The organism is Cytobacillus sp. SAFR-174 (genome assembly GCF_051964675.1).
GTDB lineage: Bacteria > Bacillota > Bacilli > Bacillales > Cytobacillaceae > Cytobacillus.
This window is the reverse complement of sequence record NZ_JBQCMZ010000002.1, coordinates 1-57671: the sequence shown is the minus strand read 5'-3', so window position 1 is coordinate 57671 and position 57671 is coordinate 1. Positions and strand designations below refer to the sequence as shown.

The following is a 57671-nucleotide window of genomic DNA, read 5'->3' as shown; positions in this document are numbered from 1 at the left end:
AAAGTATAGCTGCCAAGGTGAGTGATCATGTCCCTGGCGGACGTTCCGAGCGTCAAAATGGTGTTTTTCATTTCCTCAGATAAAATCCCTGCAATGGTGGCATCATTAAGTAATGCTTTAAGTAAGTGCCCTTCATTAACAAAAACCTGATTATATCTGTTCATATAATGAATCGCTGTATCAAGTATTTCTATAACCCCATCGGTTACTGGGATGCTGAAAATTTCACTTTGCATTATACTTTGCGTATATGGAACTGATCCTCTCAACAAATCTGGGTTTAAATCGCATTTCAGAAATATTTCCCCCAAAGCGCCTGACCTTTCAGCCAGACACCCAATTAGCAGGTGAACAGGATGGATCACTTTACAATCAGATAGCCAGGCTTCCTTTTCGGCACTCTTAATAATTCTTTGCATTCTATCCGTGAATTTTACTGAATGGCTCAAGTTGAACACACCTTCACAATTTATTGTCCCCAAGTACGTTGCATAAAAAAATGAATTCTCTTAAAACGCAAGAATTCCTGCCAAATGTTAACAATCATAGGAATTCCAAAGGAAAATAGTAAACTAAACAGCATTTGTTTTCACATTGCACAACAGGCTTTTTAACATAAAAATAGGGGTCACACTTTAAAAAAATGCGAGTATTACAGCCGTATCAAAGGCTGGATTAACCGATTTAATGGCATGGCTGCAAATCATTATTTGTGATGGCTTTAATTCTTGAATATTATGAAGCATCGTAATGACGATACTGCTATTAGAAAGATGATTATTAATAAGTGAGGAAAAAGAAGCGAATAGAATAGGTACACCGTATAGTACCACCGATAGAGCAGTCATTTAGACGAAGAAAAAGACTTATATTATTTACCCAGAATTCCTACTTGTATTAAATAAAAATACTGTTATAAAAGGAACCTTATAATAGTTCCTTTTTATTTAGGCTCTTTCCGTAACTATTGTTGCTAATAAAGAATAATATTGTAAAATATTGTATAGTATGATTAAAAGAGGAGAGCCTAAAATGCTAAGTAAAATAATAGATGAAACGCTGGATTACTTTGAAAGTCACCCTACTATTCTTAATTACTTTAAAATAGCAGGGATTATACTTTTATTGTTACTGTTATTTAACGCTTCTACACAGTTCGGTGAAGTGGCAGGCAAGATTCTTTATCACTTCACAAACTAAGTTTTTAAATGCAAAGAGGCTTCCCTCTTTGCATTGTTTTAACAAACGAGTGGTAAAAGATGTTTTCTAAGCTTTCAGCACGTTTCCTTTAACATTAAGGCTTCTGAGACAAACTTTTTAATTTCCTCTTTGTCTTGCGGTTCCGGATTGAACTCTATTCTAAGGGGATTCCCGACAACTGTTCCTCCTTGTTTTTCTATAAGTCTCTGAAGCTGACCAAGGGCGCCGCAAAAATCAGGATAAGAGGTATCTCCAGATCCAAAGATGGCAAAGGGCTGATTTTCGAGATCCAGCTGTTCGATTTCATCAATGATATCGACACATTCATCCGGATAATCCCCGTCTCCCCAGGTATACATTCCAATAAAAGTTAGGTCATAGTTTATTAGTTCGGAAGCACTTTGAACACTCATAAAATCTTCTAAATCCACCTCATGATTGTGCTCCTTCAGCTCCCCCGCGATAATATCTGCAATTGCTTCTGTGTTTCCGGACATACTTGCATAAAATACGCCAATTTTCATTTCTCTTCACTCCTATTAATGTAATAGTGCTGATGTGTTATACCTGTGGGTGATCCATTTAATTTCTCTATGTGAACAAATAAAGAGCTGGTCTTCAAAGCCAGTACCTCTGAATCCAGGTCCGGCTGCGGTTTCAATGGGTGTCAGGGACTGGATTTCATAGATTCTTGAAAAACCGTTTTATCCTGACTTGTTGTCGCATACACTTTTTCATTTGCCTCCAAAATATCCAGGAACGCTCTTTCTGATATAGGCTGCTGGCATACACCCAAACTATTTGTAAAAATGGCCAAATAAAGCTAACGCTCTCACGCTAGCTTTATCTTTTTATTGTGATTAAATGGCCTTTGCTAAGTAATATTCCAATTCCTCTTTCAGGGTGCTCGTTTCGCTAAGCTTTCTGCTATTCTCAGCAAAAGAGTCTCTGTTCCCCGCTTCTAAATCCTGATCGATTTTATATTGCAGATAATTGATTTTCAAATCTATATCCAACTGCGATGATATGTTTTCATTTTTAAAATATCTCTCTATATCCTCAATTGCCATGTAAAGCGCCTGCTGTTCATTAATCACCACAAGCGCATACCAGCCCAAAAATGTGTATTTTCGGTCAGGAGTAACCTCAAGTAAATCTCCCTTTTGAAAGTGCAGTATATTCACATGATCAGCATCAGGACAAAAGCAATCGACTTGGTGCTCAAATTGCTCAATTGCGATATAAAGTTCACTCATTATTCAACTCTCCCTTATGTCAAATTCAGCTGCTCCGATAGGGCCCAAACCACAGCAAGGGCAACTGTCAGCGTTACATTGTTCAGCTTCCATATCCGCTAGATAACCACACCAGCCGCAAATATTTTGTTCAATCGATTTAGCTCCCTCCTTCATCATGGGTGTAGTATGTAATTTTACTCGAGTGATAATGATTATCATTGATAAAAACTATTTTAAATGAAAATGATTATCAATGTCAAGTGTATGGGGTGCGTTTGTAATTACATACATGCACATTTTATGGCGACTCTTTTTTCCTTGTGCCTCCTCTTTTTCGGTGTCATAACCCTCTTATGGTGACCGTTTCCTCTCCCGCCTCCTCTCTTTCGTCCTCATGAACCTTCTCTGGCGACCGTTTCCTCGTGAGCCTTCCCTTTCTCGGCGTCATGAACCTCCACCACACTCAAAAAAAATCCCGTTCACAAATCTGTCACACCCATCCCAAAACCACCCTGTCCAAATCCACCCTTGATTTATATATAGAAGGTGAAAGGGTGGTGCAATTTTATGAATTTGAAATCAGGCAGAGTCGAGCAGTTTGAACAGTTTTCTCAGTTTAAAGATCTTCAGGAGTTTAATGCCCATTTGGAGATGTGGCTATCGGTACATAAGGACAAGTTTTCTAAGGGGGAACTGGCTGGGTTAAAGAGGCTGGTTCGTTTTGCTGCGAAAATTCCGGGAGTATCTAATGCCAAGATTGGCACTGTATTAAAAGCGATTCACGAAGAATATAACGGCCATGGTATTTCCCGCTCTACTTTTAAAAGAATGATTGCCAAGGCCGCAGAGATTGGTATTTTTACTGTTCATGAAACAGAGAGAAAAAACGGTTCCCAGTCCAGTAATTTATATGTTTTTAATCGTTTTCCCAAGAGTGAACCACCTAAGCAGGAGAAAATGGACCACCCTAATAAAACTATCAATCTTTCTAAAACTAATAAAAATCAAAAGATTACTAAACGTAACGAAACCGTCCTCGATCACACTTTTACTAGTGACCGTGTACCACAATCATTTATCAGTACCGTAAAGTACTTTTTTACAGAAGCCAAGCAGATTGAGGAGTTTTGGAAAATGGCATCACTAGCAGCATATAAAAACAATTGTGAACAAGATAGGAACACTATTTTAGAAACAGCCATCCATTCTTTTAAGCAGCTGATTCGAAAAATGAAAACCCGCGTCATTGCTAAGCCGGTCGCTTATTTCTACGGTATCCTGAATAAGAAATTTGAAGAGAATTACTTTGAAGAATTGCATGAAATGAGGTTTCCAGCTGAAGACAATGCCTTTTCGCTAAATTTTTTTTACAAAAAGTAGCTAACTGCCCCCTTTGCTGGGAGTTAGACCCCCTAACTTCAGACTTAGACCCCTTAACTACGGACTTAGGGGTAGCAAAAGGCCGATATAAGACTTTTACGGGATTCGTAAAAAACTGGCTGTCAGGCTATGTTTGATCTACCCGGGAATACACAGAGAGCGCGCTTTCCTTGAAGGAACATTTTCATGGAGAGTTTTGAACAGATATCAGCACAATATGAACCTATGATTCATGATATCATGCATAAATTGAACATCTATAAAAATACGGAGGAATTCCACCAGCTGGGTTTAATCACACTTTGGCAGGCGTGGAAAAATCATGACAATGAAAAAGGGACCTTCCTTTCCTACGCTTACAGTATGGTAAAAGGACATATGATGATGGAATTAACGAGACAAACAAAGCAGATTGATCGATATATCTATCCGGAAGCAGACTTCTGGGAATTCATCGAAGACACCTCACCAGCCCCAAGCCCAGAGCTCATACAAGAACTTTACAAAAAATGCGGAATGTTATCTGAAAACCAAATGAAATGGCTCCAATATACTCTATGTGATGGGCTGTCTGTCAGGGAAATTGCTGAAAAAGAACGGGTCTCCCTGTCTGCAGTCAAAAACTGGCGGCACGGTGCCCGCGAGAAGCTGAAGAAAATAATGCAGCAAAATTAAAAATCACCCTGTCCTTTTCCCCCTTCAAAGTATATATAGAAGGTGAAAGGAGGTGACCCAAGATGGCACAAGCAATTATCACTGATTCCAAACTTCGCCTGGTATTTGAAACAGGCCTTAATGGGCAGGGCAAGCCGATTCACAAATCAAAAACCTACAGCGGTGTAAAGCAATCTGCCACAGCAGACCAGCTTTTCACGGTTGGACAGGCGATCGCCGGACTTAGCAGCTATCCATTAGCTGAAATCAACAGGAATGACAGCTTCGATATTTTAGGCTAAACAAACTATTAAAAACCATAAAAATAAGGAGGGAATAGTAAATGGCTAAATCATTAGAAATGACTTTTATCTCTGAACTGGGCAAACCAACAAAACTTTCTGTTGATAACCCGATTGAACCCATTGATCCTGCTGCGGTAAAAGCAGCCATGGAGCAAATCATTGCTGCGAATGCATTTGATGGCAATGGCGGGGATTTGGTTTTAGCGGAAAGTGCCAGGTTAGTTGAGCGGAATGTAACTGAATATGAATTAGTATAATCATCAGTGGCCGGATTCCTAGGAAGCCGGCCATTTTTACAATTTTCGCCAGAAAGGAGCAGCTGCCATGGAACAGATGGTCACATTGATCAGCGAGCTCGGCTTCCCGATCGTCGTCACTCTTTTTCTGCTGAACCGAATTGAAGCCAAACTCGATGTTGTTGTGTCGTCCATTCAAGGATTGCCTGACAGGCTTAAGGAATAGACTATTTAATCCCCTTCCTCTTTTATGGAGACGGGGGTTTTGTCTTTTCTGGCCGTTTCGTTAGGTTAATTTCCATTTCTCTCTTCCCCCGCTATTTTTCGGCGCTATTCCTCTTCTCTATTAATCAACAATGCCTTCTCACTCTCACCCAATGGACTTCTAATCCAAGAAAAACCCCATAACACCAGCAATTCGTTCCTTAAACGCCGTATAATTATGCCCCGCCCCCTCAACGATCCGAAGCTCAACCTCACTTCCGCTGCCTTTTAACCTTTCATAAACAGCTTTGTTAGACTTTAAAAATAATTCACTGATCTTGCTATTTTCCCCCGCCTCTGCAGTGCCGCAATCCAGATATATTTTCCCAGATGGAGGCGTGCTGCCTGCCAGTTTTTCTATTTCCTCCTGATTCCGGTAAAAAGCAGATGAAATTCCTGCGGTTTTTTTAAAAACATCAGGATATTTGCACCCGGCATAAACAGAGAGGAGTCCGCCAAGAGAGATGCCAGCCATATAATTTTCCGCAGCCAGCGTTTTATATTTTCCATCTATTATTGGCATCAGCTCCTTCACGATAAAGTCAGCATAATCACTCCCCTTGCCGCCTGAGCCGCTTTTGTACCCCAATAGCTGCTCGCTGAAATCTCCATGTTTCCATGGACAATATTCATGAATCCGTTCTTCGCCTTCTGTATTTTGGTCAATCGCCGCCACAATCAAATCTGATTTGAATTGATCCAAATGGTTATGCATATCCAGGGACACTCCGCCAATTGCTTCCTCAGCACCAAAAACATTTTGCCCGTCATGCATGTATAGTACTGGATAGCGTTTAAGGCTGCTGTAATAATCCTCCGGCAGGTAAATCCGAACTTTTCTTTTCTGATTGAAAATCGACACAGTTAACACTTCAAGCATGGCTGCCACCTCATTCTCATTGTTCTAATAGTGCGTTCAAAACAAAATTCTCTCTCCTTATCCATCCATTTGCCCCATCCAGTTTAGCTGCTGCCTCATTCCTTGCGATCGCTTCTTCAATAGTCACCCACTGCGGTGAAAATTCCTGTGTGATCTCATATCCTTCAAGCTGCTGGTCCAGTTGCTGATGATCGATTAATTCACACAGATAATAATGAGAATTCATTTGAAACAGCACAGTATCATCAAACTCATCGATTTTCCGTTCAACAACCGTACCCAGTTTGTTTTTCACGGCTGCATGTATGTATCCTGTTTCTTCTGCCACTTCGCGTACTAGCGCATCATGCCAATCTTCATTCCCTTTAACTCCGCCTCCCGGGAATTTATAATCACCCCGGTTCGAGCGCACCAGCAAAATCCCAGTTTCACCCAAAATAACAGCTCTGACAGCTTCCCTCGTTTTCACAGAACCATACTTCAAACCCTTTTCTTCAAACACTTTAGTAAATTTCATATCTGCACCTCACATGTAAAATATTTTACAATGACCCCAGGAAAAAAGCTCCAAAAAAATAAGACTGCCGATCATTCTCAGCAGTCTTCATTCCATTCATTTTTTTAATGCTTCATATTGCTTCAGTATTTCACGTGCAAGCTCGCTTGATTCTTCAAGTCCGCATACTTCTTTCAGTACATATGCCACTCCGTTTTCCTGAATCATCTCCTGCAGCTTCACCGCTTCTTCATCTTCCCTGTTATCAAACAATAGGGCTGCAGCAATGGCTTTTGCCAGGTTTGTGCAGGATAAGCCTGCTTTTTGGGCCTGCAGTGCCGGGCGGACCAGTCTGTCTTCAGGTCCAAGCTTCCTTATTGGTGAACGGCCGACTCGTGTGACACCGTCATTCAGGCGTGCATTCTCAAAACGCCCGATAATTTTATCGATATATTTCTGATGTTCGTCCGGATTCAGATCATAGCGATCTATTAAATAAGCACCTGTTTCGCCAAGTGTTGCCTGCACCTGCTTATAAATGTTTCCGTCAGCAAGTGTCTCATCAATGGTTTCTTTCCCTGCCAGGTAACCGAAGTACGCAATCACCGCATGTCCTGTGTTAACCGTGAATAGCTTCCTTTCAATAAACGGCGCAAGCTCCGGAACAATCTTCATTCCCTCAATATGCGGAATGTCTTCAGCCGTTTCGACAACCCATTCATGATACGGTTCAACCAATACATCAAGTGATCCCTGGTTGTTCTGAATTGGAACAATCCGGTCTACAGCGGAGTTTAAGAAAGAAACATTTTCAAGATTCATACCGCTCTCCAGATTTTCCAGAATATACCCCTTTAATAAGTCAGTTGCTGAGATCTGATTTTCACATGCAATGACATAAAGCTTTTCCGTGATCCCTGCTTCTGCTCTGGCAGCCAGGCCTTTCGCCATTAACGGCGCAATCCGCGGAAGGATGTTTGGCCCAATGGCTGTGGTTAAGAAATCAGCCTGTTTAATGGCCTCAATTACTTCAGCCTCCTGCGTCAAATTATTTAATCCTGACACATTTTCAATGGTCAAGCTTTCCTGTTCATCTGCAGCCAGTATCACTTTATATTGTTTTTCTTCGTTTAATTGATTGATAATCCCTTCAGCAATATCCACAAACGTCACATGGTAGCCTGACTGTGAAAATAGAGCTCCGATAAATCCTCTTCCTATGTTTCCTGCACCAAAATGCACTGCCTGTTTCATCGAATCATTCCTTTACCGGTTAATTTTAAAATGAGATTGGAGGTATTCTGTAAAAATCGATTCCAGCTTCTTGAAGATCATCTCTTCGTTTGCGGAAGAAAAGAGTAATATCGATTCCTCTGTCTCAATGATATTCGTGCTGATTAAGCTTACTATTTCCTGCTCTCTTCTGCTTAGCTCGTCTGGTGCAAGCATAAGCAGAAGATTTTTCATTGCCACTTCTTTTCCGTCCATTCCCTTTACCAGGCAAGGGTTTGGCAGATGGGCAATTTGAAAAATAAGCTTACGGACGTTCTGACTGCGCGCGTGAAAGAGAGCCATATTCGTTTCAGGAATGCCCAGGCCGCCTTTTTGTTCCCGCTCCCTTAATGATTGAAGCACATCTTCAGGATTCGTCAGCAGCTGATCTCCTTCTGCATTCGCCAGCATTTTTTCGAGAATCTGCTCCTGGCTTGCTTCCCCCTCCATCCGGTAAAACCGGAAGTTTTGGATCAGAGACTGGATGCTCTCCTGAATATCGCTAATTTCCTCAAGCATGGAGCCTAAAGAGACTGGGTGCTGGTGACCGCCCTCAGTCAATTCCTGATAGGGCTTCCCTTTTGTAAAGCTTTCAATGTTGTTTTTCAGGTAGTTTTTTATCGTGAGAATGTTCTCTTCACTTAAGAGCGGGTTCACCAATATATACTCTGCATGTATAAAAGGAAGTCTGACAGTAGAAAGGATTAAATCATATTCCATCAGATCGGCACCCTCAGACATTTCCTTAATCGATTTGATTTCGATGACATCAATTTCAGCCACCTCTTTTTTCAGCCTGCTTTTCAGCATTTTGGAGGTGCCGATGCCTGTCGGACAAATGAGCAGCGCCTTTATGGAAAGATTCTCTTCCTGCATCACAAGGGCCGAACCGAAATGAAGGACGATAAACGCAATCTCGTCATCTGAAAATTGATCAATATCTGTAAACGCTTCTTCAAGACTATTTTTCACAGCCAAGAACAGAACCGGATACTTACGCTTGATTTCCTCTCGGAGCGGGTTATAGGACTCCATATTCTGCTTGATCCGGTATAAAGATGGCTCCATATGAGCGAGCAGCCCCTGAAATAAGGAAAAATCCTTGTTCAAATCCACATGCAGCTGTTCAGAAACTGATTTAATCACGTTCCTGATCATTTGGGCGAGTACAATGCTGTCGTACGGAAAAGCCTCCGTCCCGCTCCACTTGGTGCCTTTAAGTATACGAGCCAGGTATAGGATGTCCCCCTCAGAAAACGCACAGTCAAAAGCCTGTCCGAGCCTGCTTATGACCTCCTGGATCAATCCATATTCAACCGTAACTTCTGTTTCCGGAAGGTCCTTCCGTTCCACCGGGAACCCGCTGAGCGTTCTTTTTAGTGTTATGCACGTATGCAGCACAATCTCCAGATATCCGCTATCCGCAAATCGGGCAGGAGCGCCCATAAACACAGTCTGGATGATGCTGTTCACATGGCGGAGATCATCCGCTTCAAAGTAGTGCAGAATTCTGTCTTCCCCGAGCTTCCCATTTTCCAGCAAAAATAATTTCTCAATTAATTCTTCATGAAAGTATTGAAGGAGAAAATGGGCAAGGGCCCTTCGTTTACTTGCTTCCGTTCCGTGAAGTTCTACGCCGACTCCACGCTTTCTCGTCAAGTCCAACTGGAAACGGGATAGCCATTCAGCAAGTTCATCAAGGTGTGCCGTCAAAGTCGCCGTGCTAATGCCGAGGTAGCCGGCAAGCACCTGAGTCTTATAAACGTCTTCCTCAAGAATGGCCAAAAGAAGGCGCAGCTTCTTTTCCTGAGGGAGCTCATCGATCGGTTCGCTGCTGGTTAAATGCTGGATCAGCCTGAAAATCTGCTCATTTTTCCCTTCAATAATAAGTCCCTGATTTACATTTCGGGTTAAGGTCAGCCCGAACTCACTGACAATTTTCTCAACTGCCTTTAAGTCCCTCTGGATTGTTCTCGCACTGACGTTTAATGAAGAAGCAATCGACAATGCCGTGTGTTTACCCGATGTTTTTATAATCAATTCAATAATGGCTTTTTCCCTCGATGTAATATACATGAGATCAGCTCATTTCTACAATTAGTGGCATAAAAGGTTACAAAAACACTGAATAGAAAAGCGCATGAGAACGCTTTTCTACTCGTAAGGTTTATTTCTTGCCGATAATATCCATGATGGTCTCGACAGATTCAGCAGAAGCCAGTTTCTCGATATTATCCATGTCAGAACATGTTACCGCGATGCCTGATAAGATTTCAAGATGTGTGCCGTCTTTTCCTGCAATTCCGAAGATCAGACGGACCTTTTGGCCATCGAAATCCACGCCATTTGGCACCTGGATAACAGTAAAGCCTGATTTGATGACAGCCTTTTTGGCCTCTTCCGTTCCATGAGGGATTGCTACATCATTCCCCATATAAGTGGATGTGATGTTATCACGTTCAATCATCGCTTCAATATAGCTCTCTTCCACATAGCCTGCATCTACAAGCACTCTTCCGGCAAAGCGGATTGCTTCATCCTTATCAGCAAACTCTTTGTTCAGGAAAATATTTTCCGGACGCAATAAGTCGTCTTCATGTGACATTTCCTCATCCGCCATGTCAGGAACATTTTCTTCTGCTTCTTCAACGATTTCGTGCAGCTCCGAGTTAGCCGGGAACTGCAATGCGTCAATCAGCTTGTCATATTCCGGACTTGAAAGGAAATTATCAACCGATACATGGAAGGCATTCGGCACTTTCTGGCGTGCCCTTGGTGTCAGTTCTTCCTGTGTAATGACGATCTGGGCATCTGCAGGAAGATTGGAGATCGCTGTATTCGTAACTGCAACGTCCATCCCTGCTTCCTTCACCTTTTTGCGCAGCAGTGATGCACCCATGGCACTTGAGCCCATTCCCGCATCACACGCAAAATAAATTTTAGACACGTTATCAGGCATTTCAGCCTTTCCACCTTCTAATACGCTAGAAACAGAGCTTTTCTTACCTTTCATTTCCTGCATCTTTTTCGCAGCTTCTTCAATATCTTCTTCACCCTGCTTGCCTGTTTTCATGATGAATGCAGAGACAAGGAATGAAACTATTGCAGCCACAAGCACACCTGCAAAGTTTGCAATATACGCACTTGCATGATGAGGTGTTACTGCAGTGATGGCGATGATGCTTCCCGGTGATGAAGGAGCGAACAATCCGCCGCCTAAAAGAACCAGTGTGAACACACCGCTCATTCCGCCAAGGATAACCGCAATAATAAGCATAGGACGCATTAAAATATACGGGAAGTAAATTTCATGAATCCCGCCGAAGAAGTGAATGATTCCGGCACCTGGAGCAGATTTCTTTGCATTCCCTTTTCCAAAGAACATGTAAGCAAGCAAAACACCAAGACCAGGTCCAGGGTTCGCTTCAAGCAGGAACAGGATAGATTGTCCTGTTTCTTTTACCTGCTCAACTCCGATTGGCGACAGAACACCGTGGTTGATGGCATTGTTCAGGAATAATACCTTCGCCGGTTCAATCAGGATGCTTGTCAGCGGAAGCAGCCCGGTGCCAATCAGCCAGTCAACACCTGCTACAAGCCAGCCTGTGAATTCATCAACTGCAGGCCCTATTCCGAGGAACGCAAGGATTGCCAGAATGGCACCAAGAATTCCTGCTGAGAAGTTGTTCACGAGCATTTCAAAGCCTGAACGCACCCGTCCTTCAACCAATTGATCAAATTTCTTAATTACATATCCGCCAAGAGGACCAATTACCATGGCGCCAAGGAACATTGGAATTTCTGCCCCGGCAATAACCCCCATTGTCGCTATGGCACCAACAACGGCACCGCGCTGATCATGAACAAGCTTACCACCGGTGTATCCGATTAACAGCGGAAGCAAGTATGTCACCATTGGCCCTACCATTTTGGCAAGGCTTTCATTTGGAATGAAACCAGTAGGTATAAATAAAGCTGTAATAAGACCCCATGCGATAAAAGCTGAGATATTCGGCATTACCATGGAGCTCAGGAAGTTACCGAACTTCTGTACAGCAACTTTTAGATTAGATTGAGCCATTTACACTCATCCTTTCAAAATAAGTACTTTATTACTAATGGTAAAGTACATTACTGCCGGACTCAACAAAGGAGAAACCTAACTTTGTCGCCTGACTGATGACAAAACTATGGTTTCTCCTGTATTAGGTCTAGTTCCCGCTCTTTTCTCACTTGTTCACTTCAATGAGCCTGGTTGCCTGCACGGGTTTTCCGCCGGCCATTAAGGCCCCGTGATTGTTGGAATTAAGAGTTACCGTAATTTCATGTCTGCCTTCCTTCAGTTTGCCTAAATGATAGTACTCTCCGTATAAGCGGCTGATTTTTTTGCCATTTATGTATAAGTGGGCATGTCCCTCGTTATAGCTTGGCTGCTTCTCGCCCGCCTTTTCAGGGGCAAAGGCAAAATGGACGAGATCCAGCTTCAAAAGCCATGTATCCGGACCGTCCGGGGATACGGTTACATCTACAGACGGAATCTCATTTTCTTTCGGAATTTCCACATATCCATGTGCCATGTGATTCGCTGCACCGGTCTGATTATGAGGATGTTGACTGGTGTAAAAATAAAAAAAGCCTAAAAAAATAAGGATAAAACTGATCAAGCTTCTTGCTCTTTTCATCATGCTTCCTTCTCCATCCTCTTAATCATAAACCCAATGATAACAAGCAATAATCCTATTGCTAAAAAGGCCAGATCATAGAAAAAAGGGTTTTCTGCCAGTGGCCTGACACGGTGCACCTGGAGGATATGATGGTCCACAATTCCTTCGACAAGATTAAAGGCTCCTCCCCCTATGAATATACCGCCAGCGAAGATCTTCCAGCTGGTACCCAATTCATTCTTGCGGGCATCCTGAAAAATCTTCATCCCGCCCCAAAGCAGCTTCGCCGAAAATAAGGCTGTGAATAAGCCATCTGTAAAAATTTCGAGTTTGATATTCGGGCTCAGAATCATATGATGCCATTGCAGCAGCTGATGAAATACGATGCCATCAATCGCCCCTACAAGCCCTAAGCCGAGTATTAAGCCGGCTATAAAGAGATTTTTATTTTCTTTTCTCACGTTAAGCACCATCCTGGAAAATCGTCATACTTCGATTAGTGCCCATAACATGGTCAATTTATTCTATTTTTCATAAAAAATAAGGAAAAGCCGCGTCCTGACTTTTCCTTTTTCGTTATTATTGCTGATGTTCTTCCTCAGCAGCCATGGCATCTGCCTTTGTTTTATGCACGGTTCCGAACGGATGCTGCGGCGGCGCATAAATGGAATAAAGCTTAAGTGGCTTATTGCCTGTATTAATGAGATTATGATATTTGCCTGCAGGAATGATAATCGCAAAATCATCCGCTACTTTCCGCTGAAAATCCAGCCGGTCAGGACTGTCCCCCATATAAACCATTCCTTCACCATCTTCAAGTCTCAGGAATTGATCGAGCTCCGGATGAACCTCAAGGCCAATATCCTCGCCAGCATTGATGCTCATTAATGTCAGCTGCAAATGCTTTCCAGTCCATAGGGCTGTCCGGAAGTTGTTATTTTTCTTCGTTGCTTCCTCAATATCTACGACAAATGGCTGCGGACCGAAATCGGTCACCCGATTATTAAGAGAGACTAATCGCGCGGCATTTTCCTGTTCGCCGCTCATTGCCCATAAGAATATATTTTGAACCTGTGGAAGCTGAGTAAGCACGGAACCCCTTTGATTCTCCTCGAAACCTTCCATTTCGATTTGATATGCTCTTTGCAATCCATCGCGGTAATGATCAATGGCAACATGGCCGACCTGATACTCGGGCTGTTTCCCTGTTAAATTGTAATAAAGGTTGCAAAAATGGTTTAAATAAATTTTCTTTCCTTCAATTGCCTGAATAATGTTCTGCTTGTGCTCTTCATTTGGGGCATGCTCTGCCAGTTGCGTGTAAAGCTCAAGTGCAGATGCCTCCCTTTTGACTCCTTCAAGAACCGTTTCACAAAGCTGCTGAAAATGATCCTGATTGCTTCGTAACATTTCGTCAGTATGATATACAGGTGAATGAGGCTGAGGGTAGTAAGGATAGGAATACGCATTAGGATGATACAATACTAGTCATTCCCTTCACAGAATTATCATCACATCATATGCCTATGAAAAAAGAAGGTACGTTGTTTTATTAAGTTGGGCTTGGGTATACAAAAAACCAGTCATGTCCCTGACTGGTTCCTGGAGCGCTCTTTTTCCCTTTTTGTGTCCGAAGTTGCACCCGGTTCTGACTCTGGAGCGCCCATTTTCCCTTTTTGTGTCCGAAGTTGATCGGGGTTCTGACTCTAAACCGCTCTTTTTCCCTTTTTGTGTCCGAAGTTGCACCGGGTTCTGACTCTAAACCGCTCTTCATGATTTAATTATTCCTTCGGGATTTCACAGCCGTCATCATCACAGATTATACCGTCATTGTCATTAAGAACAGTTATCTCGTCCTCTGCTATAATCTTCTGCAGTGCTTGAATGATCATCTCTGTTGGCTGTGCTCCGCTCAGTGCATATTTCTTATTAATAAGAAAGAACGGTACTCCTGTAATGCGGTACGCTTGAGCCAATTGCTCATCTGCACGGACTTCCTCTGCAAACGCATCGCCGGCAAGCATTTGTTCCGCTTCTTCCCGGTTCAGGCCCACTTCTTCTGCTAGCTCGGCTAACGTCGCAGGATCTCCGATATGCCTGGAATCCGTAAAGTAAGCCCGCAGCAGCCGTTCTGTCATTTCTTTCATTAACCCATTTGTTTTTGCAAACATCGTCAGACGATGAGCGTCAAACGTATTAGTGAGAACGATGGTATCAATGTTGAATTCCAGCCCGGCGTTTCTCGCCATCTGCACCATGTTTTGTGTGTTGGCTTTGGCCTGTTCAATCGTCATCCCATATTTCTTCGCCAATTTTTCATACATGTTATCCTGAATATCCCGCTCTGCCGTCGGGTCCAGTTCGAAGCACCTGTAAGTCACTTCGATTGGATGGTTAATCTGTTTAATGGCATCCTCCAGATGCCTTTTGCCAATATAGCAAAACGGTCAAGCGAAGTCAGTCCACATTTCAATATGCATACCTGATTCCTCCCATACAGTATTTTCTTCTTTAGTATAGTTGGGTGGATTTTATTTTACACGGAAAAAGCTCAGGGCCAGGGTTTGCTAATTTGGGATTAGGGCACTTACTGCGCTTATTCCTCCCGATTAACGAGCATGTACCTTCTATTTCAGCGTTATTTATCATCTGTTTGCCAGTTCATCATGATCTGCCGGATGCGGCGGCTCCTCGAACCAGCCATTTTTAATCAGAATGTTTGCACCATCTTCAGCAAAATTAGCGATTTCAGCAGACAAGCGGATGAAATTAAGCGAAATATCTTTTCGTGCACTCGAAGCAGCACTTGTTGCATAAATCCCTGCACTCAGGGCAATAAGCGAAGTGGTCATAAACATCATCAATTTATCTGAAAAGGGAGGTGTTCTGGAATCTGTTACTTCCATATCCCAGGACATGCTAACAGGCAAGTAACTTTCTTCAAGCAGCTCCTGAAAGACCTTTGTATGTTTCGCTGCAATATCCCTTCCCCTTACCATGAATTGACCGACTTCCTTGGATTGGGCAACCTGGCTAAACCCGATCATGACCGAGTTTCCCATGGCATTTCTCTTCAAATTGGAATGGATATTGGTTATTTCAATCACATTCAGGGGCCTCTTATCACCGAACAAACCGCCCATAAATTTTTTGCTCTCGACAAAGCTGGTTTCTTTTACCGGGATGACATGGGGAGATCTCATATACAAGCCTTTATCCACCAGCATTTGTTTTACTTTTGTTTCATACTCATTCACTTCCATCAAACAAGTGTTAAAGTACTCCACAATATCAGACCGGACAGAAAGTGTTTTCGAGAGCGCATAAAAGTTTACTGCAAACATGGCGATATTATAAAGGAAATGAAGAGAGAAATTTTCTGAGAACAATCTTGGGGCTGCAGTGTTCATATCCTCTTCAGACTTAAATCCATAAGGCACGGATAACCCTTCATTTTCAAAAAATCCAGTCAGCTTCTGTAAATGTGTATCCGTTAATTGAAGACCTTCCTGAAGCATGGACAGTAGTTTCTGGTCTTCAACTGTATTTGAAAAATATAAGAAAATACACTGACTCATGCTGCTGTTCAAATAAGACGACCATAACTGCGCTATTTCTGCTGCAGTCAATGCAGTGTTCTGACTATCATTCATGACTACACGTCCCTCCTTTTTCTCTTAGCATTTCCAAAAGATGAAAGAATTACAAAGGGATTAATAAATAATTAAATATTGCACATCCTAACTATTGGGAGGTGTTTCTTTTGATCGTTTATTACGGTTCCATCAAGAAATTGGATCACTTTCAAAAAGAGCAGGCAAGGCAAAGGAAAATGGAGGAATTAGATACACTTGGAATCTGGTGTACATCGAATTTTGAGTCTGCTAAGTCATTTGCCATTGGGACAGAAACAGTCTGCGAAAAATCGGAAACGGACTTCTGGGAAGATGGAACAGCGAAAGTGGTTCAATATGATAAGTTAATACGTGGATTTGTCTATAAAGTCTATATAGATGAACCAAACTTAAGAGCATTTGATTCTTATGATCATTTCATGAATGAGAGAGACCCCTTTTGCGACTATGCAAGCACAAAAAAAAGACACCTTACCTGGCAAGATAAGGCGATCCTATTGAATAAAGATGAAGCCAACACCCTATTTTGCAGAAGCCTGTTGAAACAAGGCTACGATGGGATGGTCATTGCGAAAATGCCAATTGAAACCGGCCCTGAAGATATGTATTGCATTTTTTCAGGCGATATTATGCAGATTGCTGATGTCTTTCCAATGGAATAGCGCTCCTAAATCACCTCTTTAAGCCAGGAAACCACCTGATCAAGCTCCTCTTTTGTCGTATATTTCCCCAGACTGAATCTGACAGCGCCCATTCCAATGTGTTCCGGAACCCCCATTTCCTTCAAAACTGGAGATAATTCCACTTTTCCTGCATGACAGGCAGATCCTGTAGAGGCTGCAAGCTGAGGAATGGCTGATAAAATGTCCTGGCCAATCCGATTCATAAAACTGACATTCAGGGTATTCGGCAGCCGTTTTTCTTCATGTCCATTAAGGAAAACTTCAGCTCCAAAGGCCTCCTTCAATTCACCCCAGAAATAAGTCGTTAAGTCAGCAAGCCCGCCGCCCGAGACATGCTCCCCAGCTAATTCACAGGCTTTGCCGAGCCCGGCTGCAAGCAAAGTGTTTTCAGTTCCTGCTCGCTTTCCAAACTCATGTCCTGCCCCATGAATAAGCGGTTCAAGCTCGATGCCTTTTCTGATATATAAGGCGCCAATCCCTTTAGGCGCATACAATTTATGACCGGCAATGGTTAGCATATCCACATTCAGCTCATTAACATTAACAGGCACCTTCCCGGCGGATTGGGAAGCATCAGTATGAAATGCGATCTTGTGCCTCCTTGCGATTTCCCCTATTTCTTCTATTGGCTGAAGATTCCCCACTTCATTGTTTGAATGCATAATGGTGATCAGAATTGTGTCTTCCCGAATGGCCTTTTCAATATCGCCAGCAGAAACCATTCCATATTTATCCACATTCAGCATCGTGAGTTCAGCACCTAAACTCTCGAGAAATTTTAAGGGCTCGATTATGGCAGGATGCTCTATTTTTGATGTAATGATGTGCTTGCCTTTTGAAAGATGCTTGAAATAATAGCCCTTTAATGCGAGGTTGTTTGATTCACTTCCGCCGCTGGTAAAAATAATCTCTTCAGGTGAGCATGACAGCAAGTCAGATACCTGCTGCCTCGCACGATTCATTTTTTCTTTTACCGGCAGCCCTGCCCAGTGAGGTGCGGAAGGATTTCCGTAAAAGTCTGTCAGAAAAGGATACATGTGATCTGCAACCTCTGGGGCCAAAGGTGTGCTTGCGTTGTAATCGAGATATACTTTGTTCATTTCCCTTCCCCCTTTCTTTAAGAATATCAAAATAATAAAGGAAATAGAGCTTTAGTTTAATTTAAAAAGGGATGCCCCCGCACCCCTCCCACAAAAAACATTTAACAATAAATTTACAGACCATTTATCCTGCTTTAATAAAGCAGGCTTAAAATAAAAATATACCAACTAATCGAAAGGAGCTGGCGCTATGCTTGAGAAACTTTTTAGATTAGCGGTCCTGACTATTTTTTGTACGCTTTTCCCGTAAGCTTTTATCCTAAAAACTCAGTTTTTAGTTTTTTTTTATTTCCCAATGGAAGCCCGGCATCAAAATGTGAGCTGACAAGTCTATGTAATGCTCGATCAACTGCCGCGATATCGGCTTTCACTCAAACTTTTACTTTCTCTCCATTACAGCAAAGTAATTCTCTTCACCATCCGCAAAGTTAAAAACCCGGCCTGAAGGCATTTCTGCAATTTCTCCAACCGTAATGCCCTTGTTTGAAAAATCGCTATGAAGTCTTTCAAGATTTTCTGTAAAAAACATCAACGAAGGGGTGCCCAGGTTTATTCCCGGCGACATCTTCGCTACCCATTCCTTATTATGCAGAATCATACTCGTCTCCGACTCCTTTGATGGAGATACTTCGATCCATCTCATTCCCTGGCCATTATCTTCCTCGGCCAATACATGAAATCCGGCTTTTTCAGTCCAAAAATTTACTGCTTCATCCTGATTGTTAACGTATAGCATAATTTGTCCGACTTGTTTAATCATGTTCTTACACTCCTTTCGTTATTTTTATATTAAATAAAACTGAAAATTTAATCAATTAAAAAAGAGCCCTGCCCCGGGGACAAAGCTCAGCCTTCTTAGTAATAGTAAGGATATGGAGCGTACGGGTAAGGCGGGTATGGATAATAAGGATATCCAAAGCCAGGTCCCGGCGTCAGCAATGCTCCTGTCGCAAGCCCTCCTAAAAATCCAAGCCCCAGACCAAAGCCTGGTCCGCCAAACCCGAATCCCGGCCGGCCAAACCCGAATCCGGGTCTTCTTCCAATTCCAAATCCGGGACGTACTCGATGGTCAGTGAAATACATGCCATTGTGCGGAACAAACTCCTGTGACACCGGCATTTGCTGGTATTGATAATCCAAACGGAACTCCTCCTCTGTATTTGTCTACAGTAAAGGATATGCGTCAGTTGCCTATGGGGTATGGGCCCCTGCCCTTAATTCGAAAACAATCTTCTTTTAATAGATAAGTAACCACACCCCTGTTATGGTTCTGCCATATCTATAAATTAAATTGATATAAAAAAGAGGGATACTAGTGACCAGAAGAAAACAGATTCCTTGCCTTTTTCCCGGATACCGATGGTGCGGTCCGGGATGCAGCGGACCAGGCGCCCCTATTAATGGAGTGGATGCATGCTGCAGAGCTCATGATAAATGCTGGGCAAGCGGGAGATCCAAATGCAGCTGTGACCGGGAATTTATCAGATGCCTAAAGCCAAAAACAAACCTGCATGGCGAAGAAGGAACCATTGCGACGATCATTTATATTTATATGAAGATTCAAACTGATTTTACCTGCAGCCGGATTCGGAAGAGAAGACTTTATTAGAAAGCGGCACTAGTCGCTTTTTTTTATTCACAGTAATATTGCTTTATTTGATTACTTCAATTAAACTCAAAATTAGTTATCTGAATAATAAGAAAACCGAAGGAGGAACCATGAAACTAGGTGCGTTTTCAGTAAGCTTAAGCGTAAAAGACATTCAGAAGTCAAAAGAATTTTACGAAAAACTTGGTTTTGAGGCATTAGGCGGAAATATTGAGCAAAATTGGCTGATCTTGAAGAATGAAAACTGTGTGATAGGTCTATTCCAAGGCATGTTCGAGAAAAACATCCTTACATTTAATCCTGGCTGGAACCAGAACGCAGAAAACGTAGAGGAATTCACTGACATTAGGGACCTTCAAAAGCAGCTGATGGAACAAGGGATCTCTATTATAAAAGAGGCAAATGAATCAGGCTCCGGCCCTGCAAGCTTCACCCTTGAAGATCCGGATGGCAACGCTATTCTTTTCGACCAGCATAGATAGATATTCTTCTTACATAAAAATAGAAGCAGCAGTGCCCATTGTCACTGCTGCTTTAGCCCAAAACAATCACCGTTCATTTCCCCTTTTAAAGTTCCCCGTTATCTTCGCCATGATTAATTGCCTGCTCTTTTCATCTTCAGCATCACTCATTCTTTTTAGAAACTTCTCTGCCTCTTTACCTTTTAGAATCTTCACTTGTTTTCCATTAAAATCAAGAAACACCGTGCTATTTTTATTTACCCGATAACTAAATGGTTCTTCATCCAGGCGATTCCTTTTATCAATATGATCCATTTTCTTCCTCCCTTCTTAACCAAACTATAATATAAGAAAACAGAATTTTTTAACTAAATAAATCAAATAATATTCTATACATCTATACTTATCCAATTGCAGAAGTGGAGTTCATGTGTATGAGCATAATTTTAGCCCTGCTGGCCGCATTATTTGCATCTTTCACCGCCATCCTTGCGAAAATTGGGATTGAAAAAGTTGATTCCAATCTGGCTACCGCAGTCAGGACAATCGTGGTGGTCATCATGGCTTTTTTAATGGTCCTTATTACTGGTGAAACAGAAAGCATCTTTACTATTTCGGTAAAATCGTACATATTTCTTATTCTCTCAGGCCTGACAACCGGCCTATCATGGATCTTCTTTTTTAAAGCCATTCAGATTGGAGATGTATCAAAAGTAGTTCCCATTGATAAGTCGAGTGTCGTCTTAACGATCCTCTTATCCTTTATTATTCTCAGGGAACCCGCCACAGCTCTGGTTGTTTCAGGCGGAATCATTATTTCCATTGGAACCTTTGTCTTAATTGGCCGGGACAGGAAAAAGACACGCGAAAAGAAAGTATTTAATACGAAGTCCTATATTTTTCTGGCCGTCCTGTCCGCTGTATTTGCTGCAGCCACCAATATTTTAGCGAAGATCGGAATTGAAGACGTCGACTCCAATGTGGCTACCTTTATCCGGACTGTGGTCATCATTCTTTTCGCCTGGGGCATCGTATTTTTCCAGGGGACTGTTAAGGAGCTTAAAAGCATTTCGAAAAAGTCCTATTTATTTCTTTTCCTCTCTGGAGCCGCAACCGGATTATCCTGGCTGTGCTATTTCGGCGCTCTCGCCATCGGCAAAGTTAGTGTCGTGAACCCCATTGATAAATTCAGTGTGGTGCTGACAATGATTTTAAGTTTTATTATTTTAAAAGAGAAGCCGTCAATGAATACCATTGCAGGCGCCATTTTGATTACGATTGGGACGGCTTTGCTGATAATCTAGGTGTTAATTAAAGATAATTTCATAAGAAAAACGGCTTAAATCCTCAAATTGAGCCGTTTTAATGGAACTTGGGTTTCCAGCACTTTTCAGAAACTATTTAAGCATTATTAATGTATTAGTTACTTGCAGATAGACCAAATTTATTTTCGGATAATATATTTTATTTGCGCTTAGCCAATAGCATTATTCCCCTATCCAAAAGCCTGCGAAGCAATAGCATATAATGAATTGTTCCTCTGCGGCATAGCTGCTGAATTTTTCATCATGACGGGAGGAGTGTTTATTTTAACAAAACCGCTTCGCTCCAGATAGAACATAAAATCCGTTCTTCCTCCTGGAACATCAATTCGCAGCTTCCCTTTATGATGTAAAGCCAATTTTTCTACGATTAAGGCAGCTGTATCTGAATCTGGAGCTGCAATGGGTCCAAGTATTAAATTGACTGGCCCCTGTATGGATAATCCATATCCAATGATCTCTCCATTATTATTTTTAACAACAAGGCATTGTTTGGACTGGCTGATTCGATTGCGGAGAAAAACGCTTCGCTTATCCCCAAAGGCAGCCCAATCCAAATTAACAAGCTCAGCAAAATCAGACTGATTAAAGTCTTCTATAAAAACTCCATCATGATCCTGTGAATGCACAGGAACGAATTGATCACAAAGAAATTTGCTTATAGAATCCACTGTTTTGAAACCCACTTTTTCATAAAGGGGCTTTCCTTCCTTCGTTGCAATGAGCATTAGCGGCATATCCCCATTAATACTTTCAGCACACTTCCGGACTGCTTCCATTGCCAGCCCTAATCCCCTGAATTCTTCATGGACAATAACCATGCCAATCGACGCCAGTTTAGTGTCATAGGGGATAATGGCTGAACTGGATATAATTCTTCCTTCAGCATTCTTATGACCGAAAACTCTCCCGGATTCCAAAAGTGTTCTTACTTCATATTCATCATAATCCCATCCAACCGATGCCGATAAATCTATTAGGCCAGGAATATCATATTGATTGAATTCTGCTAGTTCAACTTTCATTCGCTTCTCCCTTTAATTCTTTTGTTTTTTCACTCCAATAAGTATTAAATATCCTTAATACAAAATCCTTCCTGCTTAAAGTTCTAAAAAAGAGATAAAAGAAAGAAATGGACCCGACTGCTATTGCAGGAGGGTCCATTTCTTTCGTTATGCGGATTATTTGGCATTTTGGGGTAAGGCAGCAACCGCTTCTATCTCAACTAATTGGCCGCTATAACCTAAAACAGTGACACCAGACAATGTACTTGGAACATCATGAGAACCGAATTCTTCTCTGACTGCCTGCCATACGGCCACCAAATCAGACTGAGCAGAGGATGCAACGAGAACTCTTGTATAAGCAACATCCTCCAATTCAGCGCCACATTCCTGTAAGGCTGCTTTCAGGTTTTCCACACAAAGTTTGGCCTGTTCTTCATAACTGGTTCCCTCTGGCACACTGCCCTCTTGATCGAGCGGACATGCCCCAGCCATAAAATAAAGATCCATTCCTGCAGGGACATGGGAGGCGTAAGCATAGTCAACGGCAGGTAAAACCTGAGAATGTATGAATGAGATTTTCTTCATTTCTTAAATTCCTTTCCTGGCATTTCCTATTTTAATTCCACCTATATATAAAATTTCCTTTTCCAGTTAAACCGTTTTTATCTTAGGCCTTGTTTTTAAATATCTATGTTGTCCATTGATTTCTATCAAGGCTGCTCACTCTCCACTGCTACTTTGTTTTTTTATGCATCTGCTGATTTGTTGTAATAACACTTTAGAAGAAAAGTCTTATTCCAGCTCAATCTCCTTAAACCAAAACTCCAGGGCATCCATTGGTTCATCCCTTGTATGTGCATAATAAATTTTTACTTCGTTTGGGTTTGCATTTTCTGGGAGAACAAATGAAAAACTAAATTCTTTGGAAGTCTCTATATCAAATATTTGAGGATCTGATACAGGAGGATGCTGATGTTTTATCCATTCTTGAACCGATTCTTCAAAGTAAAACATGTCCATTTTTTCATAATCCTCAAATCTGTTTCGCTTAACATTTGTTACTTCCTCATTATCAGGGACATAAAAAACAATAAAATCAGTGGGAAATCTATAAGCATCTAATGGTTTGTTCCAAACTCCTGTTACTGTATATGATTGATTTTCCTTTTGGACAGTAAAATTCAATGAATCAGGAGTTGTATGATACCAAGAGTTAAAAAACACAAATCCAGCAAAAAGGAATATTGCTAATACCGGCAGTAAAAATAGCAGTGCCACTATTCTGCTCGTCTTCCAAAACTTAATTCCTAAAATAAATAAACCAATAAGCACTATAACTGCAAGTATAATAGACATTTATTTACCCTTTCTCTATTTTCAATTATTCATTCTAATCCGGCTTACCCCAATAAAGTAACCGATTATAGGTGAAATTCCATACCCCATGATTGGCATTGGAAAATGACCATTTCCTTGAAGACTTTAACATATTTATTAACCATCCCGTTAAATAAACTTCACCCTGCGCTTTATTAAACCTCTAATAGGGCGATTATTCTTTAGCATAGTCAACAGCAGGCAAAACCGGCGAATGTATTTTCCTCTTTGACATTTACTAAAGTAATTCAATCTATATATAAGATTTCCTTTTTCTGTTAAACTATTTTTATTAACCATTTTAAAAGGCGGGTGACATGTTGCGGAGTTTAAAATTAGTAAGTATGATCGTTATTGCCTCTGTCACCTTATTGTTTGGCTGTTCGGATAAACCGGTGGATCAAGCGGAATTCCCGCCTGAGAAGACTGCATTTGCTGCAGTGAATGGCTCCGAATATCCAATGGAAAAAGGAAACTTTCGGTGGACCCGAAAAAAAGGCATTGAAACAGAATCAGTAACCACTGATCACGCATCACCGAATCAGATGGCGGAATATCTTAAACCTATTCCTGTCAAACCGGACCAGAGAGTCAAAGTGAAAATTGAAGATAACCCCGTTATGAAGGTGTATTTATGGAATGAAACAGGAAAAGAAAGAGAAATCAAAATGGAGGATAATCAAATAACTGTCCCTTCAGAAAAAGGCAAATATATTTATGAAGTCTTAGCTCAATGGAAAAACGGTGAAATTTCTTTTACATTTGTAGCGGAAGTTCAGTAATAACAGGGAAACCTGGACATGGTTTCCCTTTTCCCAGCTTAGTTATTAATGATTTTTTTCTCCTTCAATACTTCCAAAGCAATATTCCTGGCCTCAGTCCCTGTTCCATCGATATTCACCGCAAACACCCATGTACCCTTCTCCGTTTCAATAAACCCAACATACCAGCCCAGTCCCATGTCAGAGAGCCTTGTCCCTGTTTTGCCATGTAAAGTGAAATGATCCTGTTCATCCTGAATCATCATTCGTTTGACTGTTTTTTGATTTTTTTCAGTAAAAGGCAGTTTCTCCACCACGAGCTTTTCGATTAAATCAGCTTGTTCCGCTGCAGATATTCTTAGGCTGCTGTCCAGCCAGAACGTATCAATGCCACCAGATATGTCCTGGTTTCCGTACGGAATTTTTGTAACGTATTCCTGCATGTTTTTTTCACCAATCGTTCTAGCCAGGTCCTGGTAAAACCAGATAGCCGATTCCCTCATCGCAGAAGCAAGCGAATGATCCCGGTTCCAGCTTTCGAATTCCCGTTCGACTCCATCCCACCGTTTCACCTCATACTCATCCCGGACAGCTGCAGTCTCCAGCCCGATTAGGGCATTGGCGACTTTGAAGGTTGACTCCGGCGTCAGTCTCTCTATACTCCTATCCTTGTTATAGACATAAACCTTGTGATTCTTAAGATTTTTGAGAACCATAGTTCCCTCTTTACCTGCAAAAGCTTCTTCAATGTGCAGCTCCTTCGTGTTTTCTTTTCCGCCTAATGCCTCAGCACTTGTACCTGCCAGCAGCAATAACAAGGCAAGAACGGCTATACCCGCTCTCCTCATACACTTCATCTTTTCTTCCTCCTTCATAAAATAGGATTTCCGTCATGATGTCTGCTCTATATTTGTCCCTTATACTATAAACAGCATGTTTCATAGAGAAAAGAACAGTTTTAACCATCTGTACCCATACAAATCACCAGGGAGATGTGAATTCGTGAGTACTAAATATGATGAAATCATAGGAGAAATCCAATCAAGATTGGATGATGAACAGTTGAAATCCGGAGAAAAGCTCCCTTCTATCCGCAAGTTTGCCAAAGAATTCAACTGCAGCATCAACACTGTACTGAAAGCTTACAGTGAATTGGAGAAGGCTCACCTGATTTACTCAGTGCCCAAAAGCGGCTATTTTGCAGTAGGCTCGGATATGCCAAAACAACAAACTCAAATGAAAATTGACTTTGTCTCCGCAGGACCGGATAAAAGCAGGATGCCCTACCGAGATTATCAGCATTGCATGAACCAGGCAATTGAGATTTATAAAGAGGAAATGTTTCAGTATTCCCATCCCCTCGGCTTGGCGAGTCTTCGGCAGCAGCTTTCAGCTCAAGCTAAGGATCTGCAGGTTTTCGCTCCGCCTGATAGAATTGCGGTTGTATCAGGATCCCAGCAGGCTCTGGATCTCTTGATCTCACTGCCTTTTCCCAATAATAAAAAAGAGATTTGCGTTGAACAGCCAACACACTTTAGTTACATCGATTCGATTACTTCTCGCGGCCTGAAGCCGATCGGCATAGAGGTGAATCAGAATGGCATTGATCTTAATAATCTGGAAAAGGTCTTCAGAGAACGAAGCGTTAAGTTTTTCTACACAGTCTCCCGATTCCAGAATCCGACAGGCTGCAGCTACACCAATCAGGAAAAAAAGCACATTGTCGAGCTCGCTCAAAAATATGATGTCTACATAATCGAAGATGACTATATGGGAGACCTTGATACCAGGAAAAAGGCAGACCCCATGTTTGCCTATGACCCTAGCGGAAGAGTCATTTACACAAAAAGCTTCTCGAAGGTTCTGCTTCCAGGACTTCGATTAGGATTAGCCGTTCTTCCGGAAGCCTTACTAAAAAGTTTTACACAAGCTAAATTTGCAGCGGACGTCCAAACACCAGTCCTCACACAAGGGGCACTTGAGATTTATTTAAGCAGCGGGATGTTTAAGGCCCATATTGAAAAACTCCGCCGGCAATACAAAAAGAAAGGCACCATTCTCAAAAAAGCGTACCTGGAACATTTGCCGCCTGGTGCTGCTTTTACTGGCGGGGATTCGGGGTTCTATTCGACAGTTGAGCTACCGGGCAGAATGAAAGCAAAGCATCTTGTGGAATATCTCCAAAAGAAAAATGTATTGGTTCAGGATGCAACAGGTATGTACCTCCCTGAGTACAGACAGGAAAACCGGATCCGGTTAAGCGTGTCTCAGGTGGATGACCGGAAAATTGCAGTTGGAGTGAAGAAGATTGGGGATGGGATTCGCACGTTAGCCAAATAGGGATGTTGAGAAAACAAAGAAAGCTCAGGAGACCTGAGCTTTCTAAAAAATAGTTTCTATTGTTTTAAAACAACTCCGCTTCCAATCCTCCCAACTGCCTTCCTCTTCCCCCTAAACCATGCAAACACAATCGCCGCAATCAATGTAAATCCTAAGTACCCCATTAAAGGATATACCGTTCCAACCAAAGTGATGAACCCGATGAAACTGGCGCCAAAAGCGGCAGCTCCAAATAATACAACGAAGATATTGAATTTAGGATTCTCTCTTTTCACGATCCTTGCAGTGAAGGCATACAGCATGCCAACAGCTGTGTTATAGATCATACCCAGCAGGACAACAAACATTAACAGTCCAAATGCCGGTGAGATTTCATTTGCAAGAGCAAGAATCGGCATCGGGGATCCTTCCACCACATCCATTTTGACCAGCAAAGCTACATTGATCAGTAAAATCAGGACACCGAGGCCTACACCGCCAAGGATGCCGCCCATGCCAGCCTGCTTTTCATCCTTTGTTGTGCCGCCCATGACAGCAAGCATGGCAGCACCAGCCGCGACATTATAAGAAACATATAGTAATCCGCCCATAAACCAGTTGGACGCAGCAGGTGTTTGGCTTTCCGCCAATTTCTGAACTTCCGAGAAATCCAATCCCATCGTGCTTAGAGCATAGCCGCTAATGATAACCACCATGAGCAGCAGAAATGGAGTCACCAGGCTGATAATTGAAATGACTTTTTGGATGTTCAGACATACTGTCAGGATCGTTAACACAGCCATAATGATATTTCCGGCCATGCTCGGGATGCCGAACTGCTCTTCAAAGATCGATCCCGATCCGGCAAGCATGACGACGGCCACCCCAAAAAGGAAGAATGTAATGATGAAATCAACAGCCATCCCAAGATACTTTCCGCAAATATGGTAAATCACATCTTTATGGGAATCTGTCTGCAGACGGCTTCCAAGCTGGGTTAAATTCATGCCTAGAAAAGCAAAGAAAAAAGTCGCCAGCACAGCTCCGGCAATCCCCATCCAGCCAAAGCCCGTAAAAAACTGCAAAATTTCCTGCCCGGAAGCAAAGCCTGCTCCGACAATGACCCCGATAAAGGCCCCGGCGATCTGAATACTCTTTTTCAAAACTATTCCCCCTTTAAATATTTGAATTTTTTGACAACTTTGTTTAAAAGAGAAAGAGAGTATCCTCTCTCCCTCTGAGTGCTATTTGCTCTTTTTATTTGACTGGAGTGACACTATTCCCGCCAACAAGGGCTGCTTGTTCATTCTGCTTCCCCAGAGCAAATCTCTTTTCAAAAACAGTAAACTCTCTAATAGTTTCATAATTCGGTTCATAGCCAATACCGAATCTTTCTGGAACCTTGATCATCCCATCTTCAACCGTTACTTCAGGGTCAATCAGATCCTTCTCCCAATAGCGGGATGATGCAGCTGTGTCCCCTGGCATAATAAAGTTTGATAGTGTGGTTAAGGCAATATTGTGTGCCCTTCCGATGCCAGATTCCAGCATGCCGCCACACCATACCGGGATGCCGCGTTCCTGGCAGAGGTCATGAATTTTTTTGGATTCTGTCAAGCCCCCGACACGGCCGATTTTGATATTAATAATTTTGCAGCTTCCAAGCTCAATCGCCTTGCGTGCATCTTCATAGGAATGAATGCTTTCATCGAGGCAGACCGGTGTTTTAAGTTCTTTCTGAAGGACAGCATGATCAATAATGTCATCAGAGGCCAGCGGCTGCTCAATCATCATTAAATCAAATTCATCCAGCTGTTTTAACAGGTCAATATCTTTAAGAGTGTAGGCTGAGTTTGCATCCGCCATAAGCGCTATATCCGGAAAATGCTTTCTTACTTCCCTCATAACTTCAACATCCCAGCCCGGCTTGATTTTCACTTTAATTCGTTTGTAGCCATCCTTTACATATTCACCTATCAGGTTCAGCAAGTCCTCAACTCGATCCTGAATCCCGATGCTGATTCCAACTTCAATCTCATTCGCTGTCCCGCCAAGCGCCTTCGCAAGCGGAATTCCCTTCTGCTTGGCATATAAGTCCCAAACAGCCCCTTCGAAAGCCGATTTCGCCATATTGTTTTTCCGTATGTACGAGAGCGTTTCCGACACTTCATCAGGATGTTCCATTTCTTTGTTTAATAGATTCGGAATGATGAAATCTTCAAGCATATGCCAGTTCGTCTTCAGTGTTTCTTCGTTATACCATGGTGAATGAAAAGCTACTGATTCTCCCCAGCCGCTCCTACCGTTCTCATCCTTTGCTTCCAATAAAAGAAATTCTTTATCCTGAAACGTTCCAAAGCTTGTTGTAAATGGTGCTTTCATTCTCATTTTCATATGCCTCAATACGACTTCTGTCACCTTCATATTCATAACCGCCTTTTCCTGTTAGTTGAGTTTAAGCTCGTTTCTCTGAACTAATACATAGTAGTGTACCGGGCCTTCTGAGCTTTTTTGAAAACCCGCCATGGCGTACCCTTTTGAAAATAACGCCTGAAAAATTCCTCTGGTTTTGAAGCGCCAGTCCATCGCAAGCTCGAAATTTTGATTTTTAATAGCTTGAAAGTTTGCCGGAATCGGGACAAGCACAGATCCTCCAGAACGATCCCACTCCGTATTCAATAAAATTGGAAAGTTGTCTTCTGATAGTCCCCAGTCGAACGGATTCTCGGCAGAAGCTGCTTCAATACTCAATCGCTCCTCCACATGTGAACTGGTAATCCACCATTCCACCTTTAACCGGTCTGTCGGCAGTCCATGATTCAAATTATCATCCATATCTCCATAGCAATTCTCCACATAAGTGGAGCAAATCGCATTCAGCTTGGACAGGTTCAGGTATGCATTCCGGCTTTCAAGCGGATCAAACGTCCAGGTGATCAGGTCATATCCCATCTCAGCGGCCAGTTCCTTTTGCTTCTGCTTTAAAAACGCACCAAGCCCCTTATCCTGGTGGTCAGGGTGAATGCCGAGCATATGAGAGCATAAATATCCTTTTCCCCTGTTGAAACCGGGAAATCCGTAGCTGAATCCCACCAGTTCTTCTTCTATAAATGCCCCGAGGAGAAGCCCGCCGTTCTGGGCAGCTGTGATGGTTTGATGAACCGGAAGCGGAGCCATATTCCAGATGATCTCTTCCAGCTTTTGAATCAGATTCATATCGGATGCTGTCTTTAATACCCGCAAATCAATTGTCACAGCAGCCATCTTCACTCCTCCTTTTCCAAAGTGGCCATTACCGCCCTGGCCAATATTTCCACCCCTGAGTAAATCGCTTCCCGATTGAACGTCATGTCCGGATGATGAAGACCCGGCTGCAGGTCACAGCCCAATCCGAGCATCGTGGCCTTAATATTCGGCTTTTTGAGGGTATAAAAATGGAAGTCTTCCCCTCCTGATGTCACGATTGGCTCCCGTAATTGGCCGGCTCCAAGTACATCGATTACGGCCTTTTCGAGAAAATGCTGCGCTTCTTCATCTACCTCAGCTGCTGCCACATTCGCTTTCGTCTCAAGTGTAATTTTGACTCCATAGAGCTTGGATAAATACTCCGTGATCGTTTCAATTTTTTCAGACAGTGCGTTTATCACTTCATTAGTTTGTGCCCTCAGATCGAGGCTGAAGGAAGCTTTTCCAGGTATGATATTCCCAGAGTCACTGCCCGCATGGAACTTGGTCATTTTAGCCGTATAGGGGACCATGGGATCCAAATGAATGTTTTTAATTTCATGAATAAAAGAAGCGCCAATCTCGATGGCATTCTGGCCAAGATGCGGACGGGCGCCATGGGCGTCTTCCCCGATAATTTCCCCGGTCAGAAATCTTGCTGCACCATGGTAAATGGCTGCTGATGCTTCCCCGTCCCTTATTTCCTGGATAGGTCTTAGATGTACACCATACAGGTAATCCACATCATCCAGCACACCATGCTCAATCATTTTGAGAGCTCCGGTGCCCTTTTCTTCAGCAGGCTGGAAGATGAATTTCAGCTTGCCTTTTTTGGGGAATCCCGCCTTTTGAAGCAGCAGCATCGCCCCTACTCCCATTGTCATATGGGCATCATGGCCGCAGGAATGATTCGCCTGAAACTTGCCGTCCACTTCCTGCCAAAGTGCGTCCATATCCGCTCTCAGGGCGACACATGGACTTCCTTCCCCTACTTCAACAACCAGACCGGTGCAATCCCCAAACAGCTGAACCTGAAACCCCCGGCATTCCAGGAATTTCTGCAGGTACTCGGTTGTCTTATATTCCCTCCAGCTCACTTCCGGATTTTCGTGCAAATGCGTAAATACCATCTCTAATGCGGGTTTAAGCTCTTCAATCATTTCCTTCAATCTAACTTCCCTCCCGGCTGTATAAAAAAATGCTCACTTTCCAGCTTTTCATATTGTTCTTTCCTTGCTTGAAATCGGTCACGATCTTTTATGGACACCCCAGCAATCACAGCATTTAGAAAGGAAAATAGTGCGGGTGCCGCATCAATCGTCGATTTTTCCGATGAATGTATTTGAAAAAGCAAATCAGCATGCTCTTTAATCGGCGCGATCGCTGAATCGGTTATGCCAATCACAAATGCTCCCTGCTTTTTCGCCAATTCCGCCATTTTGATCGTATCCTTCATATAACGGTCGAATGAAATGGCAATGAACGTCGCATCCTTATCCATTTCAGTGACCGTCAATAGCAGATCATCCGTATCCGGCCGGATCAGCTTCGCATTTCCCCTCACCACCCCAAGGGTAAAAGAAAGCCAGCTCGCTGCCGAGAATGATGACCTCAGCCCTGTAACGTATATTTTCTTCGATTCGATCAGCCGGGCAACCAAAGCATCGAAATCATCCTGACTGATATTCTGCATCGTTTCCCGTATATGCAGACAATCCTTCTCCATCACATTCGCCAGGAACTCCGGCTTTTCGGCCAATTCCACCTTATTCGTAAAATACTGCCCCAGTGTACTATTCACCTTTAATAGCTGTTCCCTTACCATCTTCTGAAGCTCCGAATACCCGGAAAGCTGAATCGAATAACAAAAACGGATGACTGTCGTTTCACTGACCCCGATTCTCTTTCCAATCTCGCCAGCTGACTTTACGGCGAAATCCTTCGGCTGGTCGAGCAAATACTTTGCTGCCTTCTGCTGACCTTTGGAGAGGTTAGGAAACTCTTTTTCTATTGTCTCTTTTAATATCATGTAGGATCACCTTAAGATTATGAAGTTTTAGCTGTATTATTTAGTTTTTTGAAGTTTGTACTTCGTTTTAACTAAACTATCATACATTTCTTCGGAAAACAATAATAATTCTGAAAATTTTAACAGGGATTTCTCTTGACAAATTTTTCATTAATAAATAAGATACATACATACGAATGTATGTAAAAGGAGGTTTGCATTTTTGCCGCGCAATAAATACCCGGAAATAACAGAACAGCGTATATTAGAAACAGCAACCAGATTGTTTTTAGAACAAGGCTGGGAACAGACAACCATTCAAAATATTGTGGATGAATTAGGGGATTTGACAAGAGGAGCGTTTTATCATCATTTCAAATCAAAAGAAGATATTATTGACAGAGTTCTAAAACAATTAGCAATAGAAAATGATCCGTTTGAACAAACAAAGAAATTGACAGGTTTAAATGGTTTAGAAAAACTAAAACATGCCTTTCTCTTTTCTTTTACAAATCTTGGACAGCTGGATGCCATGAAGTCTATTCCTGCCATTTTAAAAAGCCCCAAAATTATCACAAGCCAGTTAATGGACTGTATTCATACAGGAGCTCCTGATATAGAGTCGTTTATTGAAGAAGGAATAATAGACGGATCTCTCTCTGTCCAATATCCAAAACAGGCGGCTGAAACACTTATGCTGCTAACAAATATTTGGCTGAGTCCCATTATTTTTTCAGTAAATACAGATGAATATATGCATAAAGTGAAACACTTGCAAGAATTGTTTACTGGTATCGGTCTTCCGGTTATAGATGAAGAAGTAATATCCGCCCTTGAAAATTTTCATAAACAATTCAGCGAAATAAATAGGCTGCCATAAGGCAGTATATTTTTATTTAAATACATACATTTAAATGTATGTAAAAATAATGTTTCGGAGGTTTTATTATGGAACACAGAATTGAAAGCTCAATTGATAATTTCCTTGCCACTCTCTCTCCTTTCATAGAATTAGGGAATATGGGTTTTGGTGTTATTTTATTTATTTTTGGGATATTTTTTATTTTACAAAGTCCTTCAAAAAGAAGTGTGAAACTAATAGGTGTATTTTGTTCGGTGGCTGGTGCAGCCGCTATCGTAAGCGGCATATTTCAGATTTAACTGATTTGTGCTCGATAAAGTGAAACTTCAATCAGTGGGGGTTTTCCTTATCCCCCACTGATTGTTAGTTGAACCAATCGGGCCTTTACGGGCAGTTTGACCCCCCCACTTATCCTCCTTGGATTCCTCTGAGTCTTGAAGTGGGGGTCTTACTGCCCGTTAGACTGCGATAAAAAAGCCCAATTCGCTATCAATACAGCGAAATTGGGCTATATAAGCAGCAATATGCCACGATAGATGAACATCTTCCCCACCCGTTCCTGTCGCTTCAAGAACTTATGTCCGATTACTTCGTTTCACGGTGCAATGTATGTTTCTTTAAACGGGGTGAATACTTCATTAATTCGATCCGGTCAGGATTGTTCCGCTTATTTTTGGCGGTAATATAATTCCTGTCCCCTGTCTCTGTACAAGCCAATGTAATCTTTACTCTCATTTTAATTGCCTCCTTATTACCTTCTTAAATGCTTGCAGCAATTTTCTCTTCCGGCTGGCGTTCCACTGGAATCCTTGAATGCCGCCTCCTGCAATGGTCCAGATTTTAATACGAAATCATTACGATTTAAAACCTAAAAATTTTTACGACTTACTTTTATTTAAGGAGAAATAAAAATATTTGACTTTATTCCTGTTCTTTCCTGCCCGGACACTGTCTGTCAGTTCGACCCATGTGACATGTTTCAATTTATTCTCAAGCTGCCTGTTAATGGTGTCTTCAATTTCATGCATGGTCATCATCAGCTGTCCAAATGAAAGGTTAAAATGTGCTGCCGCCTGCCTATGAGGTGAATGCTTCACAAGCAGAGCCATAAATTCTTCAGAAGTCGAAGCCTTTTGAGCCAGCTCTTCTTCCAGACCAACGACATATTCATAAATCTCCTTTTGCTTAGGAGGAAGTGACTTTACAATCTCTCTTGAGATCATTTCCATAAGATGTGAATTCATATCTTTCACCTCACCAATTGGGGAAACCTTACTAGCTCTTCATGTTATATCTCTTCCTAAATCGTTCAGCACGTCCGCCGCGATCCATGAACTTCTGAACACCTGTATAAAAGGGATGTGTATCTGAGCTCACTTCGACTTTAATTAATGGGTATGTGTTTCCATCTTCCCACTCGACTGTTTCATTTGCTGTTTTAGTTGATCCTGTCAAAAATTTAAAACCGCTGTTCATATCCATGAATACTACTTTATGATATTCCGGATGAATATTTTCCTTCATTTTCATTACCTCCAAATTTTATTTTACCAGCTGGATTTTTTAACTCCCGGAACTTGCCCTTTATGTGCAAATTCCCGGAAAGCGATTCGGGACATTTTAAATTTGCGTAGATATCCCCTGGGTCTGCCCGTCACTTGGCATCGGTTTTTCAGCCGTGTCGGTGATGAGTCTCTTGGCAGTTTCCGCAGAGCTTCATAATCCCCCTTCTCTTTCAGTTCCTTTCTTAATTCTGCATACTTTAATACAATCTCCTGCCGTTTTAATTCCTTAGCTACTTTTGATTTTTTTGCCAATGAATTCACTCCTTTTTAATGAAAATCGTAATTATTACGATTTGTATAATGTTATTTAATCACATAAATTTTGATCTTGCAACTCATGTAACTTCACAACTTCCTTTAAGCTGAAATCAAGTATCTAAAAAAACTTAGATCAAGTTTGTATAAGGCAGTTTTTTCTTTTACATCAATCTGGTTATATGAAGCAAGAACTTCTGAAAAATTACTGAACACTAGCATCGCTGATAAAATTGTCATAATCCCAATACTTATTTTTTTCTTCATGACTAATTGTCTCCTCCAAGACGTACTTGAAGTCGGAGATAACGAACTTACATATCATTGGAAAGACTCAGATGGTATTGAACAAAGTGTAGATTTAATCGTTACTTTAGATACTGCTGGAATTATCTCATCTGTAAAAGAAAAAAATGTTTCTACTGATAAACAACTAGAAGATATACAAGCATCTATTAAAAAGAAGGATAATACAGGAAAATTCACAACAATGTCGAATAATGATGAGGTGCCATATAAATTAAATGGCGGTATGACTTCATCTCAATTTGTAAATACACATGCATTTGATAGGCATAGATTTCTAAAAGGCGCTTCCTCTACTTGCAGCAGAACTAGATACGATAAGGATGTAGGAGTGAAAAGTTTAAGAATGTATACGGTAAGAGATTACGATGAAAAGTTTTCTAGGAGAGAAGCAGATAATTCTACAGCAACATATTATAGTAAGAGATATAAAAGCTCCATATCTCAGTCGAAAAGCCTTGATTATATTAATACTACATGGCATCGTGTAATAAAAATTGATGGTGTTGAAGCAACTCACCATCCACTCTGTAAATAAAAGAGGTGTAAATATATATGCGGTTACAAAACCAGATTATTATTGAATGGACAATTCGGAATCATTATAATGACTTCTCCTTTGAAAAACATCTTGCTGACGTAATAAATGAATCTCATACACTTAAAGAAGGGGAAGCATTGCAAATTCATCAAGTAGTCCCTGTTGGTGAATTCAATAATGAAAAGGTTTATATAATTATTTTAAATATTGTGCCTGAAAAAGTGAATTGAGCATTAATTTGTGAAATTGGGGCAAACAAATAAAAAATCGTTTCTTTTTTAGTTAGGAAACGATTTTTTTATGCTGTAATTTGGTCAAAATATCCAATAATAAGGTGATTTTAATTATGGACCTTTATTTGGCCGATGCTTTTAACCCCATCAGGCACTTTTACAGAAGAAGGAGTAGGAATTATATTTTTAATATTATTGTAGCTTGTAAATAACTCCCTTTCAGTACGAAGGGGCACTTTAAGATTAAATATTCATTAAAGCAACCACTTATGGTTGCTTTCAGAGTGTAGACAAACCCCTTATTCAAAAATTCATCTGATGAAAAAGGGGTTTTGCTTCTTTTTTTGTAGCATATTTGGTAGTTCATGTTCCGAAACAGTACCATATATTGATGAGATATTAATTACAAAAAACGGCTATCGACTTTGTCGACAGCCTGACACAATCCTAAATGGATTGCGTTTCTTAATTTCTATCCTTACACATCATTATTCAATATCCCGCTTATTAAATCCTATAAACCCGGCTAGCGTCAGCACAGCGGCAGCCACACATAATAACAGCAGCGGGACAATTGAAAATTCCTCAATCGGTGTCTGCGGAACATGGCCAAAAGGAGAAATGCTGCCGATCCATTCAGAGAATTGGAATAAACCTCCTAAATAGAGCGCAATAAATGAATATAAAACATAAAGCCAAATGAAACCAGAGAATTTCGGCAGGAATCCAATCAGAAAGACGGCAAGGCTGATCATGACCAGCATGGCTGGATAATAGGACAGTGCTGCCCCAAAAATCATTCCAAAGGATAACCCGCCTTCAACCACAGAAGTCCCGGCAGACCATAGTCCGAGTGCTGCCAGTGAGATCATGAGAAAACCATTAATGACAGAAATAACGAAATAGCTGCCTAGCAGTTTGGTCCGGGAAACCGCTCTGCTCAAAAGATGAACAATTCGTTCTTTCTTCTCTTCACCTCGAAGTTTATTCATGGCCATCACTGGAGGAATCGTTGCCATAAGTGAAATAACAATCATCAGCATGGGAATGAATTGTTCCACCAATGTTACTCCTTCTGTTGGCTTAAGGAGCTGCTTCATGGCTTCATTATCGGAGAAAAATGATTCCAGATCCCCTAATACTGAACCGTAGGAAGCCCCGAGCACAAACATCCCGATTGCCCAAGAAATGATTCCGGTCCGCTGCAATCTTAACGCATGGCCGATCGGACTCTGCAAAAAGCGGGATGCATATTGTTTTCCGGGCCTGGATGGAAGAAATCCGCGATCCAGATCCCGAATAGCATTCAAATAATTCGCAAAGGCAAATAGAACTATGGCTGCAGCAATCATCAATACAATTGGCCACCAATTATTAGAATCATAGACTTCTGCTTTGGTTACCCAAGCGAGCGGCGAAAGCCAGGATAATGATTCATTGCTGATGTCTGTGATTGCTCTAAAAAGATAAGAAATAAGAAGGATGGCTATCGAATACCCAATTGTCCCCCGTGAACTATCTGAAGCCTGAGCAAATACGGCTGTTACACCTGCGAAAAATAGACCCGCCGCCCCTAATGCAGCACCATAAAGCAATGACCCTTCCAGATCCATGCTTTCAATTCCAAGGGCATAAAGGCCGAATCCATTAATCAAAGCCAATCCGATGCAAGCTGCCGATACTGTAAGCAGTGATGCATTTAAATAGGATAGACGCCCTACAGGCAGCGATCGGAGCAATTCCAGGCGTCCATCCTCTTCATCAGCCCTGGTATGCCGCGTTACAAGCAGGATGTTCATTAAACCGGTCACAGCTGCTGTCATTAAAAGCATTTGATGGGCTGTCATGACACCAATTGTATAGTTGCTTAAATCCGCGGGACCAGTCATGGCAGTCATCGCCGGGTTGGCCATCGTTTGTGCCATAGCATCCCTTTCCTGCTGGGAATTGTATAATCCCTGAAAGGCTGTTGGAACGATTATCGTAAAAAAGGTAAGTGCCAGCACCCACATTGGGATCCGCAAACGGTCCAGCCGGAAAATAAATTTTGAAAGGAAAGCAGTTTTTGCCAAATGATTGCCTGCCATCAGCGGACACCTCCTATATCCTTTTCCCCTTCATAATGGCGCATAAATAAATCCTCTAGGGTTGGCGGGGCACTTTCCAGCCTGCTGATGCCAAATGGAGAAATATGCTTGATCACAGCATCTATTTCCGTCGTATCCACCTGAAACGTCATCCCATGTTCACTTTCTTCAATGTCATGGATGCCATTTAGTTCATTTAAACCTGTAATCGGCAGCTTCGTATCAACAAGCATTTGAGTCCGGGTTAAGTGGCGAAGTTCACTTAAAGTACCTGATTCAATAATCTTGCCTTGACGGATAATGCTTACCCGGTCGCACAGCTTTTCTACCTCTGATAAGATATGACTGGACAGGAGAACGCTCTTCCCTTGTCTTTTAACATCTAATACACATTCCTGAAAAACCTTTTCCATCAAGGGATCGAGTCCTGATGTCGGCTCATCCAGAATGAACAGGTCAGCATCAGAGGAAAAGGCTGCAACCAGAGCCACCTTTTGCCTGTTTCCTTTAGAGTAGGTACGGCACTTCTTGGATGGATCCAAATCAAACTTCTCTATTAACTCCTCACGTTTTGCCTTATTTGCAGCACCATTTAATTTTATGAATAAATCAATGACCTCACCCCCTGTTAAGTTCGGCCATAAATTCACGTCACCAGGCACAAAGGCAACCCTTTTATGAATGTCGACTGCATCCTGCCAGGCATCCTTGTTAAAAAGCTTTACTTCCCCATCCGTTGCCTTTAAAATCCCCAATAATACCCGAATAGTGGTTGACTTGCCTGCTCCATTTGGGCCAATGAACCCCAGTACCTCACCTGCGTTTAACTCAAGATTTACCCCATCCAATGCCGTAAACTTGCCGAATTTTTTTGTAAGATTGGTTACTTTTAAAAGGCTCATGCTCATTCCCCCCCATTTTTATAAAGTGAAACTTCAATCAGTGGGGGTTTTCTTTATCCCCCACTGATTGTTAGTCGCGTTCTAGTGTCGCTAAGATCTCCGCTAGCGCTTCGATCAATCGACACTACGAACCCGATTGGTTCAACTAAGCCTCTACCTGCGCGTCGGCAAGTTTCACTGTATCTCACCAATCGGGCCTTTACGGGCAGTTTGACCCCCACTTATCATCCTTTGATTCCTCTGAGTCTTGAAGTGGGGTCTTACTGCCCGTTAGACTGCGATAAAAACAGCTCTTTAAAATTTCTTTATAGCTGTCCCATTCGTTAAACACCTCGGTACCGATATCCTCAAATGACTTAATTTTGGCGATTTGCAGTTCCGCAAAACCAGTCATGGTCCAATTCAGGATATTCATTGCCTTTTCAGGTTCTATATCCTCCCGAAGCTTTGACCAGTCGATGTTTTCGTAGATTCTTTTGAAGCCATCTTTTTGAATGTTTGCCAAGAGCTGATTTTTTTCAGATTTTACATCCTGCGCATCTTCTTCAAGCAGGGATTTCAAGAAATTAAATACAAGGGGATACTTCTTTTGAATGTTTAATTTAATAAACCCTATCTGGCTGATCCTTTCAAAAATGTCCCTTTCATTCATGTCTATTTCAACATAGATTTGTTCAATGATGTTTAGTGCATTCTGAATTAAAAATAAGTACAAATCCTTTTTATTGCTGAAATAGTTAAACAATGAGCCTTTACTTATTTGTGCATCCTTTACCATTTCATTTGTAGATGCCTTTTCAAAGCCGCTCTTTACAAATTCCTTCATGGCCGCATTGATAATCCGTTTCTGTTTATCGGGTTTTAAGCTGTAAAAAGTAGTATTAATTATATTGCACTCCTTTCACAATAATGACCAATGTGGTCATTTTAAAAATAACAAAATTGACCACACTGGTCAATATTTTTCCGTCAATTTTTTTGACAAAATTTATCAATTTGTTATTCTTAGTTTTATTTGAAAATAGAGGGGATACATGCTAATAAGGGGGTGATCAAATTGACTTTGCTTTTCTATAAAGCAATGGAGGCTTTCAAAAAGGATGCTGAAAACCAGAAAAAAGAGAAACAGCAAAATGAAATGTTGAATGTACAAAAGAAATAATGACACGAATCAGCTCTTTCATCCTTTTGGATGATTTTTTTTTGAGTAACAAGTCTCTCCTCCAGAACAGAGAGAAACTTGACTATCCGAAAAAGTTACTGATATCCTTATTCCGTTGCACAGGTCTTCTATTTTTACACTTATGGAGGTTTATTTTGAAAAACACCCCTATTAATAAGGTCTATTTTTATATCATATTGGCAATATGCATAGCTGCCTCCATACTGTTTGTCCAAAACAATGATTCTTTCTATGAACGCACAATAGCTGAAGTAAAGGAAGTCAAACTTGTTCACTCTGAAGAAGTTACGGATATTTACGATAATGAAGACCGTGTATATGAACAGCGGATTATAGCAGAAATAACAAATGGAAAGGCAAAAGGACAGTATATTCTCATAACAAATCAGTATTCAAAGTCCAAAGCGTATGATTATGAAATTCAAAGCAGCCAAAAACTATTTGTGTCCATAAAGGAGAAAAAAGAAGGTACTGCAGAATTAAGCGGAGATATCCTTGATCTGAAGCGGGATCATTACATACTATTAACAGGATGGATTTTTATCCTGATACTGCTCTTTGTCGGTAAAAAGCAAGGTTTCTTTTCCATCATCAGCCTGACAGTAAATGCTGTGCTGCTTTCCTATGCATTGGATGTTTATCTGAAGAATCCGGAAATAAGCCTGCTGCTGATATGCAGCGCAGCAGTCATCTTATTTACCGTTACCTCCCTTTTACTTGTAAACGGCTTTAATGAAAAGACGTATGCTGCGATTATTGCAACGCTTGCGGCTACATTCTTGTCGTTGTTGATCACTTATTTGGTCATATGGTTTACTGGCGGGAAGGGGCTAAGATACGAAGAGCTCCAGTTTATAACCAGGCCCTATCAGATGGTGTTCTTAGCCGGATTATTTATCGGCTCGTTAGGAGCGGTTATGGATGTAGCCATTACCATGTCATCTTCCCTATTCAGCTTATATGAAAAGAATAACAGCATTCCCTTGCAGGCTCTTAAACGCTCTGGAATGGAAGTGGGCAAAGACATTATGGGCACCATGACGAATATTTTATTTTTCGCCTATATCAGCGGTTCCCTTCCGATGCTTATTTTGTATATAAAAAATGACTCACCGCTTGGGTTCAGCCTATCCATGAACCTTTCACTGGAATTAGCCCGGGCACTTGCCGGAGGAATTGGAATCGTAATCACCATTCCGATTGGCTTGTATACTGCCATATATTTCATTAATAGAAAGAGGGCACGAAAATGAATGCAATACTAGTGCTGGCAGCCATATTATTTATTCTGATGACCCTTATAGGCGGCAAAAAAGGAGCCAGATCATTTTTTGCGATCTTCCTCAACTTTGGAGTGATCATTTTCGTGCTTTTCTTTATGAACGATCCAAACATCAATCCGATAGCCGTTACATTAATTGCCTGTGCCTTTATTGGCTGCGTCAATCTATTTTTTATAAATGAAGTGAACATTAAGACGATAACCGCCTTTCTGGCTTCAATCATGACTACGATCGTTCTCATTGTGTTCATTGTCATCATTGCAGAAAAAGCCATGATTCAGGGATTTGGTGAAGAGGAAATAGAAGAGTTGAGCATATTTTCCCTTTATATTGGGGTTGATTTTGTTAAAGTGGCTGCGTCTGTCATCATCATGAGTACAATTGGCGCCATTACGGATGCTGCTATGGCCATATCTTCCCCAATGAGGGAAATTCATTATCATCACCCGGACATTAGCAGAAAGGAATTATTTCAAGCCGGCATCAGCATCGGCAAGGATATTCTCGGAACAAGCACCAACACATTATTTTTCGCCTTCTTCGGCGGATATTTAGCACTCTTGATATGGTTTAAAGACCTATCCTATTCACCGGGTGAAATTATCAATTCAAAGATTTTCAGCGGGGAGATGATTACAATCTTCTGTGCAGGAATTGGGGTAACAATGGTGATTCCCATTACTTCCTGGATTACCGCACTGTATTTGGTGAAAAGAGGAAATTCGGCTGATACCGCTGAATAGCTTCCTCACAGCATGAGAAGGATGAATTACTTATTTTTATAGGTTTAACCTTCATCCTTCTTCAGCCTGACATAGATAACTTGCGACACTGGCATGGCTGAAGCCGCTGTACAAAGGAACTCCAAACACTTTAGAAAAATCCTCCTTCGGATATGCCCTGAGCCCAGCTGTATTTTCATATTTAATGAAGTTAAAGCTTCGTTTTTACTTACTGAGCACACATCCCAAGGTAAAAAAGGAAAATTATAAAAATGATATATTAAAAATGACACCCGTATGGATGTCATCTTTTTTCAGGTCATAGATTTAGCTTTGTGGAAAATATATATTCTCCACTTCGCGCGGATACGCTATTTGAAGCAGGCCTCCACTTTGAATCTCTGTACGCATGTATTGAGGATCGGCTGGTTCCGGAAGTTCAATCGTCCTTTGGAAATCCCCATAAGTTCTTTCTCTTTTAACTACTATTTGATCGGGATAGAATCGTTTTACATGTCCCGAGATTTTCAGCTGCTTGCTTGAAATTAAATTCAGGGAAATTTCGGATGGATCTAAACCAGGAATTTCGAAAATAACAAAGTTATAGCTTTCATTCTGATAAATATCACATTTCGGAAAAGCTTCCTCCCGATGCCGGCTCTCATTAACATATTTGTTCTGCAGGACACTAGTCCAAAAATGACTATTTTGATATTCATTCGTAATCTCAAGCCACTTTCTGATTTTTTCTATATCCATCCCTGTACTCCTTTATATTTGATTCGTGATCGGTGCAGATGGATTAGCTATTTGATCCTGGTCGCTGACATCAGGGTCAACGTTTCCGGAATTTAACACTGCCGTGGTTGGTGAAAAATCACCCATAGAAAAATTTGCTCCAATAAACTTGCTATTAGCGGTATGACTGTTATGCACCGTAGGTCCAATATCAATATTTCCATTTTGTGTAGCACCATTTACCTTTATATTTAGGATATTTATTTGATAAGGCATACTTTACCTCCTCTTAATAAACTGGCGGCATAGGCGGTCTTGGTTGATTCACATAAGAATTATCGCTTGTGCCGATTTCTGTCTGATCATTCACATCAGGATCAATATAGATATTCTCCATCATTCCTTCCGTCGGAGACAAATCTCCATAAGAGGAATTCAGCCCTTGTAATTTATTTTTGGAAGAGTGGCTATTATGGGTGGCCTCACCGACTGTAATGGAACCATTACCGGAGATACTGTTAACCTTTAGATAATACAGATTTATGACAATAGACATTTAAAACACCCTTCTGTCCTTAATCCTGGTGAATCCTAATGGCCCCCTAAATTCTTCAACTGGAATTGACTGAATTCCTTTGTTCAATTGGGTATGCATTTTTTCTCCTCCCTAGACTTTTTCCCTAACAGTCTATTCTAAATCTGGGAATTGGAATAGGCTTCTACCTATTGAGAAAGCCAGCTTTCCCCTTTCATAGCTAGATGAAAACTGTCAGAGCTTAATATTCGTTAAGAACCAGAAGAGTGATTAATAATTTATCTAACCAGGAAGAGCTAAAGGTTTTAATAAAGAAGATCGGTGGAGTGATAAAATCAGAGGATATTCGGAGTGAATTTGCCTGAAATGGTCCAATCAAAAAAAGGACTGCTCCTGCAATCCCTGTAAATAACAGTATTTATATTAATTTATCTTCCAAGACAAGCCTATTATAATGCGATCTATATAAAAGGTTATTATTTTTAAAGTTTAATCTTCAATAAGCTCTGTAAAGCCTTTTGAAGACTTGTGGCCACATCAATGTGAGAAATATTGATTCCCAGGTGAGTCAATGTTTGAGCAATTTCAGGTCTGATTCCTGTTAATGTAGCTTTAACACCCAAAAGAGTTAAAGATTCTACAACCCTTATGATTCGGTCTGCCACCATGGTATCCACAACAGGAACACCTGATAAGTCTATAATGATATGCTCCAAAGAGAACTCATTGCTTTTTGTAAGAGCTTTCTCCATTAATTCCTGGGCTCTTTGAGTATCAATATCTCCTATCAAAGGCAGGATTCCAATTTTCGAAGTAATTTTAATTACTGGAATCGATAATTCTAATGCAGCAGCTTCTGCTAAATTAATACGTGTGTAGAATTTCTTTGAATATGAAATACTCAGCCAATGAACGGCTCGATCCACCACAGAATCAAAGTCTGAAATTATTTCATAAAACTGTTCTATTGTCAGTTCCAGCTGGGATGCATCGTCCCTGATAATATGGCCAATGAGGTTTCGATAATCCCTGACTTCCTTTAGTGCTATATCTATTGGGAGATTATAATTCACCAATGTGTCTACAGCTTCATCTCCCCATTCTTTAAGAACCTGATAAGTTGTCTCTATATCACTTGCGATTGATTGTGCATATATCCCGACAAGATTTTCACGCCATTCAAGTAATCTGGAAGCCATTGATTCAGAAATCTGGTTGGATTTTAAATCTATTTTTTGCCTGATTAATTCATGCTTTTTGCTGAGTATGTCTTCAGATATTTTCTTCTTATAATCAACCTCTGTTTGATTGATCAGATTATTCCCCTCCCATATGTTATGGCCTGTGAGCTTAATATATCATATTAGACTGCACAAAAAAAACATTTTGTTACTTTTAAAAACCTTTCAGGCCGAAAAGGAAATAGCGATCAATCCTTAATTGGAATTAGGATTTTATCCAAATGGTAAAACTTCAGATTCAGATCACATGCTAGCTGAATATCTCTACTGCAGTTTCAGACCGATTGCTTGTTCTGCCGAATTCTTCCCCTTCACTTGCTTGAGTGTCGCAACTATAAGAAAGCTGACAATTACCAATAAGAGCCAGGAACTCACTTTTCCCAGATGAACAAGACTCCAGGCCTCCGCCTGATTGGGATACTCCCACGCTCCAAAGAATGTGGCAATATTCTCAGCTACCCATATAAAGAACCCGATGAGCACAAAGGAAAGTGAAATAGGCATTCGGTAAGCCTTTCCGCCGACCTCATAACGGACCCAGGATTTCCAAAACATAATGATCACCAAACCGGACAGCCACCAGCGGATATCGATCCAATAATGATGGGTGAAAAAATTCAAATAAATGGCAGCGGCGAGAGGCACTACTGTCAGGAATGGCGGCCACTTGATCAGATCAACTTTCAGCCTCCTCCACGCCTGGCAAAGATAACTTGCTACACTGGCATACATGAAGCCGCTGTACAAAGGAACCCCAAAAACTTTGGAATACCCCTCCTCCGGATATGCCCATGAGCCCATATGTACCTTAAACAGTTCCAGTGCAAGCCCAATTATGTGGAACATCGTGATAACCTTCAATTCATCCTTCGTTTCTAAGCCAGATCGCACCATCACCCATTGCATCAGAAGACAGATGATCAGCAGCCAGTCATACCGCGGCAGAAAAGGCATCGGTATGACGTTGGTCAAAGCCAAAGAAGCAAAAATGACAACAGGAAACACACAGGACAAAGCCTGCTCCCAGCCGAAACGAAACAATTGTTTCAGTGACCTCAACGGCTGAACTTCCATTTTTCGAATAGTCATTTGCATTTGAAATCCCCCTTTCATTGGGACAAAGGGGACAGGTTATTGTCCCAACCGGGACGATGAACCTGTCCCCCCATCCTCTTATTCATCACTGCGATACTCCAAGATATCTCCCGGCTGACAATCCAGGGCTTTGCAGATGGCCTCCAAAGTGGAAAACCGGATCGCTTTTGCTTTTCCATTTTTCAAAATAGAAAGGTTTGCCATGGTGATTCCTACCCTCTCTGAAAGTTCTGTTACACTCATTTTCCTTTTTGCCAGCATTACATCAACATTGATTAATATCGCCATGTTCTCACCTCAAACCGTTAAATCATTTTCTGATTTTATCTCGATTGCCTCTTGCAGCAGCTTTTGGAGAACAGCCGCAAACACTGCGATAACCATCGATGCAAAAGGAACCACCATTCCGACGAAGATGACACCTGGGGCATCGTCTATCTCTGCAAAAAGATAGAAGACCGGCAGTACCACCACATGCAAACCGGCGATGATGATAGCGCAATATTTTATCTTCTTCAAAGCTATGACAGATAAATCAGAGAAAGCTTCATTCTTGTCAATATAGCGCAAAAGCCTGAATGCCTGATATAACGCAAAGTAAAAGGGAATAGTCGAGCCATAAAATACGATGTATACCAGATATTTGATAAACGCAAACTCAGGCAGCAATTCACCTGCAACATTCCCCAGTTCAGGCACAAGAACAATGCACAAAACTAAAATAGGGACTCCTAATAGAATAACGGCTATTTTTAAAAACAACGTTGTTACCTTTTCCATAAAAAGCACCTCACTTCTTATTTTCATTTTGATTTTAATCTATTATTTATTGTTTTTCAATAAATATTTAATGTTTTTTGTTATTTTTTTATTGAATCAGAAGTAAGGAACATTTAAATAAAGGGATTTTCTTTTACAGTGCTTTATTTCTTAAATCACTGATTTGCCAGCATACCATAAAAAAAACCCGGCCTCTTTTTAGCCAGGTTTTAACGTTCCTACTGGAAGCAGGAGAAAATCTTATATAATAGAGCAGATGTTTTAATCACCGGGTGAATTCTCAGGAACCAGTATCTGACCGGCTTTCCCCACCTTAAGCAGTGTCTGCATAATGGCCATCGACAGGCTTCCCGCCTGGTAAGGCTTTATTAGGTATTCATGAGCTCCCAGTGACAGGCCTTTCTCTTTTTCATCCAGTGCAGTTGAAATAATAATTGGAATGTGACTTAACACTTCATTTCGTTTTAATATCTTCATAACACTCCATCCATCAAGCCCTTCATCAAGCATGATATCCAAAACAATCGCATCAGGCAGGTGATTTTCCAAATAAGCCAGGACATCCCTTCCGTTATTGAAATGCTTCGCATGCAAATTGTTTTCCGTAAGCTCCTGAATAAACAGTTCTGCCAGACTTTGATCATCTTCAATGACCAGCACTTCATAGCGTGTGCCGCTTTGATGAATGTTCTCATCCAGTCCATGGGAAGGCTTATAGACAGCTGGAAAGGATACAGTGAAGGTACTTCCTTCGCCGTATTTTGATTTGACGCTTATATTTCCATCATGAGCCTTTACTATTTCCTGAACAATGGAAAGCCCAAGCCCAGTTCCGCCAATTCGGCGTCGATCTGAATTGTCCACTCTATAAAATTTGTTAAAAATATCCGCAGCTGCATTTTCCGGAATTCCCAGTCCTTGATCTTGCACTTCTATAAGAAGCAGGCTGTTTTCCTCGTATAACCTTATATTTACTGTGCCTCCAGATGGAGAATACTTGATGGCATTACTTATCAAATTGGAAAAAACCTGTTCGATTTTGCAGGAATCACCAAGAATGACATCATTTCCACAAAATGGTTCCAATGTAATATTGTGAACATCCGTCTGCACCTGCTGATTATCTATTACTTTCTCAATCATAGGGAGAAGCTCTATATATTTTTTTTCGTACGTTTGCTTGCCGGATTCCATCCGCTGAACATCAAGAAAATCATTGATCAGGGAAGTAAGCCTCTTGGCTTCATTTAATATTGTCATCATATATTTCTTCTGCTTTTCCGCCTTGAGCTCCCTGTTCAGCAGCAGCTCCGAGAAACCTAAAATGCTGGCAAGCGGTGTTCTCAATTCATGGCTGACGGTGCTGACAAACTCGGATTTCATCTCATCTACTTTAAATTCTTTTGTAATATCCCTGTGCACCAATACAGTTCCAACACACTCATTATTCTGATAAAGATCTTCACAGTACATCTGGAAGACATTCCCACTATCCTTTGTTTTGTAAACAAACGTTTCCCCGCTGGATGTTTCACCATTAAAGGCCCGCCAGATAAATTCGGTAAAACCATCTTCATCCTCTACCTGCTGTTTTAGAAGTACGCTCCATTTATCCCAGGTCAGTCCAACAATCCCTTCAAACCCACCCTCGCAGTGGATCATTTCGCAAAGCTGTTTGTTGACCTGCAGGATGCAGCCGTCCCTGTCAACATACTGCAGACCTTCCTTTACAGTGTTGAGGATATCCTGGTTTAATTTTCTATTAGCTTCAGAGTTTTCATAAGAACTGATTTTATCGAGCGACAGCCCAATCTGTTTTGATAGTGCCGAATATTCATCCATATGCGTCTGTGCAAAAGGAAACCCGTATCTGGTGAACACCATGACAGCCGTAACCTCTTGATTTGAAGAAATAACCGGCAAATAAAGGTCATAGCCGAAAACGGTTCTTACATGGTAGCCCTTCTCTTCTTGAAGCAATTGTCTCTTAACAGCAAAACCTTCTTTTGTTTGTTTCAGCCTCTCAATTAATCCGCTTCTCAAATGATTCTTGAACTGTTCTACTCCCAAAGATGAAATGCCAAATGAAGCAGATTCATCATTTTCAAGCATTACAATGATCCCGCAGTCCGCTTCAATGACATTGGACATATTCATCACAATGCTCTCCAGCACTTCCTGTTTTTGCAGCGAATTGGAGATGCCATTAATCAATTCATTCCGGCGCTCAAGTTTTATCTCATTTGATTGCATGGTTCCAAGGGCATCTTCCAATTCTTCCCTCTGTGCTTGAAGTTCGTCCTGCTGAGCAAGAAGCTCCTCATTTTGAGCAAGCAAATCCTGCTCTTTTTCCTGCAGGGTCACCACCATTTTTTGAAAGGCAACAGACAAGACTGCTAATTCATCCATACGATCCTGCCCTACATTCAGTTCCGCCTTTCCTCCCTTGGCAATTTCTTCTGCAGCATTGGCAAACTGAGTAAGCGGCTGTCCTACCTGCTTGAACATAATGCGGATCATCCGAAACAGGATCACCAGAATGGCAACAAGAAAAAGAAAAAAACCTGTTTGAATATAAGATTGTTTTTGGATTAAATCCTGTACCCTGCCGTTCAGCTCATCATTCAAATTTTGCAGATAAACCTGAATATCTTCCTGAAAGGAATTAATCCTTGCAGTAGCACCGGAATCTGCCATTTTAATGATTTCTTCCATACGGCCTGCTTCAAAATATTCGATGGAAACGGGAAGCCTTTCAATGAAATAATAATCCGCAAATTCATCCATTTCCTTCCCAAAGGCTTTGTCTTCATTGGTTGAAGCAATGCCATTGTATTCACTGATAAGTTTTCTGATCTGCGGCCTTAAGGCAGCAGCCTGGTTTTTTAATTCAGAATTCCCAAAGGCGAAGTAGCCTCTGACATCAAAAAAGACGAGATTGAAGTTATGATCAATTTGCTGAACAATTTCTTCTTTTTTTACAAGCTTTTCGCGTTCTTTGTAATAAGAGCTGTTTATTTGCTCTTGCAGCAAAATTAAAATACTGGTTCCCGCCAGAAAGAGAAGGGCGAATACTCCCATAAGCGCAACAATCTGCCTGGTCAGGCTCTTTTTTATAAAATGATTAAGCTTCATCTACTATTTTTCCAACCTTCTCAAATAATTGAAGAGGGCTGAATGGTTTAACCATGAAATAATCGGCCCCTGCCTTTAAAACCTCTTCCTGTTCATTTTGCTGGCTTTTGGCAGATAACATTAATATTTTCACATCTTTGTTAAGAGCCTGCTCACCCCGGATTTTCCTGATGACATCAAGACCGGTAAGTCCAGGCATCATATAATCCAGGATGACCAAATCATATTCCTTTTTTTCCAGCAGCTTCAGGGCTTCTTCTCCATCTTCAGCTTCATCGACTTCAAAGTCCCCATCTTCCAGAGTGTCAGCAATAAGCATGCGCAGAATTTCTTCATCCTCAGCAATCAATATCTTTTTCATTTACTTCTCTCCCAACTCTACGGAGTCAAATAATTTTTTCATAATATGATAGGACTTTTTAAGCCTTTCATGGTAATCTGGCTCCTCCCACAGTTCCCAAGAATAATAGGCAGAATCTTTTCCTTGGAGCACTCCATCCTGCATCTTTGGAAAAGAATCCAAGATACCTTCTCTGTCCGTCGACACTGCACTAATTCTTAATCCCTCAATTGTTTGGCTGCCTGTGAGACCTTCTCTCCATACATCCCCAACTATCTCTTTCTGGCTTGGATCCTTAATATTAAGCAATGCCCACGGAAGTCTGATCTCCATTACTTTTTTACTCCTGCTAATGCTTATATCGGTTAATGAATTGAAGTGTTCATGAGCAGGATTTGCATTCCCAAACTGTAAATTGCCTGTCTCATAGGATTTGAACGATTTCGTTTCCCCAGTGGATGGAATAGTTAATTCCTTATTCAGTGCTAACCTGATAGGGTGGAAGACTCCATTATCCTTTTTATTGGCATAGCTTTCATTCGGAATCATATTCAGCATATGGCTATAATGATAATAAAAAGTATCATAATAGCTATCTATTAGAAGCCTGGATTTATCCTGTCCGCCTATTTCTGCCATAAAGTCAACTCCGAAGTCCGTTTTGACCTTTCCTGTCAGAACCGGGATCGAAGTCTGTCCCTGCTCTGCAATGGTATCAATCAGTATACGTGTGGTCTCATTCTCCAGGTCAATAGGATGGTTATAATCCAGCCGGATATATAAGTGTTCCTCATCAGAACGAATATACATATCCTTCAAGTAAGAATTCTTGCGGCCAGAACTGTAAACAGGTTTAGCGTTCAGCTTTTTCCAATCACCTGTAATGCCATCCACATATATTCCAGCTTCATTTTTACCTGGTTCAAAGCTCAGCAGGCCGAAATGCTGTTCATTTGTCTGCCTGTTGGACCAGTATGGACGCCTGTCAGGATTATCATAATCCATCGTATTCCAGGTTCGCTTAAACCATTCATCCTGCCAGGAAAACACCAGACCTCCGGCATAACCTTCAGAAACAATGGACTCAAACAGCCGGCTGTTTATTTTCCCCTGATCCTCCTCAGAGTGAAATCCCTGATTCATGTCCCCAACGTTTTCATGGGTCATCCCCCTGGACGAAGGGACTCCGAATTCCGCTACTATAACTGGCATCTCGTGGACAGCGATTAAATCATGAAGATAGCCTGCATAATTATTCTTTTCCCCTTTTGAATCGATGTAATTGACATACTTCTCTTCATAGTTAAGGAAATCAGGGTAATATGGATATACATGATAAGAGGCAAAAAGGCCAGCGTGAAACCTATCTGTCCCTTGTATATGGTTAGGGTTTACAGAAACCATATCTTCCTTAACCGACGGCTCTGAAGGATGTTCCAGAAGATCGGTCGTTACCCAGTTGGTAAAACTCATTGAATGCTGCCATTCGTAGCTCGCGGTTTCATAATTCACGGCATAGTCCATTAATTCAGTAAGCCAGATTTCAAACGGGCTGGCATCAGCTGTCTGGAAATATTCACCGGAGAATTGCTGAAGGCCCTTATGTTTATCATTCGTGCCTTTGACCGCTTCAGGATCCCACTCAATACCAACCATAAAGCCAAGCACATATGGTGAGATATCAAATTTATATTCGCCTGATGCATGCCCCGGCCTCTCCTCAATGACAGCATTTCCATGAATAATATCAATCATTTTCTCCATTTCATTTTTAAAATCTTTTGTTACAGCATCTGAGAAAGCATTCTGCTCCTTAACCAGTGTTTCTTCATTGACCCAGACACCATGGAATAGAAATAATGGTTTTTCTGCAATCTGATTATATTTATGAAACGCTTCATAAAATGCCGGCGGATGCAAAGTATATATCCTGATAGCATTGGCATTCATATCACCTATTGCTTTAAACCATCGGAAATACTCAGCTTCAGTAATTCCTGTTTCCCCGGGAAAATTGCCAGGCTTGGCTATTCCCATATTGACCCCTTTTATTAGCAGATCCTCCCAGGTGCCATTTTTCAGTATTTGAATATAATCTTCACTTGTTTGGCTATTGAATTGTATTCCATTGGTCTCATCTATTTCCGGGGTGAATTTGCTATTTGCCAGCTGCGGCTTAACCTGCAGCACCTTCTTCATCATAGGGACGTACGCTTCCCAGTAAAAAGAATCATTGGCACTAAAATGTTCTTTCCACTTGGCAAGTCCTCTCGTCTGATAAATAGTTGGAACTTCTGCTTCATCTGCATAATCGCCTGCAAAATAATAGGAAGAATAGGCAGCGTTGCTGTGCTGAATAACAGCTGGGAATGTGTCAGGGATACCGGCATTCTGCAGCTTGCTTTTTCCTGTCTTAGTAAGAGGCAATGAATACTCAGCCAGTACTTCATCCGCATTTCTGGCCTCGATCACATCGAACCAATATCGATAGGGCGCTTCCACCTTCTTTCCGAAGAAATCCTCGCCGTTCTCAGTAAGGCGGAACTCAACCCCTTTACCTTCCATTTCACTCTCTTCGACAACCACAACGTAATCATTCGAGTTCACAAATACGAGACCGGGACCTTTATGACCCCAATTTCCGTCTCCATAGTTTTCCTTTACCCATATAGGAACCTCACTGCCCGATAAATCAGGGAAATACCTCCCAATCCACCCGCTCCAGCTGATATTCAATAAATTGGTCAATCGATGCCTGGCCTCATCTGATGAAGGACTTGCAAACGTATTGAATTCTGCAATGAGTGTTTTACCTTTGGAGGAAACTAAAGTTTCCTCCAGCTGGATAACCTCCTCCTCCTGCAGCCCGCCATATAGATTAGAAGACCGTTCTCCCAATGGATTGCTTCCATAGAATTCTTCCTCATAAACCCCATACGTATCTGCAAGGTAAAGAACCTGATATTTTTCAAGATTGTCCGGTAATGGCTTAATAGTATATTCATTTTTCGTTCCTGGTTTAAAGCCGCTGTAATCAGCCTCAATACTGTATCGATCCCCATCTGATTTGATATATTTTTCATTATTTAAAATCCATATAAGTCCCTTATGCTCCCGATAAGAGTCATCCGGCACTGTTTTGTCCAAAATAAACACATTCAGTTTTTGATCCTGCTTTAGCCACCATGACCAGAAAGGACTGGAAACAACGGTCAGCACGGCAAGAACAAACAGAAAAACGGCTGTTTGCCCTTTGGTAATTTGTCTCATCCGGAAACACCTTTTCTTTTCATTTCTCCCCAGCTTGTATCGCCTTTGACCAGCTGCCATATTCCTTCACATCTCCAAAAAACCGTCAAAGGCCGGTACCATAACGTTTCAGTCAATGAATAGAAAAACAGTTTGATTAAATCAGAGATTTTTGGAAATTTCCTTAAGCTCCATTCCTCAAGCAAAACGGCGGCCATGGAGAAAAGTGAACCATATAAACACGATAGCAGAAAAATCAGGATGGCAAACTCAAGATAGATACCACCTAAAAATAAGGAAATAACCACATAAATGTATCCCAATAATTCAACTATCGGGCCCAAAAGCTCTACGATCCAAAAGTATGGAAAGGATATAAACCCTATAGGGCCGTATCTTGGATTAAAGGTCATCTTCCTGTGTGTCCACAGACTTTCAAATAATCCGCGATGCCACCTTCGCCTTTGTCTTCTAAGGTATGTTGTGCATTCCGGAACTTCGGTCCAGCAAACAGGGTCTGGGACGTAGACAATTTTTTTCTTTTGCTTTTTATCTCTGATAAGTCTATGGAGCCTTACTACCAGCTCCATATCCTCGCCAACTGTATTGGTTTTATAGCCTCCCGCATCAATGACCCATTGCTTGGAAAAAACACCGAAGGCTCCAGAGACAATCAGAAGTAAATTATGCCGGCTTAATCCAATCCTGCCCATTAAAAAGGCTCTTAAGTATTCGATTATTTGCATGATGACTAAAGGTTCCCTGGCTAAGCCAACCTTTAAAATATTGCCGTCCTGTATTTCACAGCCATTCGCAATGCGGATGCTTCCGCTCGAAGCAATCACTTCCCCATCAGAATCCAATATAGGCTTCATTACCTTTAAGAAAGCATCCCTTTCCAGTACAGAATCTCCATCCAATGAACAGAAATAAGGAAAATGGGAAAAGTTAATTCCTGCGTTCAGCGCATCAGCTTTTCCTCCATTCTCTTTGTCTATTAAAAATAGATTTGGAAGAGAAGCGGACTGGTAAACTTTTTTAACCGCCTTTGTTTCAACCTGCTTCCTGACAGCTGGATTAATTTCATTCATTTGATAATGTGTAATCATTTTTTCAATGGTGTCATCTTTTGAACCGTCATTGACAACGATAATCTCAAAAGAAGGATAGTCTATACTCAAAAGGGAGCGTACACTGGCAACAACCCCCGCTTCTTCGTTATATGCTGGTACAATGATGGAAACCGGTTTTGCGAAAGATTCATTCATATACTCGTCAAATGTCTGGTTTCGGTTCAGCAAATATTCCTTCCTTAGCTGAAAAACTGAGATTACTAAAATAATTGAATAGAAACTAATGACCAGCACCATAAAGACTGCTATAAATGCAGCAAATCCGACCAATATATTTCCCCACATAAAAGCCATAATCAACCAAATTCTCCTTTGTTCATCCATTCCCAGGCCATGTCCCTTGCATACGAATCATCCGAGGTATCCAGTACAATCTGCAATTCTTCTTTTCCGCGAGGGAACATCATAATGGATTGCCCAGCCTGAGATCTCACCCACCAGGAACGATCATGGAGAAGGTCGAGCAAATATGGCATGAGTTCAGGTTCCTTTAATGAACCGAAGAGCTTCGCAGCCATCATCCTTTCCTTCCAATCCCGGGAATGACGCAAGTCCAGATAGGGTGATATATCCTTAACCATCCCTAGTGAAGAAAGTGCCTTTACTGCTCTTAAACGAGTCTCCCCATCATAGCTGGCATAGACTGACTCAATGAAAAGTAAGTATCTTAATTCTTTTCTTATTCCAGCAGAATCTATAATGGCGTATTTCAATGGGTTTGCAGCACTATGGAAATCTGAAATTAAAAGACTGAACAAGTTTTCATTCAGCCGGAGGATGATATTCCTTAATTCACCGTCCGATAGATTTTCACTATTATACAGAAGTAGATCAGGAATTCCTTCGAATTGAAATGCCGCAAGTATTCTCAAGGATTGTACCCTTTCATCATGTGATATTTTCTCTTTTATAGCTGATTCCAAAACTTGAGGCTGTAACTCAATGAAATGCAGATCTTCGATAGTGTAGAGTGCGTTCATTCTAGTACTCCACCTTCTGCTCTTCAACTGTCTCTGAAAGTAATTTCTCAGATTCCTGTCAGCAAACTCCCTGAGTTTTCCCGTTTCCTCTTCTCCTGTTAAATTGGCTGCGAACTTAGACAAAATCTCTTCTGCAGCCTTCTTTTTTATATCATTATCCAAATGAAGGTGCCGGCTTATTTCTCCTTCTGAGATAAATTCGAAGATCAGCGGGCTAAGGGTTTCAATGCATTCATTAATTTTTCTGCGCTCTCGATCTTCCAGCCATTTTCTTATGACAAGGTACAACAGAATGAGAAGCAGTAATCCAGAAATGACAGCAGCTAATAGACCGAGGAAGAATATTTCATTCTTCAGCATTTAGATCAGCCTCTTAATTAAACGCTGAATTCTAGCTTCCAGTTCTGTAAGACTAAATGGCTTTGTCACGTAATCTTCAGCTCCGAGTTTCAATGCACGTGCTATATCCTGCTCACTTTTTCGCCCTGTCAGCATAAGAACATGAATGTCCTTGGCTCTCTTCGACTTTTTCATTTCCTGCATAACCTCAAGGCCATCCATTACAGGCATTATCCCATCCAGAACCAGAAAATGCGGCCCCTTTTCTTCTATTCGATTTGAATGCAGAAATTTCCGCCCGTCTTCAAATGCCTGGATATCCAGGTCTGCATGATCGAACTCCATATTGCTGAGAACCTTAGTGAGCATCATTCTAATAATCGAGTCATCATCAATAACGGAGACATAAAGCTTTTTCTTATGCTTTGCAATAGGATCGGCTTTACCTATTTCCACTCTTGCTCTTCCCTTTTGTTTGGCTTCATATAAAGCCTGGTCAGCAGCCCTTACAATCGTTTCTTTCTCTATCCCCGGCTGATCGACCATAAAAACTCCTGCAGAAAAAGTAACGCTAAATGAATTGCCGCACTGTTCAAACCTCTTTTCCGAAAACCCTTTTAAAATCTTTTCAAGGGCTATTTTGCTTTCGATATCTGAAGCGCCAGAGAATAAGACAACAAATTCCTCGCCGCCATATCTGAACACATAATCTGTTTGCCGGACATTTTCTTTTAAGTACTTTGCAAATTCAGCAAGGACTGTATCACCTGCCGGATGGCCATATGTATCATTAATGTTTTTGAAAAAATCAAGATCAAGTATCGCCAGTGAAAAGGTCCGATGATTTCTGGCCAATTCATTCATAAATACTGCTAAACTGTCTTCAAAAAACCTTCTATTATAAACTCGGGTTAATTCATCTATCATTGCAGATTGATCAAATAATTTCTTATTTGCTAAGTGCCTGTCTATCTTTAATAGAAATTCCTCTATGTCAATCGGCTTGGGGATGAAATCATCTGCACCCATTTTATATGAGTTTAATCTGGTTTCCCGATCATTGCTTACACTGATCATAATCTTTGGAACATACTTATTTCGAGTATGTTTCTGTAAACTTTCCAAAAACTTAAAACCACTTTCCCCTTCCAAATTAATATCTACTATTAAACAATCTGGGCGATGGTCATAATACTGCTCTGCTGCAACCTCCAGCTCCGTACTGGCAATAACCATCCAGCCCCTGCTTTCGAGTGCATCTTTCAGAAGAATCAGCATGGAAATATCATCATCAATCAGCTGAACAAGAGGGGCATTTTCCACCCTTATCGGAGCCTGCTGCTTTAATGTACTTTCGAAATGCTCATACTCATAGCTCATCTCAATTAAATCGAAAAGATAATTTCGCAAAGCCTCCTTATCCCAATCCTCTTTTTCATCCATATCTTCAATATCCAAGATCAGATTATCGGCCAGCTGATGGAGCCCGGTGAGCTGCAGTGTTCCAGCAGTGCCCTTTATGGAATGCAGGAACCTGTATACCTCTTCTTTTTTTATATTCTCAGACAGATTATTTTCAAACCAGTCTGTAATCTGCGTTTTTATTTTCTCAAATAATAGAACTTTATATTTTTTCAGCTCCATTACCTACACCTCATTTATAAAAGTTGCTAGTAATCAAAAGTACTTTTTCTATTTTTAAATAAGACTACTAAACCTAAAATAACAAAAATCTTCCATATCCTTAGTCTAAAGCATTAATAATTGGCTTTCAAACCTGGATATGTCCTCCTCTTCATCATGAACAGCAAAAATAGCATTCCTTGTCTGAAAGCCTGTTGAGAAAAATTGGATTCAATATACTATAGAGGATAATGATATTGATTGTAAATAAGCTGTTATATTTTTTAATGGCTTTTTCTGCCCGCTTAAAATACTTATGAAAGGCAAGGAAAATTTTTGGTCTCTGCCCAGAGAAAAACCCAATTCCGGCATGATATGCTCCCCTTTAGGTAGACAGATTAAAAAATAAAAATCTGGCTGCTTATGGGGGAGTATTTATTATGTCTAA

General features: G+C 41.2%; 63 protein-coding genes and 1 pseudogene (1 of these 64 running past the window's edge). 17 read left to right on the top strand and 47 right to left on the bottom strand.

Features of this window, described 5'->3' with window-relative positions:
• From ACTHRG_RS02510 to ACTHRG_RS02500, 3 genes are all read right to left on the bottom strand, one after another.
• Positions 1–449 carry the 5' portion of a Clp protease N-terminal domain-containing protein gene (locus ACTHRG_RS02510; protein ID WP_175609085.1) on the bottom strand. It extends 202 nt beyond the left edge of the window, so the window shows 449 of its 651 coding nt (coding positions 1–449); the start codon lies at positions 447–449; its stop codon lies off the left edge, out of view.
• Between the two features lie 825 nt (positions 450–1274).
• On the bottom strand, positions 1275–1724 hold the full coding sequence (locus ACTHRG_RS02505; protein ID WP_440230493.1) for a flavodoxin: 450 nt from the start codon (positions 1722–1724) through the stop codon (positions 1275–1277).
• Positions 1725–2060: 336 nt separating this feature from the next.
• Positions 2061–2456 (bottom strand): hypothetical protein, encoded by a 396-nt coding sequence (locus tag ACTHRG_RS02500; RefSeq protein ID WP_440230492.1) that lies wholly within the window; start codon positions 2454–2456, stop codon positions 2061–2063.
• A 633-nt stretch (positions 2457–3089) separates the two neighbouring features.
• Here ACTHRG_RS02500 and ACTHRG_RS02495 point away from each other — a divergent pair.
• From ACTHRG_RS02495 to ACTHRG_RS02475, 5 genes are all read left to right on the top strand, one after another.
• On the top strand, positions 3090–3818 hold the full coding sequence (locus ACTHRG_RS02495) for a hypothetical protein (protein WP_440230604.1): 729 nt from the start codon (positions 3090–3092) through the stop codon (positions 3816–3818).
• Positions 3819–4004: 186 nt separating this feature from the next.
• Entirely contained in the window at positions 4005–4493 is a 489-nt protein-coding gene (locus ACTHRG_RS02490; RefSeq protein ID WP_076257954.1) for a sigma-70 family RNA polymerase sigma factor, read from the top strand.
• A gap of 62 nt (positions 4494–4555) precedes the next feature.
• Positions 4556–4774, top strand: a complete 219-nt coding sequence (locus ACTHRG_RS02485; protein WP_076257955.1) for a DUF1659 domain-containing protein — start codon at positions 4556–4558, stop codon at positions 4772–4774.
• A gap of 41 nt (positions 4775–4815) precedes the next feature.
• Entirely contained in the window at positions 4816–5034 is a 219-nt protein-coding gene (locus ACTHRG_RS02480; protein ID WP_061791317.1) for a DUF2922 domain-containing protein, read from the top strand.
• 67 nt (positions 5035–5101) lie between these two features.
• Complete coding sequence (locus tag ACTHRG_RS02475) at positions 5102–5239, top strand: YvrJ family protein (protein ID WP_019380521.1); 138 nt, start codon at positions 5102–5104, stop codon at positions 5237–5239.
• A gap of 159 nt (positions 5240–5398) precedes the next feature.
• On the opposite strand, the gene ACTHRG_RS02470 is transcribed toward ACTHRG_RS02475, so the two are convergent.
• The 10 genes from ACTHRG_RS02470 to ACTHRG_RS02425 all read right to left on the bottom strand — a co-directional run bounded on the left by ACTHRG_RS02470 (position 5399) and on the right by ACTHRG_RS02425 (position 16242).
• The gene (locus tag ACTHRG_RS02470) at positions 5399–6157 is read right to left on the bottom strand and encodes an alpha/beta hydrolase (protein WP_440230491.1); all 759 of its coding nucleotides are present in this window, start codon (positions 6155–6157) and stop codon (positions 5399–5401) included.
• A gap of 16 nt (positions 6158–6173) precedes the next feature.
• On the bottom strand, positions 6174–6674 hold the full coding sequence (locus ACTHRG_RS02465) for an NUDIX hydrolase (protein WP_440230490.1): 501 nt from the start codon (positions 6672–6674) through the stop codon (positions 6174–6176).
• 96 nt (positions 6675–6770) lie between these two features.
• Positions 6771–7907, bottom strand: a complete 1137-nt coding sequence (locus ACTHRG_RS02460) for a mannitol-1-phosphate 5-dehydrogenase (protein ID WP_076257957.1) — start codon at positions 7905–7907, stop codon at positions 6771–6773.
• 12 nt (positions 7908–7919) lie between these two features.
• A complete protein-coding gene (locus ACTHRG_RS02455; RefSeq protein WP_076257958.1) occupies positions 7920–10001 on the bottom strand; it encodes a BglG family transcription antiterminator in 2082 nt (693 codons plus the stop codon).
• A gap of 91 nt (positions 10002–10092) precedes the next feature.
• On the bottom strand, positions 10093–12006 hold the full coding sequence (locus ACTHRG_RS02450) for a PTS mannitol transporter subunit IICBA (RefSeq protein WP_076257959.1): 1914 nt from the start codon (positions 12004–12006) through the stop codon (positions 10093–10095).
• Between the two features lie 148 nt (positions 12007–12154).
• Positions 12155–12610 carry a hypothetical protein gene (locus tag ACTHRG_RS02445; protein ID WP_083675334.1) on the bottom strand — a complete coding sequence of 152 codons (456 nt, stop codon included), beginning with the start codon at positions 12608–12610 and terminating at the stop codon, positions 12155–12157.
• The gene (locus ACTHRG_RS02440) at positions 12607–13050 is read right to left on the bottom strand and encodes a DUF2243 domain-containing protein (protein ID WP_175609087.1); all 444 of its coding nucleotides are present in this window, start codon (positions 13048–13050) and stop codon (positions 12607–12609) included. The genes ACTHRG_RS02445 and ACTHRG_RS02440 overlap by 4 nt, the downstream gene beginning before the upstream one ends.
• 118 nt (positions 13051–13168) lie before the next feature.
• Positions 13169–14071, bottom strand: coding sequence for a cupin domain-containing protein (locus ACTHRG_RS02435; RefSeq protein ID WP_440230489.1), 903 nt, complete (start codon positions 14069–14071; stop codon positions 13169–13171).
• 299 nt (positions 14072–14370) lie between these two features.
• Complete coding sequence (locus ACTHRG_RS02430) at positions 14371–15024, bottom strand: DsbA family oxidoreductase (protein WP_076257963.1); 654 nt, start codon at positions 15022–15024, stop codon at positions 14371–14373.
• A gap of 210 nt (positions 15025–15234) precedes the next feature.
• Positions 15235–16242, bottom strand: coding sequence for a DUF3231 family protein (locus ACTHRG_RS02425; RefSeq protein ID WP_440230488.1), 1008 nt, complete (start codon positions 16240–16242; stop codon positions 15235–15237).
• Positions 16243–16343: 101 nt separating this feature from the next.
• Here ACTHRG_RS02425 and ACTHRG_RS02420 point away from each other — a divergent pair, with 101 nt between their 5' ends.
• On the top strand, positions 16344–16886 hold the full coding sequence (locus ACTHRG_RS02420) for a hypothetical protein (protein ID WP_440230487.1): 543 nt from the start codon (positions 16344–16346) through the stop codon (positions 16884–16886).
• A 5-nt stretch (positions 16887–16891) separates the two neighbouring features.
• Here the strand turns inward: ACTHRG_RS02420 and ACTHRG_RS02415 are convergent, their stop codons facing one another.
• From ACTHRG_RS02415 to ACTHRG_RS02405, 3 genes are all read right to left on the bottom strand, one after another.
• Positions 16892–18007: a cysteine desulfurase family protein gene (locus ACTHRG_RS02415; protein WP_440230486.1), complete on the bottom strand. Its 1116-nt coding sequence runs from the start codon at positions 18005–18007 to the stop codon at positions 16892–16894.
• Positions 18008–18386: 379 nt separating this feature from the next.
• A complete protein-coding gene (locus ACTHRG_RS02410) occupies positions 18387–18767 on the bottom strand; it encodes a VOC family protein (RefSeq protein ID WP_440230485.1) in 381 nt (126 codons plus the stop codon).
• A gap of 95 nt (positions 18768–18862) precedes the next feature.
• Complete coding sequence (locus tag ACTHRG_RS02405; RefSeq protein ID WP_175609088.1) at positions 18863–19090, bottom strand: hypothetical protein; 228 nt, start codon at positions 19088–19090, stop codon at positions 18863–18865.
• A gap of 232 nt (positions 19091–19322) precedes the next feature.
• On the opposite strand from ACTHRG_RS02405, the gene ACTHRG_RS02400 reads away from it, so the two are divergent.
• Together ACTHRG_RS02400 and ACTHRG_RS02395 are read left to right on the top strand one after the other, a co-directional pair.
• Entirely contained in the window at positions 19323–19616 is a 294-nt protein-coding gene (locus tag ACTHRG_RS02400) for a phospholipase (RefSeq protein ID WP_440230484.1), read from the top strand.
• Positions 19617–19726: 110 nt separating this feature from the next.
• Positions 19727–20098 carry a VOC family protein gene (locus ACTHRG_RS02395; RefSeq protein WP_440230483.1) on the top strand — a complete coding sequence of 124 codons (372 nt, stop codon included), beginning with the start codon at positions 19727–19729 and terminating at the stop codon, positions 20096–20098.
• 66 nt (positions 20099–20164) lie between these two features.
• Here ACTHRG_RS02395 and ACTHRG_RS02390 read toward each other — a convergent pair whose 3' ends face one another.
• The gene (locus ACTHRG_RS02390; protein WP_440230482.1) at positions 20165–20392 is read right to left on the bottom strand and encodes a hypothetical protein; all 228 of its coding nucleotides are present in this window, start codon (positions 20390–20392) and stop codon (positions 20165–20167) included.
• 119 nt (positions 20393–20511) lie between these two features.
• Here ACTHRG_RS02390 and ACTHRG_RS02385 point away from each other — a divergent pair, with 119 nt between their 5' ends.
• On the top strand, positions 20512–21381 hold the full coding sequence (locus tag ACTHRG_RS02385; RefSeq protein ID WP_440230481.1) for an EamA family transporter: 870 nt from the start codon (positions 20512–20514) through the stop codon (positions 21379–21381).
• A gap of 191 nt (positions 21382–21572) precedes the next feature.
• Here the strand turns inward: ACTHRG_RS02385 and ACTHRG_RS02380 are convergent, their stop codons facing one another.
• From ACTHRG_RS02380 to ACTHRG_RS02370, 3 genes are all read right to left on the bottom strand, one after another.
• On the bottom strand, positions 21573–22424 hold the full coding sequence (locus tag ACTHRG_RS02380) for a GNAT family N-acetyltransferase (RefSeq protein ID WP_076257973.1): 852 nt from the start codon (positions 22422–22424) through the stop codon (positions 21573–21575).
• A gap of 156 nt (positions 22425–22580) precedes the next feature.
• Positions 22581–22991, bottom strand: a complete 411-nt coding sequence (locus ACTHRG_RS02375; protein ID WP_440230480.1) for a RidA family protein — start codon at positions 22989–22991, stop codon at positions 22581–22583.
• A gap of 207 nt (positions 22992–23198) precedes the next feature.
• Positions 23199–23762, bottom strand: coding sequence for a hypothetical protein (locus tag ACTHRG_RS02370; RefSeq protein ID WP_440230479.1), 564 nt, complete (start codon positions 23760–23762; stop codon positions 23199–23201).
• 338 nt (positions 23763–24100) lie between these two features.
• On the opposite strand from ACTHRG_RS02370, the gene ACTHRG_RS02365 reads away from it, so the two are divergent.
• Positions 24101–24565 carry a hypothetical protein gene (locus tag ACTHRG_RS02365; protein ID WP_076257976.1) on the top strand — a complete coding sequence of 155 codons (465 nt, stop codon included), beginning with the start codon at positions 24101–24103 and terminating at the stop codon, positions 24563–24565.
• A gap of 38 nt (positions 24566–24603) precedes the next feature.
• On the opposite strand, the gene blaOXA is transcribed toward ACTHRG_RS02365, so the two are convergent.
• On the bottom strand, positions 24604–25392 hold the full coding sequence (gene blaOXA / locus ACTHRG_RS02360; RefSeq protein WP_440230603.1) for a class D beta-lactamase: 789 nt from the start codon (positions 25390–25392) through the stop codon (positions 24604–24606).
• Between the two features lie 154 nt (positions 25393–25546).
• Between blaOXA and ACTHRG_RS02355 the strand changes: the two genes are divergently transcribed.
• On the top strand, positions 25547–26884 hold the full coding sequence (locus ACTHRG_RS02355; RefSeq protein ID WP_440230478.1) for a PLP-dependent aminotransferase family protein: 1338 nt from the start codon (positions 25547–25549) through the stop codon (positions 26882–26884).
• Between the two features lie 56 nt (positions 26885–26940).
• Here ACTHRG_RS02355 and ACTHRG_RS02350 read toward each other — a convergent pair whose 3' ends face one another.
• From ACTHRG_RS02350 to ACTHRG_RS02330, 5 genes are all read right to left on the bottom strand, one after another.
• The gene (locus tag ACTHRG_RS02350) at positions 26941–28026 is read right to left on the bottom strand and encodes a YkvI family membrane protein (RefSeq protein ID WP_440230477.1); all 1086 of its coding nucleotides are present in this window, start codon (positions 28024–28026) and stop codon (positions 26941–26943) included.
• 94 nt (positions 28027–28120) lie between these two features.
• Positions 28121–29287 (bottom strand): o-succinylbenzoate synthase, encoded by a 1167-nt coding sequence (gene menC / locus ACTHRG_RS02345; RefSeq protein WP_440230476.1) that lies wholly within the window; start codon positions 29285–29287, stop codon positions 28121–28123.
• 21 nt (positions 29288–29308) lie between these two features.
• Positions 29309–30127: a GNAT family N-acetyltransferase gene (locus ACTHRG_RS02340; RefSeq protein WP_076257980.1), complete on the bottom strand. Its 819-nt coding sequence runs from the start codon at positions 30125–30127 to the stop codon at positions 29309–29311.
• Between the two features lie 2 nt (positions 30128–30129).
• A complete protein-coding gene (locus tag ACTHRG_RS02335) occupies positions 30130–31257 on the bottom strand; it encodes a M20 peptidase aminoacylase family protein (protein WP_076257981.1) in 1128 nt (375 codons plus the stop codon).
• Positions 31254–32117 (bottom strand): MurR/RpiR family transcriptional regulator, encoded by an 864-nt coding sequence (locus ACTHRG_RS02330; protein WP_076257982.1) that lies wholly within the window; start codon positions 32115–32117, stop codon positions 31254–31256. Before ACTHRG_RS02330 ends, ACTHRG_RS02335 begins: the two co-directional genes overlap by 4 nt.
• A 202-nt stretch (positions 32118–32319) precedes the next feature.
• Between ACTHRG_RS02330 and ACTHRG_RS02325 the strand changes: the two genes are divergently transcribed.
• Both ACTHRG_RS02325 and ACTHRG_RS02320 read left to right on the top strand, forming a co-directional pair.
• On the top strand, positions 32320–32976 hold the full coding sequence (locus tag ACTHRG_RS02325) for a TetR/AcrR family transcriptional regulator (protein WP_076257983.1): 657 nt from the start codon (positions 32320–32322) through the stop codon (positions 32974–32976).
• Positions 32977–33044: 68 nt separating this feature from the next.
• Positions 33045–33257: a hypothetical protein gene (locus tag ACTHRG_RS02320; protein ID WP_076257984.1), complete on the top strand. Its 213-nt coding sequence runs from the start codon at positions 33045–33047 to the stop codon at positions 33255–33257.
• A 286-nt stretch (positions 33258–33543) separates the two neighbouring features.
• On the opposite strand, the gene rpmG is transcribed toward ACTHRG_RS02320, so the two are convergent.
• The 4 genes from rpmG to rpsN form a co-directional block, all read right to left on the bottom strand.
• The gene (gene rpmG, locus ACTHRG_RS02315; protein WP_076257985.1) at positions 33544–33693 is read right to left on the bottom strand and encodes a 50S ribosomal protein L33; all 150 of its coding nucleotides are present in this window, start codon (positions 33691–33693) and stop codon (positions 33544–33546) included.
• Positions 33694–33836: 143 nt separating this feature from the next.
• Positions 33837–34202 (bottom strand): hypothetical protein, encoded by a 366-nt coding sequence (locus ACTHRG_RS02310; protein ID WP_076257986.1) that lies wholly within the window; start codon positions 34200–34202, stop codon positions 33837–33839.
• A gap of 31 nt (positions 34203–34233) precedes the next feature.
• Positions 34234–34482, bottom strand: coding sequence for a type B 50S ribosomal protein L31 (locus ACTHRG_RS02305; protein WP_076257987.1), 249 nt, complete (start codon positions 34480–34482; stop codon positions 34234–34236).
• Between the two features lie 23 nt (positions 34483–34505).
• Positions 34506–34775, bottom strand: a complete 270-nt coding sequence (rpsN, locus tag ACTHRG_RS02300; protein WP_076257988.1) for a 30S ribosomal protein S14 — start codon at positions 34773–34775, stop codon at positions 34506–34508.
• Between the two features lie 145 nt (positions 34776–34920).
• On the opposite strand from rpsN, the gene ACTHRG_RS02295 reads away from it, so the two are divergent.
• Complete coding sequence (locus ACTHRG_RS02295) at positions 34921–35622, top strand: hypothetical protein (RefSeq protein ID WP_139325612.1); 702 nt, start codon at positions 34921–34923, stop codon at positions 35620–35622.
• Between the two features lie 17 nt (positions 35623–35639).
• Complete coding sequence (locus tag ACTHRG_RS02290) at positions 35640–35855, top strand: hypothetical protein (RefSeq protein ID WP_076257990.1); 216 nt, start codon at positions 35640–35642, stop codon at positions 35853–35855.
• A gap of 491 nt (positions 35856–36346) precedes the next feature.
• Here ACTHRG_RS02290 and ACTHRG_RS02285 read toward each other — a convergent pair whose 3' ends face one another.
• The 3 genes from ACTHRG_RS02285 to ACTHRG_RS02275 form a co-directional block, all read right to left on the bottom strand.
• The gene (locus ACTHRG_RS02285; RefSeq protein ID WP_076257991.1) at positions 36347–37945 is read right to left on the bottom strand and encodes an ABC transporter permease; all 1599 of its coding nucleotides are present in this window, start codon (positions 37943–37945) and stop codon (positions 36347–36349) included.
• Complete coding sequence (locus ACTHRG_RS02280; RefSeq protein WP_076257992.1) at positions 37945–38847, bottom strand: ABC transporter ATP-binding protein; 903 nt, start codon at positions 38845–38847, stop codon at positions 37945–37947. Before ACTHRG_RS02280 ends, ACTHRG_RS02285 begins: the two co-directional genes overlap by 1 nt.
• Positions 38848–39046: 199 nt before the next feature.
• Positions 39047–39685, bottom strand: a complete 639-nt coding sequence (locus ACTHRG_RS02275) for a TetR/AcrR family transcriptional regulator (protein WP_286148577.1) — start codon at positions 39683–39685, stop codon at positions 39047–39049.
• 479 nt (positions 39686–40164) lie between these two features.
• Here ACTHRG_RS02275 and ACTHRG_RS02270 point away from each other — a divergent pair, with 479 nt between their 5' ends.
• Both ACTHRG_RS02270 and ACTHRG_RS02265 read left to right on the top strand, forming a co-directional pair.
• Positions 40165–41283 (top strand): YibE/F family protein, encoded by a 1119-nt coding sequence (locus tag ACTHRG_RS02270; protein ID WP_076258711.1) that lies wholly within the window; start codon positions 40165–40167, stop codon positions 41281–41283.
• Positions 41280–42056: a YibE/F family protein gene (locus tag ACTHRG_RS02265; protein WP_076258708.1), complete on the top strand. Its 777-nt coding sequence runs from the start codon at positions 41280–41282 to the stop codon at positions 42054–42056. Before ACTHRG_RS02270 ends, ACTHRG_RS02265 begins: the two co-directional genes overlap by 4 nt.
• A gap of 34 nt (positions 42057–42090) precedes the next feature.
• Here the strand turns inward: ACTHRG_RS02265 and ACTHRG_RS02260 are convergent.
• From ACTHRG_RS02260 to ACTHRG_RS02195, 14 genes and pseudogenes are all read right to left on the bottom strand, one after another.
• A pseudogene (locus ACTHRG_RS02260) lies at positions 42091–42221 on the bottom strand (DUF817 family protein); the annotation flags it as partial.
• Positions 42222–42362: 141 nt separating this feature from the next.
• Positions 42363–42794, bottom strand: a complete 432-nt coding sequence (locus ACTHRG_RS02255) for an Hsp20/alpha crystallin family protein (protein WP_076258706.1) — start codon at positions 42792–42794, stop codon at positions 42363–42365.
• A gap of 12 nt (positions 42795–42806) precedes the next feature.
• Entirely contained in the window at positions 42807–43049 is a 243-nt protein-coding gene (locus tag ACTHRG_RS02250; RefSeq protein ID WP_076258704.1) for a spore germination protein, read from the bottom strand.
• Positions 43050–43062: 13 nt separating this feature from the next.
• Positions 43063–43329 carry a spore germination protein gene (locus ACTHRG_RS02245; RefSeq protein WP_076258702.1) on the bottom strand — a complete coding sequence of 89 codons (267 nt, stop codon included), beginning with the start codon at positions 43327–43329 and terminating at the stop codon, positions 43063–43065.
• Positions 43330–43790: 461 nt separating this feature from the next.
• Positions 43791–44507: an STAS domain-containing protein gene (locus ACTHRG_RS02240; protein ID WP_083675350.1), complete on the bottom strand. Its 717-nt coding sequence runs from the start codon at positions 44505–44507 to the stop codon at positions 43791–43793.
• Between the two features lie 306 nt (positions 44508–44813).
• Complete coding sequence (locus ACTHRG_RS02235) at positions 44814–45608, bottom strand: DUF817 domain-containing protein (RefSeq protein WP_175609103.1); 795 nt, start codon at positions 45606–45608, stop codon at positions 44814–44816.
• A gap of 114 nt (positions 45609–45722) precedes the next feature.
• Positions 45723–45932, bottom strand: a complete 210-nt coding sequence (locus ACTHRG_RS02230) for a helix-turn-helix domain-containing protein (protein ID WP_076258696.1) — start codon at positions 45930–45932, stop codon at positions 45723–45725.
• A gap of 9 nt (positions 45933–45941) precedes the next feature.
• Positions 45942–46424: a DUF2975 domain-containing protein gene (locus ACTHRG_RS02225; RefSeq protein ID WP_076258693.1), complete on the bottom strand. Its 483-nt coding sequence runs from the start codon at positions 46422–46424 to the stop codon at positions 45942–45944.
• A 261-nt stretch (positions 46425–46685) separates the two neighbouring features.
• The gene (locus ACTHRG_RS02220) at positions 46686–49559 is read right to left on the bottom strand and encodes an ATP-binding protein (RefSeq protein ID WP_440230475.1); all 2874 of its coding nucleotides are present in this window, start codon (positions 49557–49559) and stop codon (positions 46686–46688) included.
• Positions 49549–49920, bottom strand: a complete 372-nt coding sequence (locus ACTHRG_RS02215) for a response regulator transcription factor (RefSeq protein WP_076258688.1) — start codon at positions 49918–49920, stop codon at positions 49549–49551. Before ACTHRG_RS02215 ends, ACTHRG_RS02220 begins: the two co-directional genes overlap by 11 nt.
• Positions 49921–53169: a hypothetical protein gene (locus tag ACTHRG_RS02210; RefSeq protein ID WP_076258686.1), complete on the bottom strand. Its 3249-nt coding sequence runs from the start codon at positions 53167–53169 to the stop codon at positions 49921–49923. It lies immediately after the preceding gene.
• Positions 53166–54566: a glycosyltransferase family 2 protein gene (locus ACTHRG_RS02205; protein WP_076258735.1), complete on the bottom strand. Its 1401-nt coding sequence runs from the start codon at positions 54564–54566 to the stop codon at positions 53166–53168. The genes ACTHRG_RS02210 and ACTHRG_RS02205 overlap by 4 nt, the downstream gene beginning before the upstream one ends.
• An 11-nt stretch (positions 54567–54577) precedes the next feature.
• On the bottom strand, positions 54578–55621 hold the full coding sequence (locus ACTHRG_RS02200) for a HEAT repeat domain-containing protein (RefSeq protein ID WP_076258683.1): 1044 nt from the start codon (positions 55619–55621) through the stop codon (positions 54578–54580).
• Complete coding sequence (locus tag ACTHRG_RS02195) at positions 55622–57244, bottom strand: GGDEF domain-containing response regulator (protein WP_139325620.1); 1623 nt, start codon at positions 57242–57244, stop codon at positions 55622–55624.
• Positions 57245–57671 lie beyond the last annotated feature (427 nt).

Coding starts and splice junctions, on each gene's coding strand:
- ACTHRG_RS02505 (WP_440230493.1), bottom strand. CDS start 1,724: ATGAAAATTGGCGTATTTTATGCAAGTATGTCCGGAAACACAGAAGCA.
- ACTHRG_RS02500 (WP_440230492.1), bottom strand. CDS start 2,456: ATGAGTGAACTTTATATCGCAATTGAGCAATTTGAGCACCAAGTCGAT.
- ACTHRG_RS02495 (WP_440230604.1), top strand. CDS start 3,090: ATGTGGCTATCGGTACATAAGGACAAGTTTTCTAAGGGGGAACTGGCT.
- ACTHRG_RS02490 (WP_076257954.1), top strand. CDS start 4,005: ATGGAGAGTTTTGAACAGATATCAGCACAATATGAACCTATGATTCAT.
- ACTHRG_RS02485 (WP_076257955.1), top strand. CDS start 4,556: ATGGCACAAGCAATTATCACTGATTCCAAACTTCGCCTGGTATTTGAA.
- ACTHRG_RS02480 (WP_061791317.1), top strand. CDS start 4,816: ATGGCTAAATCATTAGAAATGACTTTTATCTCTGAACTGGGCAAACCA.
- ACTHRG_RS02475 (WP_019380521.1), top strand. CDS start 5,102: ATGGAACAGATGGTCACATTGATCAGCGAGCTCGGCTTCCCGATCGTC.
- ACTHRG_RS02470 (WP_440230491.1), bottom strand. CDS start 6,157: ATGCTTGAAGTGTTAACTGTGTCGATTTTCAATCAGAAAAGAAAAGTT.
- ACTHRG_RS02465 (WP_440230490.1), bottom strand. CDS start 6,674: ATGAAATTTACTAAAGTGTTTGAAGAAAAGGGTTTGAAGTATGGTTCT.
- ACTHRG_RS02460 (WP_076257957.1), bottom strand. CDS start 7,907: ATGAAACAGGCAGTGCATTTTGGTGCAGGAAACATAGGAAGAGGATTT.
- ACTHRG_RS02455 (WP_076257958.1), bottom strand. CDS start 10,001: ATGTATATTACATCGAGGGAAAAAGCCATTATTGAATTGATTATAAAA.
- ACTHRG_RS02450 (WP_076257959.1), bottom strand. CDS start 12,006: ATGGCTCAATCTAATCTAAAAGTTGCTGTACAGAAGTTCGGTAACTTC.
- ACTHRG_RS02445 (WP_083675334.1), bottom strand. CDS start 12,610: ATGATGAAAAGAGCAAGAAGCTTGATCAGTTTTATCCTTATTTTTTTA.
- ACTHRG_RS02425 (WP_440230488.1), bottom strand. CDS start 16,242: ATGAATGATAGTCAGAACACTGCATTGACTGCAGCAGAAATAGCGCAG.
- ACTHRG_RS02415 (WP_440230486.1), bottom strand. CDS start 18,007: ATGAACAAAGTATATCTCGATTACAACGCAAGCACACCTTTGGCCCCA.
- ACTHRG_RS02410 (WP_440230485.1), bottom strand. CDS start 18,767: ATGATTAAACAAGTCGGACAAATTATGCTATACGTTAACAATCAGGAT.
- ACTHRG_RS02405 (WP_175609088.1), bottom strand. CDS start 19,090: ATGTATTTCACTGACCATCGAGTACGTCCCGGATTTGGAATTGGAAGA.
- ACTHRG_RS02395 (WP_440230483.1), top strand. CDS start 19,727: ATGAAACTAGGTGCGTTTTCAGTAAGCTTAAGCGTAAAAGACATTCAG.
- ACTHRG_RS02390 (WP_440230482.1), bottom strand. CDS start 20,392: ATGGATCATATTGATAAAAGGAATCGCCTGGATGAAGAACCATTTAGT.
- ACTHRG_RS02385 (WP_440230481.1), top strand. CDS start 20,512: ATGAGCATAATTTTAGCCCTGCTGGCCGCATTATTTGCATCTTTCACC.
- ACTHRG_RS02380 (WP_076257973.1), bottom strand. CDS start 22,424: ATGAAAGTTGAACTAGCAGAATTCAATCAATATGATATTCCTGGCCTA.
- ACTHRG_RS02375 (WP_440230480.1), bottom strand. CDS start 22,991: ATGAAGAAAATCTCATTCATACATTCTCAGGTTTTACCTGCCGTTGAC.
- ACTHRG_RS02370 (WP_440230479.1), bottom strand. CDS start 23,762: ATGTCTATTATACTTGCAGTTATAGTGCTTATTGGTTTATTTATTTTA.
- ACTHRG_RS02365 (WP_076257976.1), top strand. CDS start 24,101: ATGTTGCGGAGTTTAAAATTAGTAAGTATGATCGTTATTGCCTCTGTC.
- blaOXA (WP_440230603.1), bottom strand. CDS start 25,392: ATGAGGAGAGCGGGTATAGCCGTTCTTGCCTTGTTATTGCTGCTGGCA.
- menC (WP_440230476.1), bottom strand. CDS start 29,287: ATGAAGGTGACAGAAGTCGTATTGAGGCATATGAAAATGAGAATGAAA.
- ACTHRG_RS02340 (WP_076257980.1), bottom strand. CDS start 30,127: ATGGCTGCTGTGACAATTGATTTGCGGGTATTAAAGACAGCATCCGAT.
- ACTHRG_RS02330 (WP_076257982.1), bottom strand. CDS start 32,117: ATGATATTAAAAGAGACAATAGAAAAAGAGTTTCCTAACCTCTCCAAA.
- ACTHRG_RS02320 (WP_076257984.1), top strand. CDS start 33,045: ATGGAACACAGAATTGAAAGCTCAATTGATAATTTCCTTGCCACTCTC.
- rpmG (WP_076257985.1), bottom strand. CDS start 33,693: ATGAGAGTAAAGATTACATTGGCTTGTACAGAGACAGGGGACAGGAAT.
- ACTHRG_RS02310 (WP_076257986.1), bottom strand. CDS start 34,202: ATGAATTCACATCTTATGGAAATGATCTCAAGAGAGATTGTAAAGTCA.
- ACTHRG_RS02305 (WP_076257987.1), bottom strand. CDS start 34,482: ATGAAGGAAAATATTCATCCGGAATATCATAAAGTAGTATTCATGGAT.
- ACTHRG_RS02290 (WP_076257990.1), top strand. CDS start 35,640: ATGCGGTTACAAAACCAGATTATTATTGAATGGACAATTCGGAATCAT.
- ACTHRG_RS02285 (WP_076257991.1), bottom strand. CDS start 37,945: ATGGCAGGCAATCATTTGGCAAAAACTGCTTTCCTTTCAAAATTTATT.
- ACTHRG_RS02280 (WP_076257992.1), bottom strand. CDS start 38,847: ATGAGCCTTTTAAAAGTAACCAATCTTACAAAAAAATTCGGCAAGTTT.
- ACTHRG_RS02265 (WP_076258708.1), top strand. CDS start 41,280: ATGAATGCAATACTAGTGCTGGCAGCCATATTATTTATTCTGATGACC.
- ACTHRG_RS02255 (WP_076258706.1), bottom strand. CDS start 42,794: ATGGATATAGAAAAAATCAGAAAGTGGCTTGAGATTACGAATGAATAT.
- ACTHRG_RS02250 (WP_076258704.1), bottom strand. CDS start 43,049: ATGCCTTATCAAATAAATATCCTAAATATAAAGGTAAATGGTGCTACA.
- ACTHRG_RS02245 (WP_076258702.1), bottom strand. CDS start 43,329: ATGTCTATTGTCATAAATCTGTATTATCTAAAGGTTAACAGTATCTCC.
- ACTHRG_RS02240 (WP_083675350.1), bottom strand. CDS start 44,507: ATGGCTTCCAGATTACTTGAATGGCGTGAAAATCTTGTCGGGATATAT.
- ACTHRG_RS02230 (WP_076258696.1), bottom strand. CDS start 45,932: ATGGCGATATTAATCAATGTTGATGTAATGCTGGCAAAAAGGAAAATG.
- ACTHRG_RS02225 (WP_076258693.1), bottom strand. CDS start 46,424: ATGGAAAAGGTAACAACGTTGTTTTTAAAAATAGCCGTTATTCTATTA.
- ACTHRG_RS02220 (WP_440230475.1), bottom strand. CDS start 49,559: ATGAAGCTTAATCATTTTATAAAAAAGAGCCTGACCAGGCAGATTGTT.
- ACTHRG_RS02215 (WP_076258688.1), bottom strand. CDS start 49,920: ATGAAAAAGATATTGATTGCTGAGGATGAAGAAATTCTGCGCATGCTT.
- ACTHRG_RS02210 (WP_076258686.1), bottom strand. CDS start 53,169: ATGAGACAAATTACCAAAGGGCAAACAGCCGTTTTTCTGTTTGTTCTT.
- ACTHRG_RS02205 (WP_076258735.1), bottom strand. CDS start 54,566: ATGTGGGGAAATATATTGGTCGGATTTGCTGCATTTATAGCAGTCTTT.
- ACTHRG_RS02200 (WP_076258683.1), bottom strand. CDS start 55,621: ATGCTGAAGAATGAAATATTCTTCCTCGGTCTATTAGCTGCTGTCATT.
- ACTHRG_RS02195 (WP_139325620.1), bottom strand. CDS start 57,244: ATGGAGCTGAAAAAATATAAAGTTCTATTATTTGAGAAAATAAAAACG.